Raw genomic sequence first — 54,911 nt, forward strand, 5'->3', positions numbered from 1 at the left:
CCACGGCATAGACGCGGCGCGGCCCGCCGCCCAGCCAGCGCGTGAGCAGCACGGCCAGGGTGTAGGGGATCACGGTGATGCCCATCCAGAGCATGTGGAGGGTGGAGCGGATCAGGGACATGGCGGCAGTGTGGTGCAGAAAGCGGCGCAGCGGCCGGGCGGCTGGCCCGGGCCTTGCGCCCTCAGGAATCGGAATTCACAAAGATAGCATTGTGCGCAGGACAGCAGGCCGGCGGCGCATGGACAAAGCGCCGTTCAGGCGTTCAGGGAGCCGGTGCGGCATCTGCCGGAACCAGCGCATCGGCCAGCGCGGCCAGGCTGGCATGGCGCCGGGTGCCGGCAGGCAATCCGGGCGGAAGTTCGCCGTCCAGAGACACTCCGGCGCTGGCGCCCGTGCAGACCAGGTGCAGGCGTGCGCCCATGGCCGCTCCGGCCTGCAGGTGGGCCACGCAGGAACCTATGACCCACAGCTGCTGCCCCTCGACGCCGAAGCGCTCGGCAATCTGCTCGAACAGCGCCGTGCCGGGCTTGCGGCAATGGCATTCCTCGTCCGGGGCATGGGGGCAGTAGAAAACCGCATCGACGCGCGCGCCTGCCGCCGCCATTTCGCGATGCATGCGCGCGTGCACGGCATTGAGCTCGGTCACGTCGAACAGGCCCCGGCCCAGGCCTGGCTGGTTGGTGGCGACCACCACATGCCAGCCCGCCCGGTTCAGGCGCGCCACGGCTTCCAGCGCACCGCGCTGGGCCTTCCAGGCCTCGGCCGAGCCGATGAACCCCTCTTCACCGATCTGGTTGAGGGTTCCGTCACGGTCCAGGATCGCAATTTTCATGGTCGGGTCCCAAGAATGTCAGAACTCAATTGCGCGCGTCCCAAGACGAGGGACACCGAGGAAGGGCCTAGGCCGGCCGCGCCGCCCCGCACCGAGGGTGCCGTCCCCCTCCCTTGCGAAGCAAGTAGAGAGGCGCCGTGCCACGGGGGGAAGGCGCGAAGCGCCTCAGGGGGTGCTCCATTCACGCCAGTCGCGAAAGGTCCGCCACGCGGTTCATGGCTTCGTGCAACGTGGCCAGCAGGCCCAGGCGGTTGGCCTTGAGCGCCGGGTCTTCGGCGTTGACCATCACATGCTCGAAGAAGGCATCGACCGGGGCGCGCAGCGCGGCCAGGGTCTGCAGGCTGGCCGTGTAGTCGCCGGCAGCAAACTGCTGCTGCGCCTTGGGCGCCACCGATTGCAGGGCTGCGTACAGGTCCTTCTCGGCCACCTCGGCCAGCACGGCCGCGTCGACCTGGGCCTGCACGGCCTGGTCGGCCTTCTTGAGGATGTTGCCCACGCGCTTGTTGGCGGCGGCCAGGGCCGGTGCCTCGGGCAGCTCGCCGAAGGCGCGCACGGCCTCCAGGCGCTTTTGCACGTCGGACAGGCGCTGCGGGCGCAGGGCCAGCACGGAGTCCACTTCCTGGGCCGAGAAACCCTGCTCGCGCAGGTTGCCGGCCAGGCGGTCGTAGATGAAATCGGCCAGTTGGGGCGTGGCGTCCTCGATCTTGTCGCCGAAGGCGGGCAGCACGCTGACCAGCAGGGTTTCCAGGTCCAGCGCCAGGTCCTTCTCGACCAGCATGCGGATCACGCCCAGGGCGTGGCGGCGCAGCGCGAAGGGGTCGCGGTCGCCCGTGGGCAGGTTGCCGATGCCGAACATGCCGACCAGGGTTTCCAGCTTGTCGGCCAGGGCCACGACCACGCCGGCGTTGCCGCGCGGCAGTTCGTCGCCCGCAAAGCGGGGCTTGTAGTGGTCCTCGATGGCATCGGCCACGGCCACGTCCAGGCCGTCGTTGAGCGCGTAGTAGCGGCCCATGGTGCCCTGCAGTTCGGGAAACTCGCCCACCATGTCGGTCACGAGGTCGGTCTTGGCCAGTTGCGCGGCCAGGTCGGCCTGCTGGGCCAGGCCCGTGTCGCCCAGCTGGCGGGCAATGCTCTTGGCGATGGAGCGCACGCGCTCCACGCGCTCGCCCTGGGTGCCGAGCTTGTTGTGGTAGACCACCTTGCCCAGCCCGTCCACGCGCGAGGCCAGGGTCTTCTTGCGGTCCTGGTCGAAGAAGAACTTGGCGTCGGCCAGACGCGGGCGCACCACGCGTTCGTTGCCGCCGATGACGGCGCTGGCATCCTGGGGGCTGATGTTGCTGACCACCAGGAACTGGTGGGTCAGCCGGCCGGCGGCGTCAAGCAGCGGGAAGTACTTCTGGTTGGCCTTCATGGTGAGGATCAGGCATTCCTGCGGCACGTCGAGGAATTCCTTCTCGAACTCGCAGACCAGCACATTGGGGCGCTCGACCAGGGCCGTGACTTCGTCCAGCAGGGCCTCGTCCTCGATGGGACGGACACCGCCGCCCACGCGCTCGGCAGCGGCCTGCAGCTGGCGCGCGATCTCGGCACGGCGCTCGGCGAAGCTGGCGATGACGGCGCCTTCCTCGCGCAGCTGCGCGGCGTAGTCATCGGCGGAGCGGATGACCACGGGATCGACCGCCGCCTCGAAGCGGTGGCCATGCGTGGCCGTGCCGGCCGTCAGGCCCAGGGCCTTGACGCCGATCAGCACCTCGGTGCCGTGCAGCACCACCAGGCCGTGGGCCGGGCGCACGAAATGGACGCTGCTCCAGCCGTCGGCCAGCTGGTAGCGCATGACCTTGGGGATGGGCAGCCGGGCAATGGCTTCGTCCAGCGCCTTTTGCACGCCGTCGGCCAGCATCACGCCGCGCACGGTGGAGGCGTGGAACAGGGCCTCGGCCTTGCCTTCGCCCTGGCGGGTCAGGCTGGCAACGGCTTCTTCGCCGGCGCCCAGGGCGGCCAGCTTCTTGATCAGTGCGGGCGTGGGCTTGCCGTCGGCGTCCAGGCCCACGGAGACGGGCATGAGCTTTTGCGACACGGCCTTGTCCTCGGCCTGGGGCAGGACTTCGGTGATGTGGGCGGCCAGGCGGCGCGGCGAGGCATAGGCCGTCAGGCGCGCTTCGCTGGAGGCCAGCAGGCCCTGGGCCTTGAGCTGCTCGAACAGCACGCCGGCAAAGGCGTCGCCCAGCTTTTGCAGCGCCTTCGGGGGCAGCTCTTCGACAAACAGTTCAACAAGAAGATTCGATGCGTTCATGGTCTGGTGTTCTCTCGGTGCAGCGGTGTCCGCCTCAGGCGGCCTTCTTGCCCTGTTGTTCGGCGGCCTTGGCCAGCTCGGCCAGCACTTCGTCGGCATGGGCCTTGGGCGCCATGGGGAAGCCCAGGCGCGCACGGCTGTCCATATAGGCCTTGGCCACGGCGCGGGCCAGGTTGCGGATGCGGCCGATGTAGGCGGCACGCTCCGTCACGCTGATGGCGCCGCGCGCATCGAGCAGGTTGAAGGTGTGGGCGGCCTTGAGCACCTGCTCGTAGGCCGGCAGCGCCAGCTGTTCGCCGATCAGGTGGTTGGCCTGCTTTTCGTGGGCGCTGAAGGCGGTGAACAGGAAGTCGGCGTCCGAGTGCTCGAAGTTGTAGGTGGACTGCTCCACCTCGTTCTGGTGGTAGACGTCGCCGTAGCTCAGGCCGTCGGTCCAGGTCAGGTTGTAGACGTTGTCCACGCCCTGCAGGTACATGGCCAGGCGCTCCAGGCCATAGGTGATCTCGCCGGTGGCGGGCTTGCAGTCGATGCCGCCGACCTGCTGGAAGTAGGTGAACTGGGTCACCTCCATGCCGTTGAGCCAGACTTCCCAGCCCAGGCCCCAGGCGCCCAGCGTGGGGTTTTCCCAGTCGTCCTCGACAAAGCGGATGTCGTTCTTCTTGAGATCGAAGCCCAGGGCCTCGAGCGAGCCCAGGTACAGCTCCAGGATGTTGTCGGGCGCGGGCTTGAGCACGACCTGGAACTGGTAGTAGTGCTGCAGGCGGTTGGGGTTGTCGCCGTAGCGGCCGTCCTTGGGGCGGCGGCTGGGCTGCACGTAGGCGGCCTTCCAGGGCTCGGGGCCCAGGGCGCGCAGGAAGGTGGCGGTATGCGAGGTGCCCGCGCCCACTTCCATGTCATAGGGCTGGAGCAGCGCGCAGCCCTGGTCGGCCCAGTAGGACTGCAGCTTGAGGATGATTTGTTGGAAAGTGAGCATGACTTGTTTCAGGCGTCGCACGCAGGCCGGGGCCGCGCCGGTGAATGAGAGGCGGCTCGCGCCGCGCAAACGACGATTTTAAGGCGCCGCCCGGCCCTGCGCCGTGGCGCGGGCCTGCGGCCCCACGGCAGACGCTCCACAGGGCGATCTGCATCAAAAAACGGAGCAGGCGACACATGCCGGCAAAGGCCGTGGCGCGCGAAGACCCGAAAGCCCGCCTTGCACGACGCATCCGGATCATTTTTTGACAATTCACCGGGGCAGCGGCCGGTGGCCGTTCTCCCCGCCGCCATGCACGCCGCCTAGAATGGCCCATTGACCTTTTTTGTCGTGGACCACCACCGTTTCGGAGCCTGCCATGAACCTGATGAACATCATCACCAAGCAACTGATAGAGATCATCGAGTGGACCGATGACTCGCGCGACACGCTCTCCTACCGCTGGCCCGACGACGACAAGGAAATCAAGAACGGCGCCCAGCTCATCGTGCGCGAGTCGCAGCAGGTGCAGTTCGTCTCGGCCGGCCAGTACGCCGACCTGTTCAGCCCCGGCAAGCACACGCTGACCACGCAGAACATTCCCATCCTGTCCACCATCCAGGGCTGGAAGTACGGCTTCAACTCGCCGTTCAAGTGCGATGTCTACTTCATCAACACGCGGCTGTTCACGGGCAACAAGTGGGGCACCTCCAACCCCGTGATGGTGCGCGACCAGGACTTCGGCGCCGTGCGCCTGCGCGCCTTCGGCACCTATGACTTCCGCATCGTCGAGCCGGCCAAGTTCCTCAAGGAAGTGGCCGGCACGGACCAGAACTTCCGCATCGACGAGTTCGCCGACACCATGCGCTCGCGCATCATCAGCGTGTTCACCGAGTCGCTGGCCAAGGCCCGGGTGCCCGTGCTGGACGTGGCCCAGCGCTATGGCGAGCTGGGCGATGCGCTGCTGCCGCTGATCAACCCGGCCATGACGGACAAGTACGGCCTGGAGATCACCAGCTTCGTGCTGGAGAACGTGTCCGTGCCGCCCGAGGTGGAGCAGGCCATCGACAAGCGCTCCAGCATGACGGCCATCGGCAACCTCAACGACTACGTCAAGTACCAGATGGGCCAGGCCATGACCACGGGCGGCGAAGGCGCTGCCGCAGCCACCCTGCCCGCCACCATGGCCATGGGCTTCGGCATGGCGCAGGAGATGATGAAGAGCATGCAAAACGGCGGCGGCGCCGGTGGCGCACCGGCCGGCCAGGCCTCCGACCCGTTCTCGCCTGCCGCCGCCCAGGCCGCCCAGGCGCCGGCAGCACCCGCCGCCGGTGGCCTGCAGGTGCTGACTCCGGCACAGGCGGCCCAGGTGCTGGGTGTCAGCGAGGCCGATGTGCTGGCCGAGATCCAGGCCGGCAACCTCAAGGCGCGCCAGATCGGCAGCCAGTGGCGCATTGCGCAAGCCGCACTCGATGACTTCCTGCGCGGCTGACATTTCCGTGGTTTGACCCTTTGCGGCGCCAGGCCCTGCCTGGCGCCGCGTCCCGTTTTCCAGGACCGATGCCGTGAGCGCGCCCTCCTCCAGTTCCTCCAGCACCTCGACTTCCCCCGCCTCCGGTTCCTGGGAGGCCGCTGCCGCCGCGCCGGCCATGGTGCGCAAGCACCCCTGCCCCGAATGCGGCGCCAACCTCGAATGGAATGCCCAGGCCCAGGCGCTCAAGTGCCCGTACTGCGGCACCACGGTGCCCTGGAGCGAGGAAACGCGCGAGGAACTGGGCCGCGATGTGGTCGAGCAGGACCTGGCCGAGGCGCTGCGCAACCCAAAGTCCGGCCGGGGCTGGGGCACGGAGGACCGCTACGAGGTCCAGTGCCAGAACTGCCGCGCGATCTCGGTCTTCGTGAACCGCACCGTGGCCCAGCGCTGCGACTTCTGCGGCTCGCCCTCCATCGTGGCCCACGAGGGCCAGGGCGATGCCATCACGCCGCAGAGCATCCTGCCCTTCAAGATCAGCGACGGCCAGATCCGCGACCGCATACGCCAGTGGTACGGCAGCCGCTGGTTCGCGCCCAACCGCCTGAAGTCCGCCGCGCTGACCGACACGCTGCACGGCGTGTACCTGCCGTACTGGACCTTCGACGCCCACGCCAGCGCCGACTGGCAGGCCGAGGCGGGCTTCTACTACTACACCACCGAGTCCTACCGCGACAGCAACGGCAACGTGCAGACGCGCCAGGTGCGCCATGTGCGCTGGGAGCCGGCCTCGGGCAGCCTCGCCCATTTCTTCGACGACGAGCTGGTGCCCGGCACCGTGGGCGTGCACGCCAACCTGCTGCGCCAGGTGGAGCCCTTCCCCACCACCACCGACCTCAAGCCCTACACGCCCGAGTTCGTGCGCGGCTGGACGGTGGAGCGCTACCAGATCGACCTGGGCAAGGCCGCGCAGGTCAACGTGCAGGACATGGACGAGCAGCTGCGCGCCCTGTGCGCGCGCCAGGTGCCCGGCGACACCTACCGCAACCTGCAGATGCAGCGCGAGTACCAGGGCCGCACCTTCAAGCACATCCTCGTGCCGGTCTGGCTGGTGGGCTACACCTACGGCAGCAGGACCTTCCAGATCATCGCCAACGGCTACACGGGCCAGATCGCGGGCGAGCGCCCCTACAGCGCCCTCAAGATCACGCTGGCCGTGCTGGCCACGATCATGGTGCTGGCGCTGCTGTGGGTGATGTTCGGCCAGTAAGTAGGCCGGCTGCCGCTCACCACGCGCTCCAGACCTCCTCGGCCAGACCGAACGCCGTGCTGGCGCCGGACCCACCCGTCACAGCGACCACGCGCGTGGCCTCGTCGGGCGCATGCACCACGCAGGGCGCGTCCTGCGCACTCGGGTAGACGCCCACCCAGCGCTCCACCACCTGGGCATCGCGCAGGTGCAGGGCCTCGTTCATGTGGCGCAGCATCAGCCGGTCCACGGCTTCGCTGGCAAAGGGCTGGGGCGCTGCGCCGTAGTGGTGGGAGTCGCCCACCACCAGGCTGCCGTCGGCGCTTTGCACGGCGATCAGGTGGATGCCGTGGGCCAGGCTCTCGCCCTCCTCCCGCTCCAGTTCGGCGCGCAGCGCGGCGGCTTCGGGCAGGGCGCTGTAGCCCTCGTATCTGACCATGCTCAGGTCCCCCATGACCGAGCCCTTGAGCTGCAAGCTCGGCTGCGGCCGCACGCGCAGCATCTGCAGCTGGCACAGCTGGATGCGGTGCGGCGTCCACAGGCCGGCGAACAGGCCGCCCGGGTCGGCGTTGTTGCAGACCACCACGCGTTCGCCGTGGTAGGTGGCGCGGGCGCTGCGCACCCGGGGTGCCGCCACCTCGAGCACGGCCTCGCCGAAGCGGAAATCCACGCCCATGGCCCGCTCCAGCCACTGCGCCAACCTGGCAATGGCTGTGCGCGACTCCACGCGCAGCTCATGCGGGCTGTAGAGCACGGCGCTGAGGTCTTCGGTGCGCAGTGCCGGGTGGCGTTCGGCGGCCTGGGCCGGCGTGAGCAGCTCGCAGCGCTCGCCCATGGAGGTGCTCAGAAAGGCGTGGAGCACGGCCTCGGCGCTGGCCCGGCGCGCCGTCAGCCACAGGCCGCGGTGCACGACCTCGATGCCGGCCTGCGGCGCGATCTCGGCCCAGGTATCGCGCGAACGCATGGCCCGCTGCCAGTGGGCGCCCGCCTGCTGCCCCGTGACAGTGACAAAGCCGAAATTGCGGATGGAGGCGGAGATGCAGGCCGCGTCGCGCTCGATGACGAGCACGCTGCGGCCACGGCGCGCAGCCGCATAGGCGTGGGCCAGGCCGACAATGCCGGCCCCCACCACGATCAGGTCGTAGTTCTTCATGGGAGAAAACAGAGGAGAGGGAAAGGAAAAAAGTCAGCGCTGGCGCCAGCGCTGCGTGCGCCGCTGCACCCAGGCATCCAGCGCAGCGATCAGCAGCCGGCCCGCAGCGGCCGTGGCAAAGATCAGCGTGGCCATGGCGGCGGCCGGCGCGGTGTCGCCCGCGTCGTCCATGGCCAGCACGGCCACCGAGGCCAGCGTGGTCTCGGGCGAGTACAGGAACACCACGGCCGACACCGTGGTCATGGCGTTGACGAAGAAATAGCCGGCCACCTGCATGACCACGGGCAGGCATACCGGCAGGTGCACGCGCCACAGCAGCGTCCAGAAGGCCACACCCATGGAATCGGCCACGCGCTCGTACTCGGCATCGAGCTGCTGCAGCGCGGCCAGTTGCGTGATGTGCGCCACCGAGAAGAAATGCGCCACCGAACACAGCACCAGGATGGCCATGCTGCCGTACAGGAAGTGCAGCGGATTGCCCTGGGCATTGAAGAACAGGATGTAGCCCAGGCCCAGCGCCAGCCCCGGCACGGCCATGGGCAGCGTGGCCACGGCATGCAGCCACTGGCGCGTGCGCGCCCAGCGCACGGGCTTGGCCACCAGGTAGGCGGTCACAAAGCTCAGCACCGCGCCCAGCACGGCCGTGGCCAGCGCCATGGACAGCGAGTTGCCATAGCTGGCCCAGCCGCCGCCGTCCATCATGTCGAAGCGGTAGTTCTTGAATGTCAGCGTGAGGTTGTACGGCCAGTAGCTGACCAGGGAGGCCAGCACGGCCGTGCCCATGACGGCCAGCAGCGCCAGCGCCACCAGCGCGCAGTAGGCGAACAGCGCGCGGTCCAGCGGCGCATGGGGCTGGGGCACCAGCGGCACGGAGCGCACGCCCATGGTGGCCGCCTGGCGCGCACGCAAATGGCGCTCGGCCGCAAAGGCCAGGCCGGCCGGCACCAGCAGCAGCATGGCCACCACCGCACCCATGGACAGGTTTTGCTGGCCGATGACCTGCTTGTAGATGTCGGTGGCCAGCATGGCCGTGTTGCCGCCAATGACCTTGGGCACGCCGAAGTCGGTCACCACGAGCACGAAAACCACGATCCACGAAATCATCAGCCCGTAGCGGCTGGCCGGCAGCGTGACCTGGCGGAAGCTGCGCCAGCGGCTGGCGCCCAGCGTGGCGGCCGCCTCGTACAGGCGCGCATCGCCCGAGGCCAGCGTGGTGCACAGAATCATCAGCGCATGCGGAAAGGTCCAGAGCACCGAGCCCACGATGATGCCGAAGGGCCCGTAGGCCGAGCCCCCCTGCAGCCAGCCCTTGAGCAGGCCCTGGCTGCCGAACAGGTAGATCAGGCTGATGGCCATGAGCAGCGAGGGCGCCAGCAGCGGCACCAGGGCCAGCGCGCGGAACCAGCGCGCCAGCGGCATGCAGCTGCGCACCACGCCATAGGCATAGACATAGGCCAGCAGCACGCAGACCGTGCTGCTCCCGGCCGACAGCCACAGGCTGTTGAACAGCGATTGCGCCACGCCCGGCATGCGCGCATAGGTGATGAACTGGGCCAGGCCCGTGAAGCGGCCCGTGTCGTCCCAGAAACTCCTGCCCAGCAGGCTGGCCACCGGCAGGGCGATGGTGGCCAGCAGCCAGGCCAGTGCGCCCAGCACCAGGGCGCCCAGCCACCAGCGCTCCCAGCCTGCGCTGCGCCCCTGCGGACGCACGGGTCCTGCAGGCGCGCTGCGGCGTGCGCAAGCGGAGCGGTCCACCGGCAACGGCACCGGCACGGAAACGGCCGTGTCCATGGGATGCGCGCTCATGCGGCCTTCCTCGCGTCGGGCGCCGCCAACGGCTGCAGCGCAGCGGCGGGCAACTCCATCAGCACCTCGCCCTGCAGCCAGTCGGGCAGGCCCACGTCGTGGCGCAGGGGCCACTGGGCGTCAACCTGGCATTGCAGCGTGGGGCTGTACAGGCGCACCAGGGCCATCGATCCGAGGAAGGAGGTCTCCACCACGCGGGCGCGCAACAGGTTGGGCAACGCCGTGGGCTGGGCCGGGTGCAGCACCACGCTTTCCGGACGCACGCCGACCAGCAGCGCGTCGCCACGCTCGAAGCCGGCCAGCGCACAGCGCAGGCTGGCTTCGCCGATGCGCACCTGGTCCGCCCCCTCGGCCGTGGCCGGCAGCAGGTTCATGCGGCCCACGAAACCGGCCGCGAACTGGCTCACGGGCTGGGCATAGAGCTGCTCGGGCGAACCCTGCTGCTCGATGCGGCCCTGGTGCATGAGCACCACGCGGTCGGCCATGGACAAGGCCTCTTCCTGGTCGTGCGTGACCATGATGGAGGCGATGCCCAGCTGGCGCTGCAGCTGGCGGATCTCGCTGCGCAGCTCGGTGCGCACCTGGGCATCGAGCGCGGACAGCGGCTCGTCGAGCAGCAGCAGGCGCGGCCGGGGCGCCAGCGCGCGGGCCAGTGCCACGCGCTGCTGCTGGCCGCCCGACAGCTGGGCCGGGTAGCGCTGGGCCTGCGCGCCCAGACCCACCAGGGACAACATCTCGGCCACGCGCTCGCGCGCCTGCGCCGCAGGCTGCCCGTTCAGCCCGAAGGCCACGTTCTGCGCGGCCGTCAGGTTGGGAAACAGCGCATAGCTCTGGAACACCACGCCGAAGCCACGGCGCGCGGCCGGCCAGCGCGTGATGTCATCGCCCTGGAACAGCACCCTGCCCTCGTCAGGCATGTCGATGCCGCAGACGATGCGCAGCAGCGTGGTCTTGCCGCAGCCCGAAGGGCCGAGCAGGCTGACGAACTCGCCCGCCTCCACGTTCAGGTCAATGCCGCGCAGCACCTGCTGCTCGCGGTAGCGCTTGGCGATATGGTCTATGCGCAGCATGGCGTGGCTCCGGCTTACTTTTTCTCTGCCTTGGCTTCGTAGCGGCGGCTCCACTCGGCCAGGATGCGCTCGCGGTTGGCCGCGGCCCAATCGAAGTCGTTCTTCGCCAGCCGCTTTTCGAGGTCGGCAGGAATGAACTCCAGCTTTTCCTGCGCCTCGGGCAAGGCCAGCACGGCGAAGTTGGCGGCGTAGAGCTTGTTGGCCTCGGGCGTGACGGCCCAGTCGGCCAGGGCCTTGGCGGCTTCCTGCTTCTTGCTGGTCTTGAGGATGGCCGTGGCCTCCACATCCCAGCCCAGGCCTTCCCGGGGGAAAACGATGTCGATGGGCGCACCGTCCTTCTTGGTCTTGCTGGCTCGGTATTCGAAGCTCAGGCCCACGGGAAACTCGCCGGCCCCTGCCTGGCGGCAGGGCTTGGAGCCGCTGTGCGTGTACACGCCCATGTTCTGGTGCAGGCCGTCCATGTAGGCCCAGCCCTTGTCCTCGCCCATGATCTGCAGCCAGGCCGCGACCATCAGGTAGCCCGTGCCGCTGGAGGCCGGGTGGGGCATGGTGATCGTGCCCTTGAACTCGGGCCTGACCAGGTCGGCCCAGCTGGCGGGCACCGGCAGCTTGCGCTTGCCGGCCTCCACGGTGTTGAAGCAGATGGCCGAGGACCACAGGTCCATGCCCACCCAGGTCGGCTGGGCGCGCGGATCGCGCATGTTGGCTCGCACCTTGTCCAGGCCCTTGGGCGCATAGGGCTGCAGCATGCCCTGCTTGTCCAGCAGCATCAGCGAGGTGGCGGCCACGCCCCAGATCACGTCGGCCTGGGGATTGGCCTTTTCGGCCAGCAGGCGGGCCGTGATGATGCCCGTGCTGTCGCGCACGAACTTGAGCTCGATCTCGGGATGGGCCTTCTCGAAGCCGCTCTTGTAGGCCTTGATCTGGTCGGCCTCCAGCGCGCTGTAGACCAGCAGCTCGGTCTTGGCCGCGTGGGCCAGGGTGGCGAAGAAGGCGACGGTCAGCGCCGCAGAGGCAATGGCAAGGCGACGGCCCAGGGAGGCAAGGGTGTGGCGCATGGCGTGTCAGTTCCGTTGTGGGTTCGTGGACAGGCGGCAGGGTCGCCACCTCTGACACCCACTGTAGAAAGCGCAGGTGAAACGTCCGTGTCACACAACGGAAATTTGGCGAAGCGGGTATTGGCGGATTTAGGTGCCCTCCGCCCCTCGGCGCCCCCTCGCCCCGCTCCCGCCTTCTTCAGCGGCGCGGCTTTACCCTGCCCGGGCGCTCAGCCTGGGCCGTCTGCGGCTGCAGCGCATCCAGCAGCCGGTCCTGCAGGCGCGCGCGGTGAGCAAGGTTCTGATCCAGCCTGGCGGCCAGCGCGTCGATGTGCTCGCGCATCAGTTGCTCGGCGCGCGCCATGTCGCCGGCAGCCAGCGCATCGACGATGGCCTCGTGGTCGGCATTGGAGTGCTGGGCCTCGGTCTGCGACTGGTACAGCGCAGACACCAGGGTGGTGCGCGCCGAGAGGTCGGCCATCATGGCCGTGAGAAAGCGGTTGCCCATCTGCTCGGCCAGGCAGACGTGGAAGTCGGCCAGCAGCACGCTGCGCTGGCCGGCGTTGTCGGCCTCGGCGATGGCGCCGCGCTCCTGGGCCACATGCTCGCGCAGCGTGCGTATGGCCGCCTGCAGCGGCCGGCCCGCGTCGCGCAGCATGCCGGACTCCAGCACGCGGCGCGCGGCATAGGTTTCCTGGGCTTCCTCGAACGAGGGCTCGACGACGTACCAGCCCTGGCGCGAGCGCACCTCGACGAAGCCGCGCGCCTGCAGCTGCATCAGCGCCTCGCGCACCATGGTGCGGCTCACACCGAAGACCTCGGCCAGCTCCTTTTCGCCCAGGCGTTCGCCAGGGCGCAGCTTGCGCTCGACGATGGAGCGCATGACGCGCTCGGCGATCAAGGCCGGCCCGGTGGCCGGCGCATCCTGCGGCTCGGACATGGCGGCCTCCTCAGGCTGCGGCCGGAATGCGGCGCGGGCGCAGCGTGGCCATCACCCAGTACACGCTGCCGCCGATCAGCACGCCGAAGAACCAGCCGTAGGTGCCCCACCAGACCGGCAGCAGGCTTGTGAAGTTGGGCAGGATGGTGGAGAACACGCTGCCGATGCCGGTGGCAATGAGCGCGTTGACGTTCCAGCCGCCCTCGTAGCGGTACTCGCCATGCTCGTCATACAGCGCCGCCACGTTGATGTTGCCCTTGGCCACCAGGTAGTAGTCCACCAGGATGATGCCCAGCAGCGGCCCCATGGTGGCGCCGATGGCGTTCACGAAGTGGGCAGCGCCGCCCTCCCATGGTGCAAAGGGGTAGAGAGCCAGGGCGATCAGTGCGGCGATGTATCCGCCGCGCTTGAAGTCGATGCGCTTGGGAAACACGTTGGAAATATCGAAGGCCGCCGAGACGAAGTTGGCCACCACGTTGATGCCCAGCGTGGCCACGGCAAAGGTGACGGCGGCCAGCAGGGCCAGCACCCAGCTGTCGAACTTGGCCGAGATCTGCTCGGGGTGCAGCAGCACCTCGCCATAGACCTTGAAGGCCGCAATCGTGGTGATGCCGGCCACCAGCGAGAAAGCGATCAGGTTCACGGGCAGGCCCCAGAGGTTGCCCTTGGCGACCGCTTCCTTGTTCTTCGCATAGCGCGAGAAATCGCAGAAGTTCAGGTACAGCGCCGCAAAGTAGGTGATCCAGGTCGCGCCCACGGCCATCAGCGCCCAGAAGCTGCCCGGCGCGCCGCTCACCCCCGCATCCTTGGTCTTGTCCAGCAGCACATCCATGGGAATGCCGTGGTCGAAGCTGAAGCCGCCAGCCTTCACGCACAGGCCGATGGCCAGCACCAGCATGGCGATCCACACGGCAGGCCCGGCCCAGTCCTGGAATCGCCGCACGGTCTCCATGCCCCTTTGGATGATCAGCAGCTGCAAGGCCCAGATGACCACGTAGCAGATCACCTCCAGACCCGAATGGCCCAGCCAGTGCGTGGTCTGGTGGAAGGACAGCAACGCCTCATTGCGCACCAGCAGCGCCACCATGGCGCCCGAGGCCGCCGCCGTCTGCGCCCCGTACCAGAAGCAGGCCACGATGGCTCGCACCAGGGCAGCCAGATTCGCGCCCCATACCCCGAAGGACGCACGCGCCAGCACCGGATAGGGCACGCCGGTCTTCTCGCCCGCATAGCCCACCAGGTTCATCAAGAAGAAGATGACCAGAGAACTGATGCCGATGGCGATCAGAAAATTGACGAAGCTGCCGCACAGCAGAAACAGGCTGGCCGCCAGGTAGTAGCCCCAAAGGCTGTGCACGTCCGAAGTCCAGACGTTGAAAATGCTGAAGGCGCCCCAGCGGCGGTCCTTGGTGGGCGCCAGGTCTTCGTTGTAAAGACCCGGCGAGGGATTGCGAATATCCATTGCTGCGCTCCTTGATCACGAGCAATCACTGACACAAGACCAGCCGAGACCCATGAATCAGCTGGCACACAAACTGGCACGCAAACTGGTATGCAAGAAGTGTGCCTTCAGGCGCAGGAGTTGTTTCCAGGGACATACCCGGCCACGCCGGCCCTGCGCATCACGGCGCCATGTTGAAATGGCGCCAGGCATTCCTGACCCCAACACCCCGCCATGTTCGTCACGCAGCTCAAGTCCTTCTTCTGGGTGGCCCGCCTGGGCAGCATCACGCAGGCGGCACGCCAGCTTTCGCTGAGCCAGCCCACCGTGACCACCCAGATCCGCGCGCTGGAAGAGCACTACGGCGTGGAGCTGTTCCATCGCCAGGGCGGGCGCCTGTCCATCACCGATGCCGGGCTGCGCCTGCTGCCCCAGGTCGAGCAATTGCTGCTGCAGACCATCCAGCTGGAGTCGGCGCTGCGCCATTCGGGCGATGCCAGCCAGGGCCAGCTGCGCATCGGTGCGACGGCGCCCTACTACGTGCTGGACATCGTCAAGCGCTACCAGCGGCGCTTCGAGCGGGTGGAAGTGGCCATCGTGGGCGGCAACTCGCGCCAGATGGTGCAGGCGCTGGTGGACTACCAGGTGGACCTGGCGACCTCATCGCACCTGGAAGGTGATCCGCGCCTGCTGCGCGTGGAGCTGGGCCAGGACCCGCTGGCCCTGCTGGTGCACCGCAGCCACCGGCTGGCGCAGCGCACCATGGTGCAGGCGTCCGATCTGGTGCAAGACACGCTGATCCTGCGCGAGCGCGGCTCCATGACGCGCCAGCTCACCGAACAGATGCTGGCCGCCGCCGGCCTGGCACCGCGCCACATCATGGAAATCGCCAGCCGCGAAGCCATCCGCGAGGCCGTGATCCGCGACATGGGCATCAGCGTCTTCGCTCGGCATGAAGCCTCGGCCCACCCCGACATCGTCGTCCTGCCCTTCGCAGGCCCCGTGCCGCGCCTGCCCGAATACCTGTACTGCCTTCGCGAACGCCGCCAGGCCCGGCTGATCGCCGGCTTTCTGGAGGAGGCCGTGCCGGGCGGGGTGCTGCCGGACCAGATGTGAACGGGCTCAGGCCAGCTCGGCATCCGCCAGCAGCGGCTGCTTGAGATCCTTGTCCGACAGCGACAGCTCCACATCGAGCTGCGGCCACTGCACGCCGATGGCCGGGTCGTCCCAGGCAATGCCGCGATCGGCCTGGGGCGCGTAGAAGGCCGTGGCCTTGTAGAGGAAGTCGGCGCTGTCGCTGAGCACCATGAAGCCGTGGGCAAAGCCTGGGGGCACCCACAGCTGGCGGTGGTTGTCTTCCGTCAGCTCGGCGCCCACCCATTGGCCGAAGGTGGACGAGCCCTTGCGGATGTCCACGGCCACATCGAACACGGCGCCGCGCACCACGCGCACCAGCTTGCCCTGGACATGGGGAGGCAGCTGGTAGTGCAGGCCGCGCAGCACGCCCTTCTTGCTGCGGCTGTGGTTGTCCTGCACGAACTGGTGGTCCGTGCCCGTGGCCTGGTTGAAGGCCTGCTGGTTGAAGCTTTCGAGGAAGAAGCCGCGATCGTCACCAAAGACCTTGGGCTCGATCAGCATCACCTCGGGAATGGCCAGGGGTGTTGCCTTCATGCGTGCACCTTTTCCTTGAGGATCTGCAGCAGGTACTGGCCGTAGCCATTCTTGGCCAGGGCCTGGCCCAGCGTCTCGAGCTGGGCACGGTCTATCCAGCCCTGGCGGAAGGCGATCTCCTCGGGGCAGGAGACCTTCAGGCCCTGGCGCTGCTGCAGGGTGGCAATGAACTGGCCAGCCTCCAGCAGGCTGTCGTGCGTGCCCGTGTCCAGCCAGGCATAGCCACGGCCCATGAGCTCCACATTGAGCTGGCCCTTGTCCAGGTACAGGCGGTTGAGGTCGGTGATTTCCAGCTCGCCGCGCGCCGACGGCTTGATGGACTTGGCCAGCTCCACCACCTGGCTGTCGTAGAAATACAGGCCCGTGACCGCGTAGTTGCTCCTGGGCTGCCTGGGTTTTTCCTCCAGGGAAAGCACGCGGCCCTGGGCGTCGAACTCGGCCACGCCATAGCGCTCGGGGTCCTGCACGTGGTAGGCAAACACCGTGGCGCCCTCGCTGCGCGCGTCAGCGCGTTCGAGCAGGCGGGGGAAATCGTGTCCGTAGTAGATGTTGTCACCCAGCACCAGGGCGCTGGGGGCGCCGGCCAGGAAGTCCTCGGCGATCAAAAAGGCCTGGGCCAGTCCATCCGGGCTGGGCTGGACGGCGTACTCCAGCTTCAGGCCCCACTGCGAGCCGTCGCCCAGCAATTGCTCGAAGCGCGGCGTGTCCTGCGGGGTGCTGATCACGAGGATTTCTCGGATGCCCGCGAGCATGAGGGCGCTCAGCGGGTAGTAGATCATGGGCTTGTCGTAGACCGGCAGCAGCTGCTTGCTGATGGCCAGCGTGGCAGGGTGAAGGCGGGTGCCGGAGCCGCCAGCGAGGATGATGCCTTTGCGTTGCTCGTTCATGGGGTGGGTCCTGTCGTTCGTGCTGAGTCGCGAGACCGCGCTCAGATGATTTCCTGCAGCATGCGGTCCACGCCGGCCTGCCAGTGCGGCAGGCGCAGGCCGAAGGTCTGCTGCAGCCGCTCGGTGTTCAGGCGGGAATTGTGCGGACGCTGCGCCGGGGTGGGAAAGGCGCTGGTGGGCACGGCAGCTATGCGCTGCACCTTCCAGGGCCGGTCGGGTGCGAGTTCGCGGGCGCGGGCGATCACATGGCTGGCGTAGGCATGCCAGGTGGTCTCGCCACCGGCCACCAGATGGTGCAGGCCTTCGCCGCCGAACTGGCGCAGCACCTGGCGGATGGCATGGGCCGTCACGTCGGCGATCAGGTCTGCCCCCGTCGGCGCGCCCCATTGGTCGTCGATCACGCTCAGCACCTCGCGCTCCTGGGCCAGGCGCAGCATGGTCTTGGCGAAGTTGCCGCCGCGCGCCGCATAGACCCAGCTGGTGCGAAAGATCAGGTGGCGGCAGCCCGAAGCCTGGATCAGTTGCTCGCCTTCGAGCTTGCTGCCGCCATAGACGGACAGCGGCGCCGTGGCCTCGGTCTCCGTGCGCGCAGCGCTGCCGCTGCCGTCGAAGACGTAGTCCGTGCTGTAGTGCACCAGCAGCGCGCCGGTCTGCGCCGCCTCGCGGGCCAGCACCTGGGGAGCCAGCGCATTGAGCAGCCGCGCCTGTTCCGGCTCGCTTTCGGCCTTGTCCACGGCCGTGTGGGCGGCGGCATTGACGATGACATCGGGACGCAGAGCGCGCACGGTCCGTGCGAGTTCATCGAGGCGAGAGAGATCGCCGCACAGGCCCTGGCTACCGGCGTCGCCCTGGCGCTCCAGCGCAACCAACTCGCCCAGCGGCGCCAGGCTGCGCTGCAGCTCCCAGCCCACCTGTCCATTGCGGCCCAGCAGCAGCAGCTTCATGCGCCGGCTCCCTCCGTGTACTGGCGGCTGACCCATTCGCGGTAGGCGCCGGACTGCACATCGGCCACCCACTCGGGATTGTCCAGGTACCACTGCACGGTCTTGCGGATGCCGGTCTCGAAGGTCTCCGCGGGCTTCCAGCCCAGTTCGCGCTCGAGCTTGCGCGCGTCGATGGCATAGCGCCGGTCGTGACCGGGGCGGTCCTTCACATAGGTGATCTGGGCAGCGTAGCTGGTGCCATCGGCCTTGGGGCGCAGCTCGTCGAGCAGCGCGCAGACGGTGTTCACGATCTCGACGTTGGGCTTTTCGTTCCAGCCGCCCACGTTGTAGGTCTCGCCCAGCTTGCCGGCCTCCAGCACGCGGCGGATGGCGCTGCAATGGTCGCGCACATAGAGCCAGTCGCGCACCTGCATGCCATCGCCATAGATGGGCAAAGGCTTGCCGGCCAGGGCGTTGACGATCATCAGGGGGATCAGCTTCTCGGGGAAATGCAGCGGGCCGTAGTTGTTGCTGCAATTGGTGGTCAGCACGGGCAGGCCGTAGGTGTGATGCCAGGCGCGCACCAGGTGGTCGCTGGCGGCCTTGCTGGCCGAGTACGGGCTGTTGGGCTCGTAGTTATGGTCTTCGGTGAAGGCCGGTGCCGCTGGCGCCAGGCTGCCATAGACCTCGTCGGTGGAGACATGCAGGAAGCGGAAGGCCGCCTTGGCCTCGGCATCCAGCGCGCTCCAGTAGCCGCGCACGGCCTCGAGCAGGCGGAAGGTGCCGACCACATTGGTCTGGATGAAGTCCTCGGGGCCGTGGATGGAACGGTCCACATGGCTTTCGGCCGCGAAGTTGACCACGGCGCGCGGCTGGTGCTCGGCCAGCAGGCGGGCCAGGACTTCGCCATCGCCGATGTCGGCCTGCACGAAGACATGGCGCGCATCGCCCTGCAGGCTCTCCAGGCTCTTGAGGTTGCCCGCGTAGGTGAGCTTGTCCACGTTGAGCACCGGCTCATCGCCGGCAGCCAGCCAGTCCAGCACGAAATTGGCGCCGATGAAGCCGGCGCCGCCTGTGACAAGAATCATGGTTCAACCTTGCAAAATTTCATTGTTCTTGGTTCGGGGTTCAGGCAGCAGCCTGCAGTGCAGCCTCCCGCGCGACCTGGGCATTGTCGGCGTTCACCAGTGAAAAAACCCGCAGAGGCGGGCTTTTTCCTTCAGGACACGCCTTTTACACACCAGGGCGTATTCACTGGCCCTGCCAGCGGCGCAGCACCAGCGAGGCGTTCGTGCCACCGAAGCCGAAGCTGTTGGACAGCACGGTGTTCAACTGGGCATCGCGTGTGCGCGTGACCAGGGGCATGTCGTTCAGCGCGGGATCGGGCGTGTCCACGTTGACCGAACCCGCGATGAAGCCCTTGTTCATCATGATCATGCAGTAGATGGCTTCCTGCACGCCGGTGGCGCCCAGCGAGTGGCCGGTCAGCGACTTGGTGGAGGAGAACGGCGGCACCTGGTCGCCGAACAGCGCGCGCATGGCGCGCACTTCCTGCATGTCGCCCACGGGCGTGGAGGTGCCGTGGGTGTTGATGTAGTCCACGCCGCCTTCGAGGCCTTCAAGGGCCTGCTGCATGCAGGCGATGGCGCCGTCGCCCGAGGGCGCGACCATGTCCTCGCCATCGCTGGTGGCGCCAAAGCCCACGACTTCGGCCAGGATGTTCGCACCCCGGGCCTGGGCGTGCTCCAGGCTTTCCAGCACCACCGCGCCGCCGCCACCTGCGATCACGAAACCGTCGCGGTGGGCGTCATAGGCGCGCGAAGCCTTTTCGGGCTGGTCGTTGTACTTGCTGGACATGGCCCCCATGCCGTCGAACAGCAGTGCCATGCCCCAGGACAGCTCTTCGCCGCCGCCGGCAAACATCACGTCCTGCATGCCCCAGGCGATCTGCTGCGCCGCTGCGCCGATGCAGTGCGCCGAGGTGGAGCAGGCCGAGGTGATGGAGTAGTTGATGCCCTTGACCTTGAAGTTGGTCGCCAGGCAGGCGGACACCGTGGAGCTCATGCAGCGCGTGACCTGGTAGGGCCCGACGCGGCGAATGCCCTTTTCGCGCAGCGTGTCGGCCGCCTCGATCTGGTTGGCCGGCGACCCGCCGCCCGAGCCCATGATCAGGCCGGTACGCGGATGGCTGACCTGCTCGGGAGCCAGGCCGGCCTGGGCGATGGCATCTTCCAGCGCGATCTGCGCATAGGCAGCGGCATCGCCCATGAAGCGCAGCTGCTTGCGATCGATACGTGCCTCGACGTCGATCTCCGGCACACCGGCCACCTGGCTGCGCATGCCCAGTTCGGTGAACTTCGGCATGGCCTTGATGCCCGTGCGCCCCTCGCGCAGCGAGGTCTCCACGGTATCGAGGTCGTTGCCGATGCACGAGACAATGCCCGCGCCGGTGATGACTACGCGACGTTTGGTCATGCTGCCGTTCCCTGGCCTTCACCCTCGCGCAGGAACAGGCCCACGCGCAGGTCATTGGCGACGTAGATTTCCTTGCCGTCGGCCAGCAGGCGTGCATCGCCGATGGCCATGTTGAGCTTGCGCTTGATCACGCGCTTGATGTCGATTTCGTAGGTCACGAGCTTGACGTCAGGACCCACTTCGCCCGTGAACTTGACTTCGCCGGCGCCCAGCGCACGGCCCCGGCCGGGAAGGCGCAGCCAGGTCAGGTAAAAGCCGATCAGTTGCCACATGGCGTCCAGACCCAGGCAGCCGGGCATGACGGGGTCGCCCCGGAAATGGCAGTCGAAGAACCAGAGATCAGGCTTGATGTCGAGTTCGGCGACGATCTTGCCCAGGCCGTGGGCGCCACCATCCGTGTCGATGTGCGTGATGCGGTCGAACATCAGCATGGGAGGCAGTGGCAGACGCCCGCTGTCTGCGGAAAACAGCTTGCCTTCGCCCGAAGCGATCAGTTGCTCATACGAAAAAGAATCGGCCATTGTCTAACTTGCTCCACGGCGGCACTGACGCCACCTCTATCTCTGAATGGGTGCGGCCCGCAGCGGACCATGCAGCCGCGCATTATCGGGGCTGAACGTTGCCAGACTGCAACAAAACCCCGAGGCCGCATCAAAACTCTGCCACAAAAGCCACGCCGACCCAGGTCGCGGGACTTGGCTACAGCCCCTGAACCGAGGCCCTGCGGCGGCCGATCCAGGCCACCAGCAGCACCGCCGCAGCAGCGGCGCACAGCGGGACCAGACCTGCTGCATTCACCCATCGCGCAAACGGTGTCAAGGCCTCGCGGCCCTGCACGCTGGCCTCAAGCACCGCGCGCTCGTAAGGCACCAGCGCGTGCGTCACCACGCCCCGGTGGTCGATGGCCACCGTGGCGCCGGTATTGGTGGCGCGCAGCATGGGGCGCTCGAACTCCAGCGCCCGCATGCGGCTGATGGCCAGATGCTGGTCGATCGCCACGCTGTCGCCAAACCAGCCGATGTTGCTGAAATTCACCAGCACCGTGGGCGCCGTCGCTGCATTGCCGAAATGTGCACCCAGCTCTTCGCCAAACAAATCCTCATAGCAGATATTGGGTGACAGCCGCTCGCCAGCCCAGGCCATGGAAGGCTGGCCCAGCGCGCCGCGGTTGAAGTCGCCCAGCGGTATGTTCATCATCTGCGTGAACCAGCGAAACAGCGGCGGGATGAACTCCCCGAAGGGCACCAGATGGTGCTTGTCGTATTGGTAGTCCTGGATCTGGCCAGGCTGCCAGCCCACGACCGAGTTCGTATAGCCGGCCTCTTCCGAGCCCAGCGGAATGCCCAGCAGCGCCGCCTGCCGGCCTCCCTTCTTCAGATACGGTTCGCGCAGCAGGTCCAGGTATTCCTCGGGCAACTGCTGGGGCAGCAGGGGCACGGCCGTCTCGGGTGCGACCACCAGCTGCGCCGTGGCCGCGCGCAGCTCCCGCCCGTACCAGCCCAGGGCCAGCGGAATGCCGCTGCCGGCCTCGAACTTCTCATCCTGCGGGATATTGCCCTGCAGCATGGCCACGCTCAGCGCTGGCCGTTCGGCCGATGGTGCATTGATGGCGGCATCGCGAAGCCACCACAGCCCGCCCCAGGCCAGAACCAGGGCCGCCACAGTGGCCGCGCACCGTGCAGGCCGAAGGGCTTGTCCGCCCCGCGAACCGGCCGCCAAGGCGGCCAGCCAATATGCCAGCCAGGACGCCACCGCCCCCGTGCCGTAGACGCCGATCCAGCGCGGCAGCACCGACAGGGGCCCTTCGACGTGGGCATAGCCCCCCGCGCCCCAGGGAAAGCCGGTCCACAGCCAGCCACGCGCCAATTCGGCCAGCAGCCAGACGGCGGCGAACAGCAAGGCGCCGCCCGCCGTGCTGGTGGGGCGCAGCTTGTGCCAGCCCCAGGCGGCCACCGCGTAGTAGCTGCCCAGGAAGGCCGCAAGCGCCAGCACGGCGGCAACGGCCAGCGGCGCAGGCAGGCCGCCATAGACATGCATGGAGATGAACAGCCACCAGAAGGTGGCCACCAGCCAGGCGGTGGCATAGAGCATGGCCCGCCCCGCCGCCTGGGCCGGGCGCTGTGCCGTCTGCAGGGCGCGTGCCAGCACGGCCAGCGACAGAATCTGCAGCCACCACAGCGGGCGGCCATAGCCGCCGACCAGGCTCAGCGGCCCGTCGCCCTGGCCGCGCGCCCAGGGCCAGGCCAGCGACAGGGCCTGGGCTGCACCCGCAAGCAGCAGCAGCACGCCCACGGCGAGCCGGCCCATGCGCCGGCCGTCTTGCGAAAAAGCGGAAGAACTGGACAGGGGCATCGGCCAGGTACGGGAGAGATGTCGGTGGGGATAGAAAGGGGCAGCCTCAGCTGCGCAGCAGACTGTCGGCTGCGGGATCGCGCACCACCTTGAACCAGCGCACGGCGCCGCCCTTGGTGTGCAGCACGGTGAATTCCAGGCCGGCCAGATGGATCTGCTCGCCGCGCTTGGGCACATGGCCCATTTCGTGGGCGATCAGGCCTCCGATGGTGTCGAACTCATCTTCGGGATCGCGGGCATGCAGGGCGACCTCGAAGGCTTCGTTCACATGCTCGATGGTGGTGTCGCCCGCCACGCGGTAGCTATTGTCGGCCAGGGCGAAGATGTCGCCCTCGTCCTCGGGGATGTCGAACTCGTCCTCGATCTCGCCGACGATTTCCTCCAGCACATCCTCGATGGTCACCAGGCCTGCCACGCGGCCGAACTCGTCGATGACCACGGCCAGATGGTTGCGGTTGCCCCGGAACTCGCGCAGCAGATCATTCAGGCCCTTGCTCTCCGGCACGAAGGCGGCGGGGCGCAGCAGGGCGCGGATGTTCAGGTCCGGTGAACGCTGCAGCTTGAGCAGGTCCTTGGCCAGAAGGATGCCGATGATGTTCTCGCGCTCGCCCTGGTAGACCGGGAAACGCGAATGTGCAGTGGTGATGACCTGGTGCAGCAGTTCATCGAACGGAGCGTCGATGTTGACCAGGTCCATGCGAGGGGCTGCGACCATGACGTCGCCGGCCGTCATGTCGGCCATGCGTATCACGCGTTCGAGCATGACGCGGGACTCGGGGCCGATGACCTGGTTGTCCTCGGCGTCGGCCAGGGTCTCGATCAGCTCGTCAGGAGAATCAGGGGCCGGGTGGATGAACTCGGCCACCTTTTGCAGGAAGCTTCGCTTGCTTTCCTTCTCGGAAGAGCGCGCAGGATGGGGGTCGGACACTGTCTTGGAGTGCAGGACGTGCGGTAGTGAAACAAGCCGCAAGGATAGCGGATTGCTCCGTCACCCCTGCATGCGCTGCGCCAATTCCCTTTGCGGCGTTTTGCGCCTATTCGCCGGCCTGGTGGCGGCCATCCTGCACGCCACGGCGGATTTCCTGCACGTCGGCCAGGAAATCCCAGAACTGCTTGGCCTGCTTCTTGAGCTGGTAGTCCACCTCGCCGATGTGCTCGGTCATCAGCGACGCCATGTGCGTGTCGATGCCGGCGGGCGGCAGCTGCAGGTAGGCCTCGGACTCGGAGCCATCGCGCTTGATGGTGGCGCCGGCCTTGCGCGCAATCTTGAGCATGGCCGTGTTCTCCGACAGCGCGTGGATGAACATCATGGACACGCCCTTGGTGCGTGCATGGATCACCGCGCGGTTGAACAGGCGCCCGCCGTAGCCGCGGCCGCGTGCCTGCTTGAGCACGGAAACGCCGAATTCGGCGCAGCTCTTGTGCTCGGGATGCGAGGCAAAGGCCAGATGCGCCATGGCGATCAGCTCGAGCCGGCGGTTGTAGATGCCGAAGATGTCGTCGCGCTCGAAATCAAGCTGCATCGCATAGCGGCGAACCTGCTCGTCGCTGGCGGCATAGCCGAAGCGCAGGTAGCGGTCGCCTTCATCGAGCTTGAGCAAATGCGCCACCACGCGTTCGCGGTGGGACGGGCCCAGCGAACGAATGGGCACCATGGACGCGGAGCGCCCATCGGGACGGTGCGGCTGGCCTGCGCTCGCACGCAACATGTCCCGGCCGGCCTGCCAGGACGCCTTCAACCAGTCTTTGGATGCATTCATGGCTCAAATATAGGTAAAAACCCGAGGTCGAGCAACGAAGATATTGCAATGCAACAAAACCGTAAGGTTTTGGCATGCAAACCAATTTCTCCTCCCTGCAACACCCGACGGCCTGGCGCCTGTCGAGCCCGAAGGCTACAAAGGCACGGCCGTGGTCACCTTGACGCGGTCCATCACGAAGCTGGTCTTGCAATCCTGCACGCTGGGATGCTTGAGCAAGGTGTCCATGACGAAGCGCGTGTAGTGCTGCATGTCGGCCACGACCACACGCATCAGATAGTCCATCTCCCCGGTCAGCGACACGCACTCCACCACTTCGGGCCAAGTCTGCACGCTGGCGCGGAACACGTCCATGGGGTTGCGCTTGCTGGTCTCGGTGTACTTCTCCAGGCGCACGTTGAGATAGGCGGTCAGCCCCAGGCCCACGGTCTCCGGCTGGACCAGGGCCACATAGCGGTCGATCACGCCGCTGTCTTCCAGGCGCTTGACCCGGCGCAGCACGGCACTGGGAGACAGGCCGACCTGCTCCCCGATGACGTCATAGGTTTCCCGGCCGTTGGCCTGCAGGCGGCGCAAAATGGCCCGATCCAGTTTGTCGATGGTGTGCGTGGCGCTCATGGCGGTGGACTCGTAAATAAGTACGGATTTCTTCAGGGTTAACCCGAATTAACCAGTTAAATTGCGATAAACAAAAGAATTCCGCAATTTTCATGCATTCCGCATTTTCCCACCAAGGGCAAACGGCAAAAAGCTGAAGCCCCTCCCGCCTACAGTGACAGCACTGATCGCAAGCCCGCAGGCCATGCCTGGGGCGCCCGAAACACTGTCCTGCACAAAAAGGCCGGAGACCCCCATGAAAGCCCCGCTGAACCTGGCCCAGTTCCCCGCCCGCGCACAGACGGCCCGGCGCGCGCAGGACATGGGCGCGTGCGGCCTCAGCGGCAGTCGGCGCTGCCTATACTGCGGGGATCGCCTCCATTTCGCTTCACGCCATGACGCCCCGCCACGACGCCACCCGCGCCATGCCACGCCATGCCCGTGCATCTGCGCCAGTACGTGCACCTGCGGCAGTCGGCCCGCAGCCGTCGGCCCGGATGGCGCGGCGCAGCCTGCTGGCGGCCCTGGCCGCCCTGCCTTGGCTGCCGGCTTCGGCACAGCCCCAGCCGCCCCAGCCGCCCCCGACAGCCTCGACAGCCTTGACAGCCCCGGCGCGCGACGCGAAATCCGACGCCCTGACCCTGATCGTTCCCTATGCAGCCGGCGGCCCCCTGGACCGCACGGCGCGTCCTCTGGTCGAGGCCAGCTCCGCGAAGCTGGGGGCCATCCACATTCTTTACGTGCCGGGCGAAGGCGGCGCCAAGGGCTCGAACATGGTGGCCCAGGCCACGGCCCAGGACCGCTTGCTGCTGATGGGCGCGGCCGCCACGCACGCCGTGCTGCCCTGGCTGCAGCCCCAGCTGGGCTACGACCCGCTGCGCGACTTCCAGCCGCTGGTGCTGGTGGCGCGCATGCCCAATGTGCTGGTGATGCGCAGCGATCTGGCGCGCCAGTGGCGCATACGCACGGCGCTGGACCTGCAGCGCTTTCTTGCCAAGCACCGCCAGCCGCTGCGCTATGCCTCGGGCGGGCCGGGCAGCAGCGGGCACCTGTCGGGCGAGATGTACCAGATGCTCACGCGGCTGCCGCTGCTGCATCTGCCGTTTGGCGGAACGCAGCCGGCGCTGTCGGCCCTGCTCGACGGATCGGCCGATCTGCTGTTCGACAGCCTGGCGTCCTCGCTGCCGCACATCCGTGCAGGCCGGCTGCAGGCCCTGGCCGTGACCACGCTGGAACGCGTGCCGCTGCTGCCCGAGGTGCCCAGCCTCAACGACACGGTACCGGGCTTCAACCTCGCCAACTGGTTCGGCCTGTTCGCGCCTGCCGGCTGGCCCGCCGACCTGGCCCAGCGCCATGCCGCCGTGTTCTCGAAGGCCATGCGCAGCAGTCCGGTGCAGGAAACGCTGACCGCCATGGGCGTGCTGCCCGAAGACCTTCAACTGCAGGAGTTCGCGCGCTTTGTGCGCTCCGAGCACAGCAAATACGGCCTGCTGGTACAGGCCGCCCGAATCCGCCAGCTCTGAGCCGCGCAGGTGCCTTGCCTGCCCCCGGCCCGGGGCAGCAATGACAAGATCCCTGGAGAGCACCATGATGAGCACCGCAGCGACCCCCACCTCGTCCCACGCCCCCGCCCACGCCCCCGGTGTGGCACCCGTGGTCTACGGCCAGGCCGACCGCCCCCCGCGCGGCGACTACAGCCGCGCCAGCGACGACTACACCTGCGCGCAGGACTACGACGCCTACACCGAGGCCGACCACGACACCTACCGGCGCCTGTACGAACGCCAGTCCGCCCTGCTGCCGGGACTGGCCAGCCAGCACTTCATCGACGCCCTGCCCTCGCTGGGCGCCAAGGACCGCATTCCGCGCTTCGAGGAAGTCAACGAGCGCCTGCGCCGCGCCACGGGCTGGGAGATCGTCGGCGTGCCGGGCCTGATTCCCGAGGTGCCCTTCTTCTCGCTGCTGGCCAACCGCAAATTCCCGGTCACGGACTGGATCCGCAAGCCCGAGGAGTTCGAGTACATCGTCGAGCCCGATGTCTTCCATGACCTCTTCGGCCATGTGCCGCTGCTGTTCAACCCCGTCATCGCCGACTACATCCAGGCCTATGGCCAGGGCGGGCTCAAGGCCGCCGAGCTGGGCGCCTGCGAGATGCTGTCGCGCCTGTACTGGTACACCATCGAGTTCGGGCTGATCCGCGAGCAGGGCGGCCTGCGCGCCTACGGCGCGGGCATTCTGAGTTCTTCGGGTGAGCTCAACTACTCGGTGCGCAGCCCCGAGCCGCAGCGCCTGCCGCTGTCGCTGGAGCGCGCCATGCGCACGCTCTACAAGATCGACACCTACCAGCACACCTACTTCGTGATCGACGACCTGCAGCAGCTGTTCGACCTCACGGCCGCCGATTTCGAGCCGCTGTACCGCCAGCTGCGCGATCAGCCGACCATCGCGGCCGATGCGCTGCTGCCCGGTGAAGTGGCCCTGCAGACTTCCGCGTCCTGAAGCCGCTCGCGCAGCTCCAGGCAAAAGCGCCAGACGCGCTCGTCGAACACCAGCTGCACATGGGCCACGTCGTCCAGGCGGTGCGCGTGCTGCCCTGGCAGCGTGGCCACGGGGAAGGGAAAGACGATGTTGTCGCAACAGCTCCACCAGCAGCTGAAGGCCACCTCGGGCGGCGGCGGCCCCAGGCGCTGCAGCCAGGGACTGTCCTCGCGCATCTGAAGCGTCGGCAGGCCATGGGCGAAGCGCGCCATCCAGGTGCCGCGGTGCGGCGTGGCCAGGGTCACCACATGGGCAGCCAGTTGCCGGCGCTCCTGCGCGGACAACCGGCCCAGCCAGGCACGCACCACCAGCCCGCCCATGCTGTGGGCCACGATCAGCGGCGCCCGCCCCGTGGCCTGGGCCATGCGGCGTGCGCAGGCATCGAGGTCGGCCACCATGGCGTCGATGGATGCGCCGTGCGCCGGCTCCAGCGTCATGGCCGCGCAGGCAATGCCGCGTTCCTTGAGCCGCCGCAGCCATGGCGCCCAGACCGCGCGATTGCAGAAGAAGCCGTGGACCAGCACCATGCCGACCTGGCCTGTGACCGGGCTTGCGTTTTGTCCTGCGGCCGGGTCACCTGGCCAGCCGTCGGCCTCGGCATGGACCCGGAAGGGCAGGCGCCAGCCAAACACCTGCACGGCCAATGCCCACTCGGCGAGCCAGGCTGCCGCCACCGTGCGCCATGCGGGCACGGGTGCGCCGGCCTTGCGCACCACGCGGCGCATCAACACCATCTGCAGGCCCAGATGCAGGCCCGGCCAGCACAGGCCCGGCAGCGCTCCTGCCAGCGCCAGCCCGCGCGATTCCGGCCACCACCATGCCAGCCAGGCCATGGCGCCGGCCAGCGTGCCCAGCGCCACCATTTGCAGAATGCGTGCGTTCACGGCAGCCCGCCCTCCCTGAAAAAAACGCCAACGTAGCACAGAGCGGCCGCACTTTCGCGGGGACGCCGGCCCCTGCCTAGGACAACCCCGCGTAGACCGCAAAGCACCCGCCTGACCAGAATCAGCCGCAGCGGTGGCCGGCCGACCGGCGCCTGCCCCTTTGCCGTTCCCCTGTCTCACCAGCAACCCAAGGTACCCTGCATGGACGCTGCGCCCTGGCTCAAGAACTATCCCGCCGATGTGCCCCACGAGGTGCATCCCGAGCAATACCGCTCGCTCACGCATCTGCTGGAGGAAGCCTTCACCCAGCATGCGGACCTGCCCTTCTCGGTGTGCATGGACCGCTGGATGAGCTACCGCGAGCTGGACCAGCTGTCCACGCGCCTGGGCGCATGGCTGCAGGGACTGGGGCTGGAGCCCGATGCGCGCGTGGCCATCATGCTGCCCAATGTGCCGCAGTTCGCCGTGAGCATGGCGGCCGTGCTGCGCGCGGGCTACACCTGCGTCAACGTCAATCCGCTGTACACCCCGCGCGAGCTGGAGCACCAGCTCAAGGACTCGGGCGCCACGGCCATCATCATCCTGGAGAACTTCGCCCACACCCTGGCCGACGTGATCGAGCGCAGCGCCATACGCCATGTCTGCGTCACCGCCATGGGCGATCTGCTGGGCGGCATGTATGGCAGCTGGATCACCTTCGCCGTGCGCCACCTGGCCAAGATGGTGCCGGCCTACAGCCTGCCGCTGGACGGTGAGGGCGGCACCGTGCGCGAGGTCACGACCTTTTCCCAGGCGCTGGCGCGCGGCGCCCAAAAAGAGCTGCGCCCCAGCCAGGCGGGGCTGGATTCGGTGGCCTTCCTGCAATACACGGGCGGCACCACCGGGCTGTCCAAGGGTGCCGTGCTTACCCACCGCTGCATCGTGGCCGCCACGCTGCAGGCGCATGCCTGGTTCACGCCGGCCCTGCACGGGCGCGTCAGCGCGCAGGACACGCACATCATCGCGGCGCTGCCGCTGTACCACATCTTCGCCCTCACGGTGAGCCTGTTCGCCATGCGCATGGGGGCCAGCCTGAGCCTGATCCCCAATCCGCGCGACATCCCCAAGTTCGTCAAGGTGCTGCAGAAACGGCCCTTCCACATCCTGCCGGCCGTCAACACCCTGTTCAACGCCCTGCTCAACAACGCCCAGTTCCGCGAGCTGGACTTCTCGCAGCTGCGCGTGTCGCAGGCCGGGGGCATGGCCGCCAGCGAGGGCACGGCGCGCCAGTGGCAGCAGGTCACGGGCAGCGTGATGATCGAGGGCTGGGGCATGAGCGAGACCTGCGCCATCGGCACCAACAACCCCGTCACCGCCACCGCCTTCAGCGGCACCATCGGCCTGCCGCTGCCGGGCATCTCCATCGCCATCAAGGACGACGAAGGCCGCGATCTCCCGGCCGGCGAGGCCGGCGAGCTGTGCATCAAGGGCCCCAACGTCATGCGCGGCTACTACAACCAGCCTGACGAGACCGCCAAGGCCTTCACGGCCGACGGCTACATGCGTACCGGCGACATCGGCGTGATGGACCAAGAGGGCTTCACCCGCATCATCGACCGCAAGAAGGACATGATGGTGGTCAGCGGCTTCAACGTCTATCCGAACGAGCTGGAGAACGTGATCTCCATGTGCCCCGGCGTGCTCGAATGCGCGGCCGTGGGCGTGGCCGACGAGCGCCAGGGCGAGGCCATCAAGGTCTACGTGGTGCGCAGCGACCCGGCACTGACCGAGGACCAGGTGATGCGCTTTTGCCATGACCAGCTCACCGGCTACAAGCGCCCGCGGCAGGTGGAGTTCCGCGACGAACTGCCCAAGACCAATGTGGGCAAGATCCTGCGGCGCGCCCTGCGCGATCCCGCCTGAAATCCGGACAGCCGCAGCTGTAGCCCACGCGTCAGCCGTGGCTGCCTGCGGCTGTTAGCCTTGGGAAAGGCTTCTCCCCCCATGACCTCCTTCGCCCCCACAAGCGCCACCGCTGCGCTGCCCTGCGGCATGACCGTGCTGGAGCGCGGCTGGCTGTCGGCCAACAACATCGTCTTCGCGGCCGACCCTGCCGATCCGCAGGACGACGGCGCAGCCGTGGTCGATACCGGCTACGTCAGCCATGCCGATCAGACCGTGCTGCTGATCGAGCAGACGCTGGCTGGCCAGCCGCTGGCGCGCATCCTCAACACCCATCTGCACAGCGACCACTGCGGCGGCAATGCCGCACTGCAGGCGCGCTGGCCGCAGGCCCGGACCTATGTCGCGCCGGGGCAGGCCGAATTCGTGCGCCACTGGAATCCCGAGGCGCTGAGCTACACACCCACCGGCCAGGAATGCCCGCCATTTGCGCTGGCCGGCGTACTGCAGCCCGGCGCCAGCGTGCGGCTGGCCGGGCGCGACTGGCAGATCCATGCCGCGCCGGGGCATGACCCGCACTCCATCATCCTGTTCGAGCCTGCCAGCCGCACACTGATCTCGGCCGATGCGCTCTGGGAAAACGGCTTCGGCGTGGTGTTTCCCGAAATCGAGGGCCTGCAGGCCTTCGAGGAAGTGGCCGCCACGCTGGATGTGATCGAGGCCCTGGCACCGCTCACCATCGTCCCCGGCCACGGCGGCGTTTTCACGGGCGTGGCCGCGGCGCTGGACACAGCGCGCCGCCGCCTGGACGGCTTTGTGCGCGCCCCCGAGCGCCATGCCCTCTACGCGGCCAAGGTGCTGCTCAAGTACCGGCTGCTGGACTGGCAGCGCGTGCGCACCACTGAACTGCTGGCCTGGCTGGACGCCACGCCCTACTTCGGCATGCTGCATGCAGGCTATTTCAGCCACGAGACCGCCGAGCACTGGAGCCGCACGCTGGTGGATGCGCTGGTGCAATCGGGCGCGGCGCAGCGCGAGGGCGAATGGGTTCACAACGCCTGAACGAAACAGATCTGCGATAGGCGCAAACCACGCCAATCACATCACCGGCCGCAAGCACTGCGCGGCTGCGGCACCACGGGCAGCATCTTCATCGACCGCGTGCGCAACCTGGGCAGCCCGATGCGCGACACCTTCAACATCGAGGACATCGAGATCGTCAAGGGCGCCTCGGGTTCCGAGTACGGGCGCAGGCGCCCTGGCGCCCGCCAATCTCTACGATCCCGGCGTCAGCGACGCGATCACGGGCCAGGACATCCGCTATGCCGGCCAGATCAACGAAGGCCACACCAAGACCCTTGCGCTGTACGCCTTCATGGCCTGGGAGCTCAGCGCGAACCTGAGCCTGCAGCTGAACGTCTACAACCTCGCCAACCAGCGTTACATCGCCAGCCTGAACAGCGCGCGGCGCGCGCCACATCCCGGGCGGGGCGCGCTCGGCCAGGCTGGTCGCCACGCTGAAGTTCCGAGACAGGGCTGTTGCTGGGCGGCAACGGCCATCCATTCACTTATCAGATTATTCTTATATTTTTATTAGGAATCATTACCATTCTCAATCCAGGCAAAACTGCCTGATCCAGCCAGCACCGGCAAGCCAAGACAGCTCTCCAGCCGCCCGCGCAACGCCGGCCAGCAAGCCAGCATGTTCACTGCCCATCCCGCTTTCCGTTCAACCATGGCGAACTCCAACTCGTACATCAAAAGCCGCAAACACGACACCGCTGGCCGCTCGCCGTCGGCCGGCATCATCGCTGCAGCCGCGGCCCTGGCCACCCTGGGCCTGCCGGCCGTGGCCCAGACACAGACGCCCAGCGCCAGAACCGCGCCCAGCCTCAAGGAAGTGACCGTCGAAGGCTCGCGCAGCACCGGCTACGAACCCGCACAGGTCTCCTCCCCCAAGTTCACGCAGCCGCTGGTGGACACGACGCAGACCATCTCCGTCATCAAGGAGCAGGTGCTGCAGGAACAAGGCGCCACCACGCTGACCGAGGCGCTGCGCAACGTGCCCGGCGCCGGCACCTTCTACGCGGGCGAGAACGGCAACACCAGCACGGGTGATGCCATCTACATGCGCGGCTTCGACACCTCCAACAGCATCTATGTGGACGGCGTGCGCGACGTGGGCTCCATCTCGCGCGACGTGTTCAACACCGAGCAGGTGGAAGTCACCAAGGGCCCGGCCAGCACCGACTACGGCCGCAGCGCGCCCACCGGCGCCATCAACATGGTCACCAAGCAGCCCAGCCTGGCCGACAGCTTCGGCGCCTCGGTGGGCGCGGGTTCGGGCAGCTACAAGCGCTCCACCGTGGACTGGAACAAGAGCCTGACCGGGATGGGCGGCGCGGCCTTCCGGCTCAACGCCATGGTGCAGGACGCCGGCGTCGCCGGCCGCGACCGCGTGGCCAATGACCGCTGGGGCATCGCACCGTCGTTCGCCTTCGGACTGAACACCGACACGCGCACCTACCTGAACGTGCTGCACGTCAAGCAAAGCAATGTGCCGGACGGCGGCGTGCCCACCATCGGCCTGCCCGGCTACAGCAACACCGATGCGCGCCTGAACGCGGGCCGCCCCGTGGACCCCAGCCGCTTCTACGGCACCAGCGCCGACCACGACGACGTGACGGCCGACATGGTCACGCTGCGCGTGGAGCACGACTTCACGCCCGACACCACGCTGCGCAACACCACGCGCTGGGGCCGCACCAAGCAGGACTACCTGCTCACGGCCTTCATGACGCTGTCCAGCAACAACAGCAGCAATCCCGCCGACTGGACCGTGTCACGCAGCCTGCCGACCTTCAAGAACCAGGTCAACGACATCGTCACCAACCAGACCAACCTGACGACCAAGCTGGCGACAGGCAGCGTGCGGCACGAGCTGAGCACCGGGGTGGAGATCACGCGCGAAAAGCAGAGCAACTACGGCACGGGCACCACGGGCGCCTGGCCCAATGCCAGCCTCTATGACCCGCAGGTGCCCAGCTCCGGCCTGAACTGGTCGCGCAACGGCGCCGACAGCAAGGGCTCGACCGACACCTTCGCGCTGTACGCCTTCGACACGCTCAAGTTCAACGAGCAATGGCAGGCCAACGCCGGCCTGCGCCTGGACCGCTACAAGACGCAGTACGACGCACGCGCCGTCTGCGGCGGCCGCAGCGGCCCGGCCTGCGGCAGCAATCCTGCAGGCACCGTGCTGCCCAGCGCCGTGGGCCTGGAGGCCTCCGACACCCTGCTGAGCTGGAAGATCGGCGGCCTCTACAAGCCCGCGCCCAATGGCAGCGTGTACGTGAACTACGCCCTGTCGCAGCAGCCACCGGGCGGAGCCAACTTCACGCTGTCCACGGCCGCCAACAACGCCAACAACCCCAACATGGACCCGCAAAAGGCCAAGACCGCCGAACTGGGAACCAAGTGGGAGCTGATGGACAAGCGCCTGCTGCTGACAGGCGCGCTGTTCCGCACCGAGATCACCAACGAGATCGTCACCAACCCTGACGGCACCGTGGGACAGACCGGCAAGAAGATCGTGCAGGGCCTGGAGCTGGGCGCCACGGGCCAGATCACGCCCGCCTGGGGCGTGACTGCCGGCTACACGCTGCAGGATACCAAGGTGGACACGGGCGCCACCGTGGCGCAGGACGGCTCCAGCGGCCTGACCTATACGCCCAAGAACGCCTTCTCACTGTGGACCAGCTACCAGTTCCCGTTCGGCCTGACGCTGGCTGGCGGGGCGCGCTACTCGGGCGGACTCAAGCGTGGCACCGACGGCGCCGTGGGCACGCCCAACTTCACCGATGCCTACTGGGTCTTCGACGCCATGGCCAGCTACCGCATCAACAAGAACGCCGACATCCAGCTGAACTTCTACAACCTGTTCGACAAGGAGTATGTGGGCGCCATCAACAAGAGCGGCTACCGCTATTTCCCGGGCACGCCGCGCTCCGTGCGCGTGACGGCGAACTTCCGCTTCTGAGTGGATGCAAGACGGGCGGCCGCGCCGGCCTTGCCGCGCGCAGAGCGCCGACAATCCCAGTACCGCCCCGGCCCCGCCGGGGCTTTTTCCATGCGAGGAGGACCCGCACCATGATGCTGCACATTCCCGACGTGCTCACGCGCCAGCAGGTCACTGCGATCCGCACAGCCATCGACGCCGCCGACTGGGTGGATGGCCGTGCCACGGCGGGCAGCCAAGGCGCCCGGGTCAAGCGCAACCGCCAGTTGCCCGAAGACTCGCCCGTGGCACTGGAGCAGGGCCGCACCATCGAGCAGGCGCTGGCGGCCAATGCGCTGTACTTCAGTGCCGCCCTGCCCGCGCGCACCATGTCGCCGCTGTTCAACCGCTACGCGGACAGTGAAACCTATGGCCTGCACGTGGACGGTGCGGCACGGCGCCTGCCAGGCGCGCAGCAGTGGATGCGCACCGATGTGTCCTGCACCCTCTTCCTCTGCGATCCCGAGGACTACGATGGCGGCGAGCTGGTCGTGGTGGACACCTACGGCACGCACGAGGTCAAGCTGCCGGCCGGCGACCTGATCCTCTACCCCTCCACCAGCCTGCACCGCGTGGAGCCCGTCACCCGGGGCGAGCGCGTGTGCGCCTTCTTCTGGGCGCAGAGCATGGTGCGCGACGACACACGCCGGGCCATGCTGTTCGAGATGGACCAGACCATCCAGCGCCTGCGCGAAAAACTGGGCGAGACCGATGAAACCCTCAGCCTCGCGGGCCACTATCACAACCTGCTGCGCATGTGGGCCGAGACCTGAGGGATGGGATCGCTTCAGGGCTTGTGCTTTTCCGCGCAGCCGATCAGGTGGTTGTAGCTGTTGGACATGCACTGGTACATGGCCTTGGAGCGGCCCGTGGCGGCCTGACAGTCGGCCACGGTGGCGTGCGTGCGCGCCTCGCGGAACTTGCCCGCGGTCGCATCGAACTGCGCCTGCGTGATGTAGCCGCCCTTGAGGTTTTTCTGGCCGTTCTCGACCATGGTGTCCACCTGGCTGCGGATGTTGTCCACGGCGGCTGCGCAGTTCAGCGGCACCTCCTTGGAATCGACCTTGCTCAGGCCCTTGGCCACGCCGTCCGCCAGCTCGCGCACCTGCCTGGGCAGCTTCTTCGTGCCGTCGGGATTGCGCTCTTCGCCAAACCGGCCCGAGCCTGCGCCCGAGCTGCCATTGGGCGAGACCTTGATCTGGCCGGCATCGGCCTGGTCGACGGGCAGCTGCGAACCGTAGTGCGTGCGCCCTTCGGCATCCACCCATTTGTAGACGGGCTGCGCTGCCGCCGTGCACGCCCATGCAAGACCCAGCGCGACCCAGGCCGCGCGGCTCCCTGTTGTTGTCATTCTTGAAACCCCTGCGGTATCCGGGGCCGCGGCATGCGGCCCGCCAGTCGGTAACCAAGTGTAGCGCCGACAGGCATCGCCGCACCCCGCAGGAATGTCAAGTGCGGCTCAGGGCAGATCCTTGCTGGGGTCGGGCGTGGCCGCATCACGCGGACCAATGGTGCCCAGGCGGCTCTTGAGCGACTGGGGCTGGCCCGTGATCAGCGCCGCGTAGTTGGTGGTGTTGGACAGCACCTTCTTCACATAGTCGCGCGTCTCGGTGAAGGGCACGTTCTCGGCCCAGATGGCGGCGTCGAGCACCGGGCCGTTGCGCCAGTTGCGCGGGCGGCCGGGGCCGGCGTTGTAGCCGGCCGCAGCCAGAGCCATGGAGCCGTCGAAATCGTCCAGCGCCAGCTTCAGATAGGCGGTGCCTATGGTGATATTCACATCGCGGTCATTGATCATGGACGGAGAAAAGTCCGTCATGCCGATCTTGCGCGCCGTCCACCGGGCCGTGGCCGGCATGACCTGCATCAGGCCCGAGGCGCCTACGCCCGAGCGCGCATCCATGATGAAGCGGCTTTCCTGGCGGATCAGTCCATAGACGTAGGCCGGGTCCAGCCCGATGGAGCGCGAGCGCGCCAGCACCGTGTCGTGGAAGGGCATGGGAAAGCGCTGGCTCCAGTCGGCAAAGCTGCGGGTGCGCTCGCTGGTGTTGATGCAGCGGTCCCAGACCTGCTGCTGGCAGGCCAGGTCGGCGGCGGCCAGCAGTTCGCGGTCGTTCATGCCGCCGGCCTGGTGCAGGTTGGTGGCGTAGTTCCATTCACGCACGCCTTCGCTGCGCAGGCCGTTCTGGATGGCGTAGAGGCCGCGCACCAGGCTGGGGTTGGCGCGGGCGGCGGCCTTCTCCTGTGCCGTGGGCGGCGCAGGCGGCGGTGGGGCCGTCACGCGCTGGCCGATATCCTCCAGCGCCAGCTGTTCGTAGAAACTGCCGGGGCCGGCCATGTCCTCCAGCAGCTGGCGCGCCTCGGAGCGCTCCTGCTCGCTGGGGCGGCCCGACAGCAGGGCGCGGGCCTTCCAGTAGGTCCATGTGTGTTCGGTGCGCTCAGGTCCCATGGCGTCGATGGCGCGGCGCACCGTGCGCCAGTCGCCTGCACGCAACGCGGCACGCACCTTCCAACCCAGCAGTTCGTCGCTGAGATCGCCGTCCTTGCGCACCTTGCCGAAATAGGCCGCAGCCTCGGGCTGCAGCTTGAGCGCGGCCTGCTTGCCGATCACGCCCCAGGCCCAGTTGTTCTCCTCGGCCGTCAGCCGGGCACCCCAGCCGCCTTCCAGCTGGGTGGCCGCCGCCGCCGGGTCGCTGGACGCCATGCGGATCAGCGCCAGCAGCGCCAGTTCCTTGGGCACGGCACCGCGCACGCGCGTCTGCCCGGCAAGGTATTTCGCCGGCGAGGCGAACACCTGCGCCACCTGGGGCAGGGCCTCGGGCGCGACGATGGCCACGGCATCGCGCGTGGCCTTCTGGCGATTGGCCTCGGCCGACTGGCGTGCCTTGCGCCAGACTTCGGGCTCGCTGATCTGCTTGGCTGCGTACAGCTCGCCGGCAGCATAGGTGCAGCCGTCGTCGGCGTCGCGCTGGGCCCACCACAGGTCGCGGACCTGCTGGCCGAGATTGGCGGCAGGCTGGCCCTTGAGGTTGTCGATCAGCAGGGCATAGCAGTTGACGGAACGGTCATCGCGCATGCGAAACGCCCCGTGCACCTGGTCGAACATGCCCCAGTCGCGCCGCTGCCCCAGCAGCAGCAGCCAGTCATTGCGCAGCCGGTCTTCCTGGTAGGTGCCGGGCCAGCGCTTGAAAAACCCCAGAATCTCCTCGGCACTGGCTTCTTCCAGCCGGGCCTTGAGTTCCCAATAGGCGGCCCAAGGTTCGAGCACATGGCCACGCGCAGAAGGCAGCAGCTGCGTGAGCTTGGCCTTGTCGCCCTTGCGAAAGGCCTGCTGCATTTCCAGCAGGACGTCGTCGCCACGGTTTTGCGCCAGCGCAGGCGTGGCTGCGGTGGTCCAGAGGGAAGCCGCCAGAAGCGGTGTCAAAATCTTCAGCCAGTGCATGGAGGAAATTATCTGATGGACAAAGCAGCCCTGCGCCGCAGCTTGATAGACCAGCGCCTCAACCTTCCCGACCGATTGCAGCGCGCCGACGCGCTGCAGCAGGTCATGCGCTTTTGGCTGATACAGCGGCCCGACAGCATCATCGGCGCCTATTGGCCGATCAAGGGGGAGTTCGACCCGCTGCCAGCGCTTCACCGGTGGAAGGAAGATGGCGAGCTACAGGGTACCCCACAAAGACGCCGCATCGGATTGCCGGTGATCGACAAGCAGCGTAAGACACTCAGCTTTCACGCCTGGTACCCGGGCTGTCCCATGGAAGAGGACGCCTATGGCATCCCCAAGCCCAAGGACACCGAAACCCTCACCCCCACCCTGCTGTTCGTGCCCTGCGTGGGCTACGCGGCCGGTGGCTACCGCCTGGGCTATGGCGGCGGTTTCTACGACCGCACCCTGGCCGAGCTGCAGCCCAGGCCCTTCACCGTGGGTCTGGGCTACGGCTGCGGCTATGTGGACGAGTTCGAGCCCGAGCCGCATGACCTGCCGCTGGACGCCATCTTGAACGACCACGGAGTCGTCTGGCCGGTGTAGAACAAGCACCCCCTGAGGCGCTGCACGCCTTCCCCCTCTCTGCCCGCTTCGCGGGGGAGGGGGACGACACCCTCACTGCGGGGCGGCCCTTGCTCGGTGTCCCTCGCTTTTGGCCGCGCCGGTTTCTAGCGCTGTGCTTCTTTAGTTTGCTGTCTCGCGCTGCGCCTGCCATTGATGCCAGCCGCGGGCTCGCAGGTCGCAGGCGGGGCAGGTTCCGCAGCCGTAGCCCCAGTCGTGCAGCGTCTCGCGCGTGCCCTGGTAGCAGGTGTGGGTGTCGCGCTGGATGAGGTCCACCAGGGTGTCGCCCCCCAGGTCGTGGGCCATTTGCCAGGTCTGGGCCTTGTCTATCCACATGAGCGGGGTTTCGATGCGCAGGCGCCGCTCCAGGCCCAGGTTCAGGGCGAGCTGCATGGCCTTCATGGTGTCGTCACGGCAGTCGGGGTAGCCGGAGTAGTCGGTCTCGCAGACGCCGGTGACGATGACCGACAGGCCGCGACGGTAGGCCAGCGCGCCGGCCAGGGTCAGGAACAGCAGGTTGCGGCCGGGCACGAAGGTGTTGGGCAGGCCGTCGGCCTGCATGGCGAAGGCCACGTCTTCGGTCAGGGAGGAGCCGCCGATCTGTTGCAGCACGTCCAGCGAGAGGACATGGTCATCGCCCAGGCGCGGTGCCCATTGGGGAAAGTCCCTGGCCAGCCGCTCGCGCACCTGCTGGCGCACCTGCATTTCCACGCTGTGGCGCTGGCCGTAGTCGAAACCCAGGGTCTCGACGCGCTCGTACAGCGACAGTGCCTGCGCCAGGCAGGTGGTCGAATCCTGGCCGCCGGAAAACAGGACCAGCGCAGCCGTGTGGCGCCCCGCTGGCGCCTGGGGGGAAGAGCTATCGTTTTGCATGGCACGCATTAGAGCGCGCCCAGGCAGCGCCCGGCTCCTACATGGGTTTTCCTGCCATGCTTGCTAAGCTGTAGGGCCTATCGCGGAGGTTGCGGCCATGCTCACGCTCTATATCGGCAACAAGAATTACTCATCCTGGTCCATGCGCCCCTGGGTGCTGATGCGCCAGGCCGGCATTGCTTTCGAAGAAGTCATGCTGCGCTTTGACAGCTTCGACGAGCAGTCCGCCTTCAAGCAGCGCGCCCGCGCGCTGTCTCCCTCGGGCCGCGTGCCCGTGCTCATGGACGAAGGCATGGCCATCTGGGACAGCCTGGCCATCTGCGAGTACCTGGCCGAGAAATTCCCTGAAAAACACCTGTGGCCGACCCTGGCCCTGAACCGCGCCCGCGCGCGCAGCCTCTGTGCCGAGATGCACAGCGGCTTCGGCGCGCTGCGCTCGCTGTGCCCCATGAACATCGAGGCCCAGCTGCCCGAGGTCGGCGCGCGGCTGTGGGCCGAGCGCGCGGACCTGCGCGACGATGTCCAGCACCTGTCCGAGCTGTGGCAGCCGCTGCTGTCCACGGCCAGCGGCCCCATGCTGTATGACCAGTTCAGCATCGTCGATGCCTTTTTCGCGCCCGTGTGCATGCGCCTGACGACCTACGAGCTGCCGCTGGCCCCGGCCATCGACGCCTACGTGCGCCGCGTGCGCGCCTTGCCGGGCGTGCAGGACTGGGTGCAGGGCGCACTGGCCGAGCACGATTTCCGGCCGTTCGAGGAACCCTACCGCAGCGCGCCTGCGGCCGGCTGAGCGGCGCACCAGCAAAAGTCGGAGCACTGCTGCGCTGGGGTGGGCGCGGCCTGCGCAATGCCGCGGTTGCGGAGCCAGTGCAGCGGCCGTCCGGCTGGCGCTGCTTGAGTGTGTCTCCAGAAAGAATCCGAAAGAATGCATGCGCTCGGCACTCCATCGGTGCGTGGAGGCACGCCTGCCATCATGTCACTGCCCAGGCCCTACCATTGCGGCATGAGCGAATTTCAGGTGTACATGGTGGGCGGCGCGGTGCGCGACCGTCTTTTGGGGCGGGCCGTGCATGACCGCGACTGGGTGGTGGTCGGCGCCACGCCCGAACAAATGTCCGCGCGCGGCTTTCTGCCTGTGGGGCGGGACTTCCCGGTCTTCCTCCATCCCGAGACGCACGAGGAATACGCGCTGGCGCGTACCGAGCGCAAGAGCGGCCTGGGGTACCGGGGTTTCGTCGTGCAGGCGGCGCCCGATGTCACGCTGGAGCAGGATCTGGCCCGGCGCGACCTGACCATCAATGCCATGGCCGCTCCTGCGGACTGGGATGGTGAAAGTGCCATCACCGATCCCTACCACGGCCAGGCCGATCTTCAGGCCCGGGTGCTGCGCCATGTGACCGGGGCCTTCCGCGAAGACCCGGTGCGCATCCTGCGCGTGGCGCGCTTCGCGGCACGTTTCCACGAATTCACGGTGGCGCCGGAAACCATGGCTCTGATGCAGGAGATGGTGGCCGCCGGCGAGGTGGATGCCCTGGTGCCCGAGCGCGTGTGGCAGGAGATCAGCCGTGGCCTGATGGAGCGCCGTCCCTCGCGCATGTTCGAGCTGCTGCGCGAGTGCGGTGCGCTGGCCGTGCTGCTGCCCGAGCTGGAGCGGCTGTGGGGCGTGCCCCAGCGCGCCGAGTACCACCCCGAGGTCGATACCGGCGTGCACGCCATGATGGTGCTGGACATGGCCGCACAGCTCGACGCCCCCCTGCCCGTGCGATACGCCTGCTTGGTGCACGACCTGGGCAAGGGAACGACGCCGGCCGATGTGCTGCCGCGCCACATAGGCCATGAGCAGCGCAGCGCCCGGCTGGCCGAGAAAGTGGGCGAGCGTCTGCGCGTGCCCACGGACTGCCGCGAACTGGGCGACGTGGTGGCGCGCGAGCACGGCAACATCCACCGCAGCGGCGAACTCAACGGCGCCGCCATCGTCCGCCTGCTGGAGCGCTGCGACGCCATCCGCAAGCCCGCGCGCTTCGAACAGGCCCTTGCGGCCTGTGAATGCGACGCGCGGGGGCGCCTGGGTTTCGAGGACCGGCCCTACCCCCAGCGCGCCCGCCTGCGCGATGCGCTGGCTGCCGCGCTGTCCATCTCCACCTCGGACATCGCGGCCCAGGCCGCTGCGCGCGGCAAGCAGGGCAAGGCCATCGGCGAAGCCGTGCAGGCGGCGCGCGCACAGGCCGTGGCAGATTGGCTGGCGCAGGCGGCCTGAGCGCAAAGGCCGCTACACACGGGAATCAGGCTCGCGCCACGGGCAGGACCAGTCGCAGACACACGGGCTGCTCGCCTCCTGCCGTCAACAAGGCCACGCTGCCGCCCAGCCGCTCGGCGATGCGCCGCACCAGGTACAGCCCCAGCCCGGCGCCGGGCCGGTGCTGGGCGTTGCGGCCACGGTAATACCTTTCGAACAACTGGTCCTGGTCCGCCTGGGCAATGGGCTCTGCCGGATTCGAGACCTGGATCTCCAGACCCTCGCCCTGCCTGGTCACGTCCAGGCGGACCGATTCGCCCTCGGGCGTGTGGCGGTCTGCATTGGCCAGCAGATTGCGCAGCGCGATGCGCAGCAGGCCGGCATCGGTGATCAATTGCTGCGTGCCCCCGCCCAGTTGGCAGACGATGCGGCCGGGCGCAAAGTCCAGGCACAAGCCATCCACCAGCGCATGCAGGTCGCAGGGCTGCAGGCGTGGCTCGGCATGGGGCTGGGGATCGGCCATGCGGTCGTCGGCCAGGCAGTCGTCCACCAGGGCCAGCAGGCGCTGGGCGGCTTCGCGGATGTTGCGGCTGCGTGCCAGCGTCTTGTCGGGCGGTGCCGCCAGGTTGCGCGCCAGTTGCTGCGCACTGGTCAGGATGATGGCCAGCGGCGTGCGCAGCTCGTGCGAGACCATGGCGACAAAGTCGCGCTGCTCCTGGCGCACCCTGCGCTCCAGCGCCAGCGCCTCGCTGAGTTCGCTTTCGCGCAACTGTCGCTGCCGCAGTTCCGCCTCCAGCCGGACCTGCTCGCGCTCTCGAATGCGGCGCCTGCGCTCGTATCCGCCGATGATCCAGCCACTGAGCAGCAGCATGTGCGCCATGGTGCCCAGCGCGGACGCATGCGTGGACACCAGCGCGGTCAGCGCGTTCATGGGCAGCCAGCCCAGGTTGCGCAGGAAAGAGATCAGCACGCCGGCATAGAAGATGCCGAACGCCAGCATGAAGAACCGTGCCGGGGCGTGGCCGCGCCGCCACAGCCAAAGGGCGAATGCGAGAAAGCCCACGGTCAGCGGCAGGGTCATGGCCTGCACCGGGACCATGCCCGCCGAGTAGTGCCCCGACACCACCAACAGCATGCAGCACAGGCTGAACAGCCACAGCAGCGGCACGATCTGGCGCACCAGCCGCGGATACAGCGATGCCAGCTCCAACTGCCTGCAGGCCAGTTGCATGGAGATCGCCAGGGCGCCGGCAATGCCGCATCCCAGCAGGCGGTCGCTCCAGAAACCCGGCAGGCCCGTCAACTGCTGCACCAGCCCCAGCGATACCACCTCATTGAGCACGCAGACGCTGAGATAGGCCAGAAACAGGCCGCTCACCGGAGCCCGCGTGCCCAGCCAGAACACCAGTTGCACGCCAATCAACAGCAGGTACAGCCCGAAGTACAGGCCGAACGAGAGGGCCTCGCGCCGCGTATGGTTGTCGAACGCCAGTCGCTGCCACAGATCGATACGGGTGACGAGCGCGTTGCGCGCACGCAGGCGCACCAGCAACTCGTATGACCCGGCGGCAGCAGGTTCGAACTGGAATGCGGGACTGCGGTAGTCCACCGGCCAGGCGTGACGCGGAATCTCTTCGCCGCTGCGCCCCAGCAGCTGCCAGGGGCCGCCAGGCCGGCGCACATGGACCTCCACCTCATCGAGCAGGGCATTGCCCAGCAACAGCATCCAGCTGCCGGGCTGCTCCACCTGCAGCGGCATGCGCAGCCAGACCGCCGCCTGCGTGAAACTGGCGTTCAGGTGCCCTGGCATCGCCTTCCACCCGGGCGCCAGGTCGGCCTGCCGGACATCGAGCAGGCCCGAAGCGTCATCGAGCCGCTGCCACTGCCCTGCGGTCTCCTGCATGGGCACATCGGGGTCCAGCACGAGGGTCCGGGCCTGGAGCAGCAGTGGGCACAGCAGCCAGGCCAGCACGATGAGGGTTGCACGGTAATATCGCATCTGAAGTCCACCACGGGGCCGCCAGCGTACACCAGCTGTCTGCGCTGTCACCCGCCTGCCCTCCTCCCAGTCCATGCTTGATGTGATCCTGCTCGAAGACGAGCCCGTGCTGCGCCATGAACTGGGCGAGTTCCTCGAATCCCTGGGCTATGCACCGCAGTGCGTGGCCAGCCTGCAGGAGTTCGACCGCCATTTCGATGCGCGGCGCCACCGGCTGGCCATCATCGACATCGGCCTGCCCGACGGCAACGGCCTGGCGCTGATCCAGCGCCTGCGCCAGCAGGGCCAGCAACTGGGCATCATCGTCTTCAGCGCGCTCAACAGCAGCGCCAACCGCATCGACGGCCTGGAGATCGGCGCCGACCACTACCTGGGCAAAGGCTGCGATCTCGACGAGCTGGAAGCCACCCTGGCCGCCCTGGTGCGGCGCCTGGGCCTGCAGCAGCGCCAGGCGCCGTGGCTGCTGCAGCTTGGCCCCAGCCGCCTGCAGCCCCCCGCTTCGCCCCCTGTGGCGCTGTCACACCAGGACCTGCTGGTGCTGCACTGCCTGATGGGCAAGGCAGGGACCAGCGTCAGCCGCCGCCAGATCGTGCAGGCGCTGGGTGGAGACTATCTGGTCTACGACCAGCGCCGCCTGGACACCCAGATGCGCCGGCTGAGGCGCAAGGTGCAAGAGGCCAGCGGCCAGCAGCTGCCTGTCAAGACGCTGCGCAACAGCGGCTATTGCTTCTATCTGCCGGGTGAAGTGCAGGCCTGAGGAAGGGCCTGAAGGCGCCCGGTCCTTGTGGCCCGGCAACCATCAGACGACCGAGCGCACCCAGCGCACGATCTCGCCGGCAGGCAGCGCGCCGGAGACACGGGCGATCTCGCGTCCTTCCTTGAACACCACCATGGTCGGGATGCTGCGGATGTTCCAGGGCGCGGCAGCGTGGGGGTGCGCCTCGGTATCGAGCTTGGCCAGTTGCACGCCGGGCGCCAGCGCCTGAGCCGCCTGCTCGAAGGCAGGCGCCATCATGCGGCAGGGGCCGCACCAGGGGGCCCAGAAATCGACCACCACGGGCACCTGGCTGCGCCCCACATGCCTGGCGAAGCTCTGCGCATCCAGCGCCACGGGCTGGCCGGTGACCAGCAGTTGATGGCAGTTGCCGCAATCAGGCGCGCTACCCAGCTGATCGACCGCAATGCGGTTGGTGGTGTGGCAATGGGGGCAGACGAAATGCAGCTTGTCGGACATGGGCGGCCTCTTGTTGGCGAGTCATGGGGGCAATTGCATGCATATACGGGCGCTGCGCCCATGCTTCAAGCCATGCTCAGACCAGCTTGGCGATCAGGGCGGCAATCACGCTGAGCAACACGGTGCTGGCAATGGGCAGAAAAATCACGCGGCCGAACAGGCGAAAGCGGAAGTCGCCCGGCAGGCGGCCCAGGCCTATGCGTTCCAGCCAGGCGTGCAGGCCATTGAACAGCAGCAGGGCCAGAAAGATGACGAGGAGCCAGCGGATCATGGCGCCGAGTGTACGGCGGCGCGGGACCGGGCCATACAGAGTACACCGCGTCATGCACACGACATATGGACTGCCTACATTGCCGCTGTCCCCCCCCCCCTCTTCATCGCCTCCAGGCCGACCACCACGAATTCGCCATGCAACGCAACCGCCGCCTTCTTCTTGCCGCAGCCCTGCCCGCCGCCTTGCTGATGACCGCCTGCGCCAGCGCACCTGCGCCGGCAGCCCGACCCGGCGCCATCGACAACAGCGCCCTGCAGCGCAGCGACTTCCGCGCGCACCAGGCCACCTATGGCCTGGTCTACCGCCTGCCTGCCGATGCCACGGCCATCCTGGACAGCCAGGTCGCACCCGTGGTGCACGAGCAGTTGCTGCGCCTGAAGCTGGTGGCCGAGGCCAACACCTTCAACCTGCCCCATGTCACCGTGGTGCATATCCACAGCGCCGATCCCTCCACGCCGCGCAAGATGCTGGCGGCCCTGCCGGCGCTGCCGCCCGTGCTGCAGGACGTTCACCTGAAGAATTTCTACACCACCGAGGCCGCCAAGGGGGCCGGCAAGCCCTGGTGGCTGGACCTGGGCATCGTCAAGTCGGGCCCGGCCTACGAGGCCATGATGGACTTCAACACCCGCGCCACCGCCGCCATGGCGCCGCTGCGCGACGGCCCGCTGCCGCGCGTGACAGGACCCGTCTATGCCCGCATGAACGACTCGGCCAAGGCCATGGTGCAAAGCGTGGGTGTCAGCGGCATCAACCAGATGCAGGCCGGCAAGGAGGTGCGCAGCCACAACCCGCACAACACCCTGGTCTACAGCGAAGCCACCTTCACGCCCGAGATCGAGCGCGCCATGGGCGAGACGGCCGCGCGCCTGAACCGCATCCTGCCCGGCGGCCTCACGACCACGTTCGAGAACCTGTCCATCGTGGAGCTGGGCTTCTCTGGCAACGTCACGCGCGAGATCTACCGCATCAACCTCAAGGACCAGACGGTCCACGACGTCAGCAACGGCCGCAGCGTCCAGCGCTGAGGCAGGCGGGTCCCGGCCCGCTACAGGCGGTGCGTGCGGTCGCCGCGCACAAAGCCCATGGCGTCCCAGGGCTCCACGCCCTTGGCCAGGCCGATGACCTTGAACAGCTCGCCCATCTCGTGCTCCATCATCAGCTTGGTGGCCATGGCGCGCGGGCCCTGGGCCAGTGCGTCGAGCTTGGGGCCCAGGCCGCAGTTGATGAGGAAATGGGCCTGCGAGGTATAGCCCAGCACCTCGAAGCCGGCCTCCTGCGCGGCCACGGCCGTGCCCGTGAAGTTCACATGGGCCGTGATGTCCTTGAGGCCGACATCGGCCAGCGGATCGTCGTCCACCTTGTGCAGCCGGTGGCACACCAGGGTGCCCATGTGGCGCTGCGGGTGGAAATACTCGGATTCGCCAAAGCCGTAGTCGATGAAAAATGCCGCGCCGCGCGCCATGCGCTCGCCCAGCGTGCGAATGAAGGCCTCGCCCTGCGGGTGGATTTCGGTCAGGTAGTCGTGCTCGCCCTCAATGTCCATCGGCGGGCGCAGTGGCGTGGGCCTGTCTTCCCAGCCCAGGCTGCCGTCCGGCTGCAGCACCACGCCGCGCTCGTGCCAGACACCTGCCTTGCGCACCAGCAGTTGCACGGGCATGGCATCCAGCACCTCGTTGCCGATGACCACGCCTTCGAGCCTATCGGGCAGGGCATCGGCCCAGTGCACCAGGCTTTCGTACTTCACCAGCCTGAGCTGCTGTCGCGCACGCAGCGTGCCCGACAGGTCGAAGATGGTGTAGCGGTCCGGCCGCACGCCCAGGGCCGCCAGCTCGTCCAGCACCTGCAGCGCCAGCGCGCCCGTGCCGGCACCAAACTCCCAGACTTCGCGGGTGTGCGTGCGCTGCAGCGCCTCGGCCACCTGGGCGGCCAGCAGCTGGCCGAAGACAGGGGACATCTCGGGCGCGGTCACGAAATCGCTGCCCGACGATGGCATCAGCCCGAACTTGGCGGTGTCATTGGCGTAGTAGCCCAGGCCCGGCTCGTACAGCGCCAGGGCCATGAAACGGTCGAAAGCCAGCCATCCGCCCGAGGACGCAATCTCTTGCGCAATACGGGTTTGCAGGGCGGCCGTTAAAATTGAGGGTTCTGTCGTCACGATCCGTACATTGTCCTCGAATGTCCACACCTGCCCGAACACGCACAGTTTTGGTGACCGGCGCGGCCCGCCGCCTGGGGCGCGACATCGCGCTCGCGCTTGCCAGCGCCGGCTGGCAGGTGGCCGTGCACTACCGCGATTCCCACGACGAGGCGCTGGAGACGGCCGCCACCTGCGCTGAACTGGCCGGCGACAGCGCCGCCCTGGATGCCGATTTCTTCAACGAGGACTCGGTGCGCTCCCTGGTGCCGCGTGCCGTTGCGCACTTCGGCCACCTGGACGCCGTGGTCAACAACGCCTCCCTGTTCGAGCATGACGACGCCGGCAGCTTCAGCTACGTGGCCCTGGAAGCCCACCTGCGCAGCAACACCGGCGCGCCCATCCTGCTGGCCCAGGCGCTGCATGCCCATATCGAGGACCGCGTGGCGGCCGGCGAGGAGCATGCCAGCGGCGCCGTGATCAACATGCTGGACCAGAAGCTCTGGAACCAGAACCCCGATTTCCTCAGCTACACGCTGTCCAAGGCAGCGCTTGAGGCCGCAGGCACCATGCTGGCGCTGGCCCTGGCGCCGCGCGTGCGCGTGGTCGGCGTGGCCCCGGGCCTGACGCTGACCAGCCACATGCTGAGCCAGGAGCGCTTCGAGGCCCTGCACCGCCTCAGCCCGCTGGGCCGCTCGTCCAGCGCGGCCGACGTGGCCGCCACCGTGTGCTTTGCGCTGGACAACCAGTCCATCACGGGCACCACGCTGCTGGTCGATGGCGGCCAGCACCTGCAGCGCTTCGAGCGCGACTTTTCCATGATGTAGGCGCCTGCCCGCGCCCATCCCCACACTCCACGGCTTTTCCCCATGAACTCCGCCACCGGACAACAGATCCTGACGCTCACGGGTTTGCGTTTCGACGCCAACCTGGGCATCCTCGCCCACGAAAAACAGATGCCCCAGCCCATCCAGGTCGATGCCGAGCTGAGCCTGGGCACGCAGCCGCTGGCTCCGCGCGACGACGACATCCTGCATGTGCTGGACTACCGCAAGGTGCGCCAGATCATCATCGATGAATGCACGGCCGAGCATGTGAACCTGCTGGAGAGCCTGATCGGCAAGCTGGCCCAGCGCCTGATGCAGCTGCCCGGCGTGATGGGCGTGCGCGTGAAGATCGCCAAGCTCGAAATTTTTGACGACTGCGAAGTGGCCATTCGCGTCGAGACAGGACAATGGTGAACCCCATGAACGCAGTGACCGACAACCCCTGGCTGGCCGAAGAAGCCGCCGCCGACGCCCCCGCAGACACCGCAGGCGGCAACCGCATCAAGATCGAACGCGAGCAGATCAAGCTCGAAAAGCGCCTGTGCCGCGAGGTGGGCCGCGCCATCACCGACTTCAACATGATCGAGGAAGGCGACAAGATCATGGTCTGCATGTCGGGCGGCAAGGACAGCTACACGATGCTGGACGTGCTGCGCAAGCTGCAAAAGCGCGCGCCCGTCAAATTCGAGCTGGTGGCCGTGAACCTCGACCAGAAGCAGCCCGGCTTTCCCGACCATGTGCTGCCCGAGTACTTCAAGAGCATCGGCGTGGACTACCACATCGAAACGCAGGACACCTACAGCGTGGTCAAGCGCGTCGTGCCCGAGGGCAAGACCACCTGCGGCCTGTGCTCTCGCCTGCGCCGCGCCATCCTGTACAAGGTGGCCGACGAGCTGGGCTGCACCAAGGTGGCCCTGGGCCACCACCGCGACGACATCGTGCAGACGCTGATGCTCAACATGTTCTACGGCGGCCGCATGAAGGGCATGCCCCCGAAGCTGGTCTCGGACGACGGCAAGCATGTGGTGATCCGCCCGCTGTGCTACGTGCCCGAGAAGGACACCGTGCGCTGGGCCCAGTACCAGAACTTCCCCATCATCCCCTGCAACCTCTGCGGCAGCCAGGACGGCCTGCAGCGCGTGGCCGTGGGCGAGCTGCTGCGCGAATGGGACAAGAAATTCCCGGGCCGCGTGGAAAGCATGTTCCGCGCCATGGGCCACATCGTGACCACGCACATGATGGATCCCGAGCTGCACGACTTCAAGAACGCCAAGGCCACCGGCATTGCCGACCCCAACGGCGACATGGCCTTCGACCATGAAGAGATGCCAGTGTCCGCATCGCTGCCCGGCCTGCAGGTGGTACAACTGTCGTCCTGACGGCTGAACCTATAACAATCGCCCCACTCCAACCAAGGCCCGTGCAAACGGGCCTTTTTTCGACCAAGGAGTACACCATGAAGCTGCGCTGCATCCATGTCCTGGCCATCGTGGCCACGGCCTTGCTCACCGGCTGCGCCAGCGTGCGCGAAGTCCAGAGCACCGTCCAGAGCTATTCCACGCTGGGCGCCCTGCCCGCGCCGCCCACCTATCGCCTGGAGGTCCTGCCCTCGCAACGCGAGGCGCAGACGCATTTCGCTGCCATCGAATCCCAGGCCCAGCAGGCCCTGGGCCGCGTGGGCCTGCAGCGCGACGACTCCCGGGCCAGCCTGATCGTGCAGATCGGCGCCGACGCACGCTATGCGCGCGACTACGCCGCCTGGCCCTACTACGACCGCTGGGGCGGCCCGCGCTGGGGTTGGGGCGTGGGCTACGGGCGCGGCTGGGGCATGGGCTTTGGCGGCAGCTTCATGTTCGACGGCCCGCCGCTGGAGTACTACCGCGCCGTCAGCATCGTGATGCGCAACGCCACCACGCAGCAGATCGTCTACGAGACCTCGGCCCAGCGCCAGGATGTGTGGACCGACGACCCGGCCATCTTCGGCATCCTGTTCGACGCCGCGCTCACCGGCTTCCCCAACCCGCCCAAGGGCTCGCGCGTGGTGCGCACCACCATCGGGCCGGTGCAGCAGGGTGGCGCGCCAGCGCAGCAGCCGGCCCAGGCAGCACCGGCCACGCCAGCACCCGCCCGGTGAGCCATCGTGTCTCAGAAGCAAAGGCCTGCATCCGCAGGCCTTTTTTGGGTCCATCGCTGTCATTCGTTCCTGGGAACATGAGAACGCTGTAGGTCATGTGGACAGCGCCTTGCAACGTTGGTAACTCATAAGTTACCATCCAATCCATGCGAATCCAGCTCCAGGAGTACGTCCGCGAAGACGGCAGCAGCGCGTACCAGACATGGTTCAACGGGCTGGATGGCCAGGCGGCCGCCAAGGTGGCCGTCGCCATGGCCCGCATGGAGTTGGGCAACACCTCCAATATCGAATGGTTCCGGGGTATTGGCGAATACAAGATCGACTGGGGCCCGGGCTACCGCATCTATCTCGCCAAGGACGGGGAAAGATTGATCATCCTGTTCGGGGGCAGCACGAAAAAGGGCCAGCAGAAGGCCATCGACGAAGCCGTGGCCCTGCACAGCGAATACAAGGCTCGCAAGAGGCAACGCCCCTCGGACAATGCCAAAAAAGGAACGAAGCCATGACGCTCACCCGCGATTTCAAACAAACGGTCATTCAGCGCATTGAGCGCGACCCTGCTTTCGCACAGGCGCTGCTTGATGAGGCGGCCACTCTTTTTCTGAGCGGTGAGCCAGAAACGGCACGCCTCGTCCTGCGCGATCTCGTCAACGCAACGGTGGGATTCGAGACGCTGGCCGACCTCACGCACAAGCCGAGCAAGAGCCTGCACCGCATGCTTTCGCCGAAAGGCAACCCCAGCATGGACAATCTTGCCGCGATCTTTGCCGCCATCAAGAACTGGCTTCAGGTCCGGTTCGACGTGCGGGTCGTTGCCGCGACCTGAACGCCAGGCCATGACAGTGCACTTTGCTCAGTGCACATGCTCCATATCAGGCACGGCAGCCATCAGCGCGCGCGTGTACGGATGCTGCGGCGCATCGAGCACGGCGCCAGCCTCGCCGGTCTCGACCAGTCGGCCGCGCTGCATGACGCCGATGTCGTCGCACATGTGGCGGATCACGGCCAGGTTGTGGCTGATCAGCAGGTAGGTCAGGCCGAACTCCTCCTGCAGGTCGCGCATGAGGTTGAGCACCTGGGCCTGGACCGAGACGTCCAGCGCCGAGGTGGGTTCGTCGCAGATGATGAATTCGGGCCGGCTGGCCAGGGCACGCGCGATGGCGATGCGCTGGCGCTGCCCGCCCGAGAACTGGTGCGGGTACTTGCGCGCATCGTCGGGCTTCATGCGCACGCGGCGCAGCGCCTCCTGCACGCGCTCGGCCGTCTCGTCCTTGCCGGCCGTGAGGGCCAGCACCTGCAGGGGTTCGGCAATCAGCTCCTGCACGGTCCAGCGCGGGTTCAGGCTGGCATACGGGTCCTGGAAGATCATCTGGAAGCGCCGGCGCATGGCCACGGTCTGGGCGGCCGGGCTCCACTTGTCCACGCCGTCGAACAGCACGGTGCCGCTGGTCGGGGGCGTCAGCCCGGCCACCATGCGCGCCACCGTGGATTTGCCCGAACCGGACTCGCCGACCAGGCCGAAGGTGGAGCCCCTGCGGATCGAAAAGCCGACGCCGTCCACGGCCTTGAGGATCTTTTTGTCCTCGCGCGCCAGCAGACGGGCCAGCCAGCCGCTGGACAGGTCGAACTCCTTGCACAGATCCCTGACCTCCAGCAGGGCAGCCGCGGGCTCCTGCGCACCGGCCCCGGGCTGCCAGGGCACGGCGGGCGCGGCAGGGCCGCCGCCCACCTCTGGCACGGGCAGGCGCTGCACGCGGTGGTGCACGCTGGGAATGGCGCCCATCAGCACCTGGGTGTAGGGCTGCTGCGGCGCGTCCAGCACCTGGCGCACGGGGCCGGTTTCCAGCACGCGGCCCTGGTACATGACCATGACGCGGTCGGCCGTCTCGGCGATGACGCCCATGTCGTGCGTGATCAGCATGGCGGCCGCGCCGCGCTCCTTGCACACGCGGCGCAGCAGGGCAATGATCTGCGCCTGCACGGACACGTCCAGCGCCGTGGTGGGCTCGTCGGCAATGATGAGTTCGGGCTCGGCGCACAGCGCCAGGGCAATGGCCACGCGCTGGCGCATGCCGCCCGAGAACTGGTGCGGATACTGGGCCATGCGCTCGCGCGCCTGCGGGATCTCCACCTCTTCGAGCAGGGCCAGCGCGCGTGCCTCGGCTTCCTTCTCGGAGACGGGCAGGTGCGTGCGGATGGTCTCCACCAGGTGCCGGCCCACGGTATAGACCGGGTTCAGGCTGGTCAGCGGGTCCTGGAAGATGGAGCCTATGCGCCGGCCGCGTATGCGCCGCAGGTCCTCGCCGCGCAGCGTGTCGATGCGCTCGCCGCGCAACTGCACCGTGCCGGCCGAGATGCGGCCCGGCGGCTCGATCAGGCCGATCACGGCGGCGCCCGTCATGGACTTGCCCGCGCCAGACTCGCCGACCACGCCCAGGATCTCGCCGGGCGCAATGTCGAAGGACACATCGTCCAGCACCTGCACGGGGCCCTTGTAGGTGTCGAAGGTGACGGACAGGCCGCGAACGCTCAGCACCGCAGGCTGTGCGGGGGGCTGCCCGGATTGTTGTGTCGTGCTCATTGCAGCTTGGGGTTCAGTGCGTCGCGCAGCCAGTCGCCGACGAGGTTGACGGACAGCGCCAGCGCCAGCAGCACCAGCGAGGGGAACAGCAATATCCACCACTCGCCCGAGAACAGGAAGCCCTGGCCGATGCGGATCAGCGTGCCCAGCGAAGGCTGGGTGGGCGGCAGGCCCACGCCCAGGTAGGACAGCGTGGACTCGGCCACGATGGCATGCGCGAAGCTGATGGTGGCGATCACCAGGATGGGCGCCAGCAGGTTGGGCAGGATGTGGCGCACCAGGATGGCCACGCGGCTGCGGCCTATGAGCTGGGCGGCCAGCACGTAGTCCTTGTGCTTTTCCACCATCACCGCGCCGCGCACGGTGCGTGCGTACTGCACCCAGTCGGACAGGCCGATGGCCACGATGATCACGAAGACCGCCATGTCGTCGCGGTAGCCCTCGGGCAGCAGGCCGCGTGCGATGCCGAAGACCAGCAGCGCCACCAGGATCACGGGAAAGGTCAGCTGCACATCGGCGATGCGCATCATCAGCGTGTCGAACCAGCCGCCCGCATAGCCGCAGACCAGGCCCAGCGGCACGCCGATCAGCAGGGACAGCCCCACGGCCGACACGCCCACCAGCACCGACATGCGCAGCCCGTAGAGGATGGCGCTCCAGACATCGCGGCCCTGGTCGTCCGAGCCCAGCGCGTACAGCGTGCCGCTGGTGCCCGCCTGGCCCGGCGGCGTGAAGGCATCCATCAGGTCCAGATTGGCCGGATCGAAGGGGTTCTGCCAGGCCAGCCAGGGCGACAGCAGCGTGGCCGCCACGATCAGCGCCAGCACCAGCGCCGCCGCCTGCACCAGGCGCGAGCGTGCAAACGCGCGCTTGACCGGCGAGTCGCTGGCGCGCCAGCCCGTGGGAGGGATTGCTTGTTTGGCGGAATCGGTCATCGGTTTCTCAAGCGGGGGTCCACGATCACGTACAGGAAATCGACGAGCAGGTTGATGCCCACGTACAGCAGCGCGATGAACATCAGGTAGGCGGCGATCAGCGGCACGTCCACGCCCTGGATGGAGGAGATGAACAGCAGGCCCACGCCGGGCCACTGGAACACGGTCTCGGTGACGATGGCAAAGGCGATCAGCGAGCCGATCTGCAGGCCCGCGATGGTGATCACGGGAATCAGGGTATTGCGCAGCGCATGGCCGAAGTACAGGTCGCGCTCGCGCAGCCCGCGCGCGCGGCCGAAGCGCATGTAGTCGGCGCGCAGCACCTCCAGCATCTCGGCGCGCACCAGGCGCATGATCAGCGTCATGTTGTAGAAGCCCAGCGTGATGGCCGGCAGGATCAGCGCCGACCAGCCCGAAGCCGTCAGCAGCCCGGTCTCCCAGCCGCCCAGCTTCACCGTCTCGCCGCGCCCGAAGGACGGCAGCCAGCGCAGCTCCACGGCAAACAGGTAGATCAGGGCGATGCCGATCAGGAAGGTGGGCAGGGACACGCCCACCAGCGACACCGTCATGATCGAGCGGCTCAGCCATCCCTCGCGCCGTATGGCCGTGTACACGCCCAGCGCCACGCCGATGACCAGGGCGAACAGCGCCGCCGTCATCGCCAGCTCCAGCGTGGCGGGCAGGCGCTCGGCAATGATCTCGGTCACGGGGCGCTTGAGCCGGTAGGAGATGCCCAGGTCGCCCTGCAGCACCTTGCCCACGTAAGCCAGGTACTGCAGCGGCACGGGCTTGTTGAAGCCCAGGCTTTCCGTCAGCGCCTCGCGCTCGGCAACCGTCGCGTCCTCGCCCAGCAGGCTGATCGTGGGATCGCCGATATGGCGGAACACCATGAACGAGACAAAGGAGACGGCCAGCAGGACCAGGGCGGACTGGCCCAGCCGGCGCAGCAGATGGACCAGCATCGGCGCTTACTTCTTCTCGAACTTGACGAACTTGAAGTGCAGCGCGTTGTCCGGGTGCACGGGCACATTGAGCCGGGGCACGGACGCGAAGTGGATCACCTGGTCATGCAGCGCAATGTAGAAGCGCTCCTTTTGCACGGTCTCCCAGATGCTCTTGATGGTGGCATCGCGCTTTGCCTTGTCGCTCTCCGAGGACAGGGACAGGATCTTGGCATCCACATCGGCATTGCTGTAGTGCGTGGCATTTTGCGCACCCCGGCTGTCCTTGCCGCGCGTATGCACCAGGAAGTCGAAGATGTAGGCCGAGTCGTAGGTGGGCACGCCCCAGCCGTACAGGTAGAAGTCGCTGTCCGCCTTGGTCAGCGAGACGCTGTGCATGGCGATCGGCCGGGCCGAGACTTCGGTCTTGA

General features: G+C 67.6%; 52 protein-coding genes (2 of these 52 only partly in view). 20 read left to right on the plus strand and 32 right to left on the minus strand.

Annotated elements, in window-relative coordinates:
- The 4 genes from DTS01S_RS00545 to glyQ all read right to left on the minus strand — a co-directional run.
- Positions 1-121, minus strand: the beginning of a protein-coding gene (locus tag DTS01S_RS00545) for a lysophospholipid acyltransferase family protein (protein WP_016446474.1). It extends 620 nt beyond the left edge of the window; the window shows 121 of its 741 coding nt (coding positions 1-121); its start codon is at positions 119-121; the stop codon falls past the left edge of the window.
- A gap of 142 nt (positions 122-263) precedes the next feature.
- On the minus strand, positions 264-833 hold the full coding sequence (locus tag DTS01S_RS00550) for a D-glycero-alpha-D-manno-heptose-1,7-bisphosphate 7-phosphatase (RefSeq protein ID WP_016446475.1): 570 nt from the start codon (positions 831-833) through the stop codon (positions 264-266).
- A 181-nt stretch (positions 834-1,014) separates the two neighbouring features.
- Entirely contained in the window at positions 1,015-3,126 is a 2,112-nt protein-coding gene (glyS, locus tag DTS01S_RS00555) for a glycine--tRNA ligase subunit beta (protein ID WP_047473163.1), read from the minus strand.
- 34 nt (positions 3,127-3,160) lie between these two features.
- Positions 3,161-4,099 carry a glycine--tRNA ligase subunit alpha gene (glyQ, locus tag DTS01S_RS00560; protein ID WP_016446477.1) on the minus strand — a complete coding sequence of 313 codons (939 nt, stop codon included), beginning with the start codon at positions 4,097-4,099 and terminating at the stop codon, positions 3,161-3,163.
- 358 nt (positions 4,100-4,457) lie between these two features.
- Between glyQ and DTS01S_RS00565 the strand changes: the two genes are divergently transcribed.
- Together DTS01S_RS00565 and DTS01S_RS00570 are read left to right on the plus strand one after the other, a co-directional pair.
- The gene (locus DTS01S_RS00565) at positions 4,458-5,570 is read left to right on the plus strand and encodes an SPFH and helix-turn-helix domain-containing protein (protein WP_016446478.1); all 1,113 of its coding nucleotides are present in this window, start codon (positions 4,458-4,460) and stop codon (positions 5,568-5,570) included.
- A gap of 73 nt (positions 5,571-5,643) precedes the next feature.
- On the plus strand, positions 5,644-6,819 hold the full coding sequence (locus tag DTS01S_RS00570; RefSeq protein ID WP_034365104.1) for a zinc ribbon domain-containing protein: 1,176 nt from the start codon (positions 5,644-5,646) through the stop codon (positions 6,817-6,819).
- 16 nt (positions 6,820-6,835) lie between these two features.
- On the opposite strand, the gene DTS01S_RS00575 is transcribed toward DTS01S_RS00570, so the two are convergent.
- The 6 genes from DTS01S_RS00575 to DTS01S_RS00600 all read right to left on the minus strand — a co-directional run bounded on the left by DTS01S_RS00575 (position 6,836) and on the right by DTS01S_RS00600 (position 14,266).
- Positions 6,836-7,951, minus strand: a complete 1,116-nt coding sequence (locus DTS01S_RS00575; protein ID WP_061287144.1) for a TIGR03364 family FAD-dependent oxidoreductase — start codon at positions 7,949-7,951, stop codon at positions 6,836-6,838.
- 33 nt (positions 7,952-7,984) lie between these two features.
- Positions 7,985-9,757: a putative 2-aminoethylphosphonate ABC transporter permease subunit gene (locus DTS01S_RS00580; RefSeq protein WP_017405959.1), complete on the minus strand. Its 1,773-nt coding sequence runs from the start codon at positions 9,755-9,757 to the stop codon at positions 7,985-7,987.
- Entirely contained in the window at positions 9,754-10,827 is a 1,074-nt protein-coding gene (locus DTS01S_RS00585; protein WP_016446482.1) for an ABC transporter ATP-binding protein, read from the minus strand. The genes DTS01S_RS00580 and DTS01S_RS00585 overlap by 4 nt, the downstream gene beginning before the upstream one ends.
- A gap of 14 nt (positions 10,828-10,841) precedes the next feature.
- Positions 10,842-11,885, minus strand: coding sequence for a putative 2-aminoethylphosphonate ABC transporter substrate-binding protein (locus DTS01S_RS00590; RefSeq protein WP_061287145.1), 1,044 nt, complete (start codon positions 11,883-11,885; stop codon positions 10,842-10,844).
- A gap of 178 nt (positions 11,886-12,063) precedes the next feature.
- On the minus strand, positions 12,064-12,804 hold the full coding sequence (locus DTS01S_RS00595) for a GntR family transcriptional regulator (RefSeq protein ID WP_061287146.1): 741 nt from the start codon (positions 12,802-12,804) through the stop codon (positions 12,064-12,066).
- Between the two features lie 10 nt (positions 12,805-12,814).
- Positions 12,815-14,266, minus strand: coding sequence for an NCS1 family nucleobase:cation symporter-1 (locus tag DTS01S_RS00600; RefSeq protein ID WP_016446485.1), 1,452 nt, complete (start codon positions 14,264-14,266; stop codon positions 12,815-12,817).
- 213 nt (positions 14,267-14,479) lie between these two features.
- Between DTS01S_RS00600 and DTS01S_RS00605 the strand changes: the two genes are divergently transcribed.
- Positions 14,480-15,361, plus strand: a complete 882-nt coding sequence (locus DTS01S_RS00605) for a LysR substrate-binding domain-containing protein (protein ID WP_017407333.1) — start codon at positions 14,480-14,482, stop codon at positions 15,359-15,361.
- 6 nt (positions 15,362-15,367) lie between these two features.
- Here DTS01S_RS00605 and rfbC read toward each other — a convergent pair whose 3' ends face one another.
- The 10 genes from rfbC to DTS01S_RS00655 all read right to left on the minus strand — a co-directional run bounded on the left by rfbC (position 15,368) and on the right by DTS01S_RS00655 (position 24,931).
- Positions 15,368-15,916, minus strand: a complete 549-nt coding sequence (gene rfbC, locus DTS01S_RS00610) for a dTDP-4-dehydrorhamnose 3,5-epimerase (protein ID WP_017407334.1) — start codon at positions 15,914-15,916, stop codon at positions 15,368-15,370.
- A complete protein-coding gene (gene rfbA, locus DTS01S_RS00615) occupies positions 15,913-16,803 on the minus strand; it encodes a glucose-1-phosphate thymidylyltransferase RfbA (protein WP_017407335.1) in 891 nt (296 codons plus the stop codon). Before rfbA ends, rfbC begins: the two co-directional genes overlap by 4 nt.
- Positions 16,804-16,844: 41 nt before the next feature.
- Positions 16,845-17,747, minus strand: coding sequence for a dTDP-4-dehydrorhamnose reductase (rfbD, locus tag DTS01S_RS00620; protein WP_017407336.1), 903 nt, complete (start codon positions 17,745-17,747; stop codon positions 16,845-16,847).
- Positions 17,744-18,814 (minus strand): dTDP-glucose 4,6-dehydratase, encoded by a 1,071-nt coding sequence (gene rfbB / locus DTS01S_RS00625; protein ID WP_016451847.1) that lies wholly within the window; start codon positions 18,812-18,814, stop codon positions 17,744-17,746. Before rfbB ends, rfbD begins: the two co-directional genes overlap by 4 nt.
- Positions 18,815-18,977: 163 nt before the next feature.
- Positions 18,978-20,201, minus strand: coding sequence for a beta-ketoacyl-ACP synthase I (gene fabB / locus DTS01S_RS00630; protein ID WP_016446491.1), 1,224 nt, complete (start codon positions 20,199-20,201; stop codon positions 18,978-18,980).
- Positions 20,198-20,722 carry a bifunctional 3-hydroxydecanoyl-ACP dehydratase/trans-2-decenoyl-ACP isomerase gene (fabA, locus tag DTS01S_RS00635; RefSeq protein WP_016446492.1) on the minus strand — a complete coding sequence of 175 codons (525 nt, stop codon included), beginning with the start codon at positions 20,720-20,722 and terminating at the stop codon, positions 20,198-20,200. Before fabA ends, fabB begins: the two co-directional genes overlap by 4 nt.
- Positions 20,723-20,900: 178 nt before the next feature.
- Positions 20,901-22,508: an apolipoprotein N-acyltransferase gene (gene lnt, locus DTS01S_RS00640; protein ID WP_017404270.1), complete on the minus strand. Its 1,608-nt coding sequence runs from the start codon at positions 22,506-22,508 to the stop codon at positions 20,901-20,903.
- Between the two features lie 91 nt (positions 22,509-22,599).
- Positions 22,600-23,481 (minus strand): HlyC/CorC family transporter, encoded by an 882-nt coding sequence (locus DTS01S_RS00645; RefSeq protein WP_016446494.1) that lies wholly within the window; start codon positions 23,479-23,481, stop codon positions 22,600-22,602.
- 106 nt (positions 23,482-23,587) lie between these two features.
- Entirely contained in the window at positions 23,588-24,313 is a 726-nt protein-coding gene (locus DTS01S_RS00650; protein WP_016446495.1) for a GNAT family N-acetyltransferase, read from the minus strand.
- A gap of 135 nt (positions 24,314-24,448) precedes the next feature.
- Positions 24,449-24,931 carry an Lrp/AsnC family transcriptional regulator gene (locus DTS01S_RS00655; RefSeq protein WP_016446496.1) on the minus strand — a complete coding sequence of 161 codons (483 nt, stop codon included), beginning with the start codon at positions 24,929-24,931 and terminating at the stop codon, positions 24,449-24,451.
- Between the two features lie 374 nt (positions 24,932-25,305).
- Here DTS01S_RS00655 and DTS01S_RS00660 point away from each other — a divergent pair, with 374 nt between their 5' ends.
- A complete protein-coding gene (locus tag DTS01S_RS00660) occupies positions 25,306-26,433 on the plus strand; it encodes a Bug family tripartite tricarboxylate transporter substrate binding protein (protein ID WP_174538836.1) in 1,128 nt (375 codons plus the stop codon).
- A gap of 64 nt (positions 26,434-26,497) precedes the next feature.
- Positions 26,498-27,409, plus strand: a complete 912-nt coding sequence (gene phhA / locus DTS01S_RS00665) for a phenylalanine 4-monooxygenase (RefSeq protein WP_016446498.1) — start codon at positions 26,498-26,500, stop codon at positions 27,407-27,409.
- On the opposite strand, the gene DTS01S_RS00670 is transcribed toward phhA, so the two are convergent.
- Positions 27,343-28,332, minus strand: coding sequence for an esterase/lipase family protein (locus DTS01S_RS00670; RefSeq protein ID WP_061287147.1), 990 nt, complete (start codon positions 28,330-28,332; stop codon positions 27,343-27,345). The genes phhA and DTS01S_RS00670 overlap by 67 nt on opposite strands.
- A 201-nt stretch (positions 28,333-28,533) precedes the next feature.
- Here DTS01S_RS00670 and DTS01S_RS00675 point away from each other — a divergent pair, with 201 nt between their 5' ends.
- The 4 genes from DTS01S_RS00675 to DTS01S_RS00695 all read left to right on the plus strand — a co-directional run bounded on the left by DTS01S_RS00675 (position 28,534) and on the right by DTS01S_RS00695 (position 35,040).
- Entirely contained in the window at positions 28,534-30,234 is a 1,701-nt protein-coding gene (locus DTS01S_RS00675; protein ID WP_016451850.1) for a long-chain-fatty-acid--CoA ligase, read from the plus strand.
- 81 nt (positions 30,235-30,315) lie between these two features.
- Positions 30,316-31,275: an MBL fold metallo-hydrolase gene (locus tag DTS01S_RS00680; RefSeq protein WP_017404266.1), complete on the plus strand. Its 960-nt coding sequence runs from the start codon at positions 30,316-30,318 to the stop codon at positions 31,273-31,275.
- A gap of 673 nt (positions 31,276-31,948) precedes the next feature.
- Positions 31,949-34,249 (plus strand): catecholate siderophore receptor Fiu, encoded by a 2,301-nt coding sequence (locus DTS01S_RS00690; protein WP_017404264.1) that lies wholly within the window; start codon positions 31,949-31,951, stop codon positions 34,247-34,249.
- Positions 34,250-34,359: 110 nt separating this feature from the next.
- Entirely contained in the window at positions 34,360-35,040 is a 681-nt protein-coding gene (locus DTS01S_RS00695; RefSeq protein ID WP_061287148.1) for a Fe2+-dependent dioxygenase, read from the plus strand.
- Positions 35,041-35,054: 14 nt separating this feature from the next.
- Here DTS01S_RS00695 and DTS01S_RS00700 read toward each other — a convergent pair whose 3' ends face one another.
- Together DTS01S_RS00700 and DTS01S_RS00705 are read right to left on the minus strand one after the other, a co-directional pair.
- Positions 35,055-35,618, minus strand: a complete 564-nt coding sequence (locus tag DTS01S_RS00700; protein WP_016446504.1) for a DUF4124 domain-containing protein — start codon at positions 35,616-35,618, stop codon at positions 35,055-35,057.
- A 108-nt stretch (positions 35,619-35,726) separates the two neighbouring features.
- Positions 35,727-37,706 (minus strand): lytic transglycosylase domain-containing protein, encoded by a 1,980-nt coding sequence (locus tag DTS01S_RS00705; protein ID WP_061287149.1) that lies wholly within the window; start codon positions 37,704-37,706, stop codon positions 35,727-35,729.
- A gap of 15 nt (positions 37,707-37,721) precedes the next feature.
- On the opposite strand from DTS01S_RS00705, the gene DTS01S_RS00710 reads away from it, so the two are divergent.
- On the plus strand, positions 37,722-38,294 hold the full coding sequence (locus DTS01S_RS00710; protein WP_016446506.1) for a 5-formyltetrahydrofolate cyclo-ligase: 573 nt from the start codon (positions 37,722-37,724) through the stop codon (positions 38,292-38,294).
- A gap of 141 nt (positions 38,295-38,435) precedes the next feature.
- Here the strand turns inward: DTS01S_RS00710 and queC are convergent, their stop codons facing one another.
- Positions 38,436-39,194: a 7-cyano-7-deazaguanine synthase QueC gene (gene queC / locus DTS01S_RS00715; protein ID WP_061287150.1), complete on the minus strand. Its 759-nt coding sequence runs from the start codon at positions 39,192-39,194 to the stop codon at positions 38,436-38,438.
- Positions 39,195-39,282: 88 nt separating this feature from the next.
- Here queC and DTS01S_RS00720 point away from each other — a divergent pair, with 88 nt between their 5' ends.
- Both DTS01S_RS00720 and DTS01S_RS00725 read left to right on the plus strand, forming a co-directional pair.
- Complete coding sequence (locus DTS01S_RS00720; RefSeq protein ID WP_016446508.1) at positions 39,283-39,975, plus strand: glutathione S-transferase family protein; 693 nt, start codon at positions 39,283-39,285, stop codon at positions 39,973-39,975.
- A 213-nt stretch (positions 39,976-40,188) separates the two neighbouring features.
- Entirely contained in the window at positions 40,189-41,442 is a 1,254-nt protein-coding gene (locus tag DTS01S_RS00725) for a multifunctional CCA addition/repair protein (protein WP_061287184.1), read from the plus strand.
- A 25-nt stretch (positions 41,443-41,467) separates the two neighbouring features.
- Here the strand turns inward: DTS01S_RS00725 and DTS01S_RS00730 are convergent, their stop codons facing one another.
- Entirely contained in the window at positions 41,468-43,420 is a 1,953-nt protein-coding gene (locus DTS01S_RS00730) for a sensor histidine kinase (RefSeq protein ID WP_061287151.1), read from the minus strand.
- 73 nt (positions 43,421-43,493) lie between these two features.
- On the opposite strand from DTS01S_RS00730, the gene DTS01S_RS00735 reads away from it, so the two are divergent.
- A complete protein-coding gene (locus DTS01S_RS00735) occupies positions 43,494-44,177 on the plus strand; it encodes a response regulator transcription factor (RefSeq protein ID WP_016451856.1) in 684 nt (227 codons plus the stop codon).
- Positions 44,178-44,219: 42 nt separating this feature from the next.
- On the opposite strand, the gene trxC is transcribed toward DTS01S_RS00735, so the two are convergent.
- On the minus strand, positions 44,220-44,654 hold the full coding sequence (trxC, locus tag DTS01S_RS00740; RefSeq protein ID WP_061287152.1) for a thioredoxin TrxC: 435 nt from the start codon (positions 44,652-44,654) through the stop codon (positions 44,220-44,222).
- A 76-nt stretch (positions 44,655-44,730) separates the two neighbouring features.
- Entirely contained in the window at positions 44,731-44,925 is a 195-nt protein-coding gene (locus tag DTS01S_RS00745) for a DUF2905 domain-containing protein (protein WP_012203183.1), read from the minus strand.
- A 137-nt stretch (positions 44,926-45,062) separates the two neighbouring features.
- On the opposite strand from DTS01S_RS00745, the gene DTS01S_RS00750 reads away from it, so the two are divergent.
- Positions 45,063-45,953, plus strand: a complete 891-nt coding sequence (locus DTS01S_RS00750) for a hypothetical protein (RefSeq protein ID WP_061287153.1) — start codon at positions 45,063-45,065, stop codon at positions 45,951-45,953.
- 20 nt (positions 45,954-45,973) lie between these two features.
- Here the strand turns inward: DTS01S_RS00750 and DTS01S_RS00755 are convergent, their stop codons facing one another.
- Positions 45,974-46,987 carry a class I SAM-dependent methyltransferase gene (locus DTS01S_RS00755; protein WP_061287154.1) on the minus strand — a complete coding sequence of 338 codons (1,014 nt, stop codon included), beginning with the start codon at positions 46,985-46,987 and terminating at the stop codon, positions 45,974-45,976.
- 116 nt (positions 46,988-47,103) lie between these two features.
- On the opposite strand from DTS01S_RS00755, the gene DTS01S_RS00760 reads away from it, so the two are divergent.
- The 6 genes from DTS01S_RS00760 (at position 47,104) to DTS01S_RS00785 (ending at position 50,849) form a co-directional block, all read left to right on the plus strand.
- Entirely contained in the window at positions 47,104-47,889 is a 786-nt protein-coding gene (locus tag DTS01S_RS00760) for an SDR family oxidoreductase (protein WP_026062653.1), read from the plus strand.
- 42 nt (positions 47,890-47,931) lie between these two features.
- Positions 47,932-48,303, plus strand: a complete 372-nt coding sequence (locus DTS01S_RS00765; RefSeq protein WP_016446516.1) for a dihydroneopterin aldolase — start codon at positions 47,932-47,934, stop codon at positions 48,301-48,303.
- The gene (gene ttcA, locus DTS01S_RS00770; RefSeq protein ID WP_016446517.1) at positions 48,297-49,268 is read left to right on the plus strand and encodes a tRNA 2-thiocytidine(32) synthetase TtcA; all 972 of its coding nucleotides are present in this window, start codon (positions 48,297-48,299) and stop codon (positions 49,266-49,268) included. Before DTS01S_RS00765 ends, ttcA begins: the two co-directional genes overlap by 7 nt.
- Positions 49,269-49,345: 77 nt before the next feature.
- Positions 49,346-50,023: a DUF4136 domain-containing protein gene (locus DTS01S_RS00775; RefSeq protein ID WP_061287155.1), complete on the plus strand. Its 678-nt coding sequence runs from the start codon at positions 49,346-49,348 to the stop codon at positions 50,021-50,023.
- Positions 50,024-50,169: 146 nt separating this feature from the next.
- Positions 50,170-50,529 (plus strand): type II toxin-antitoxin system RelE/ParE family toxin, encoded by a 360-nt coding sequence (locus DTS01S_RS00780; protein ID WP_061287156.1) that lies wholly within the window; start codon positions 50,170-50,172, stop codon positions 50,527-50,529.
- Positions 50,526-50,849: a helix-turn-helix domain-containing transcriptional regulator gene (locus tag DTS01S_RS00785; RefSeq protein ID WP_012203174.1), complete on the plus strand. Its 324-nt coding sequence runs from the start codon at positions 50,526-50,528 to the stop codon at positions 50,847-50,849. The genes DTS01S_RS00780 and DTS01S_RS00785 overlap by 4 nt, the downstream gene beginning before the upstream one ends.
- A 27-nt stretch (positions 50,850-50,876) precedes the next feature.
- Here the strand turns inward: DTS01S_RS00785 and DTS01S_RS00790 are convergent, their stop codons facing one another.
- The 4 genes in view from DTS01S_RS00790 to DTS01S_RS00805 are tightly spaced (at most 6 nt apart) and all read right to left on the minus strand, a layout consistent with a single transcriptional unit that may run on beyond the window.
- The gene (locus tag DTS01S_RS00790) at positions 50,877-52,604 is read right to left on the minus strand and encodes a dipeptide ABC transporter ATP-binding protein (protein WP_061287157.1); all 1,728 of its coding nucleotides are present in this window, start codon (positions 52,602-52,604) and stop codon (positions 50,877-50,879) included.
- Positions 52,601-53,539, minus strand: coding sequence for an ABC transporter permease (locus DTS01S_RS00795; RefSeq protein ID WP_012203172.1), 939 nt, complete (start codon positions 53,537-53,539; stop codon positions 52,601-52,603). The genes DTS01S_RS00790 and DTS01S_RS00795 overlap by 4 nt, the downstream gene beginning before the upstream one ends.
- Entirely contained in the window at positions 53,536-54,501 is a 966-nt protein-coding gene (locus tag DTS01S_RS00800; protein WP_016446522.1) for an ABC transporter permease, read from the minus strand. The genes DTS01S_RS00795 and DTS01S_RS00800 overlap by 4 nt, the downstream gene beginning before the upstream one ends.
- A gap of 6 nt (positions 54,502-54,507) precedes the next feature.
- Positions 54,508-54,911 carry the 3' end of an ABC transporter substrate-binding protein gene (locus tag DTS01S_RS00805; protein ID WP_016446523.1) on the minus strand. Its footprint extends 1,189 nt past the window's final position, so 404 of the gene's 1,593 nt are visible here — the last part of the coding sequence; the start codon falls outside the window, past its right edge; the stop codon is at positions 54,508-54,510.

Origin of the sequence: Delftia tsuruhatensis NBRC 16741, from assembly GCF_001571325.1 — a bacterium.
Lineage (GTDB): Bacteria > Pseudomonadota > Gammaproteobacteria > Burkholderiales > Burkholderiaceae_C > Comamonas > Comamonas tsuruhatensis.

What these genes read in the sequence shown, in the direction of transcription:
- DTS01S_RS00710 (WP_016446506.1), top strand. Translation starts at nt 37,722, where the DNA reads ATGGACAAAGCAGCCCTGCGCCGCAGCTTGATAGACCAGCGCCTCAAC.
- DTS01S_RS00655 (WP_016446496.1), bottom strand. Translation starts at nt 24,931, where the DNA reads ATGAGCGCCACGCACACCATCGACAAACTGGATCGGGCCATTTTGCGC.
- phhA (WP_016446498.1), top strand. Translation starts at nt 26,498, where the DNA reads ATGATGAGCACCGCAGCGACCCCCACCTCGTCCCACGCCCCCGCCCAC.
- glyQ (WP_016446477.1), bottom strand. Translation starts at nt 4,099, where the DNA reads ATGCTCACTTTCCAACAAATCATCCTCAAGCTGCAGTCCTACTGGGCC.
- DTS01S_RS00600 (WP_016446485.1), bottom strand. Translation starts at nt 14,266, where the DNA reads ATGGATATTCGCAATCCCTCGCCGGGTCTTTACAACGAAGACCTGGCG.
- DTS01S_RS00785 (WP_012203174.1), top strand. Translation starts at nt 50,526, where the DNA reads ATGACGCTCACCCGCGATTTCAAACAAACGGTCATTCAGCGCATTGAG.
- DTS01S_RS00580 (WP_017405959.1), bottom strand. Translation starts at nt 9,757, where the DNA reads ATGAGCGCGCATCCCATGGACACGGCCGTTTCCGTGCCGGTGCCGTTG.
- DTS01S_RS00765 (WP_016446516.1), top strand. Translation starts at nt 47,932, where the DNA reads ATGAACTCCGCCACCGGACAACAGATCCTGACGCTCACGGGTTTGCGT.
- rfbC (WP_017407334.1), bottom strand. Translation starts at nt 15,916, where the DNA reads ATGAAGGCAACACCCCTGGCCATTCCCGAGGTGATGCTGATCGAGCCC.
- DTS01S_RS00690 (WP_017404264.1), top strand. Translation starts at nt 31,949, where the DNA reads ATGGCGAACTCCAACTCGTACATCAAAAGCCGCAAACACGACACCGCT.
- DTS01S_RS00725 (WP_061287184.1), top strand. Translation starts at nt 40,189, where the DNA reads ATGAGCGAATTTCAGGTGTACATGGTGGGCGGCGCGGTGCGCGACCGT.
- DTS01S_RS00755 (WP_061287154.1), bottom strand. Translation starts at nt 46,987, where the DNA reads ATGGCCCTGGCGCTGTACGAGCCGGGCCTGGGCTACTACGCCAATGAC.
- DTS01S_RS00790 (WP_061287157.1), bottom strand. Translation starts at nt 52,604, where the DNA reads ATGAGCACGACACAACAATCCGGGCAGCCCCCCGCACAGCCTGCGGTG.
- DTS01S_RS00700 (WP_016446504.1), bottom strand. Translation starts at nt 35,618, where the DNA reads ATGACAACAACAGGGAGCCGCGCGGCCTGGGTCGCGCTGGGTCTTGCA.
- DTS01S_RS00695 (WP_061287148.1), top strand. Translation starts at nt 34,360, where the DNA reads ATGATGCTGCACATTCCCGACGTGCTCACGCGCCAGCAGGTCACTGCG.
- DTS01S_RS00800 (WP_016446522.1), bottom strand. Translation starts at nt 54,501, where the DNA reads ATGCTGGTCCATCTGCTGCGCCGGCTGGGCCAGTCCGCCCTGGTCCTG.
- DTS01S_RS00720 (WP_016446508.1), top strand. Translation starts at nt 39,283, where the DNA reads ATGCTCACGCTCTATATCGGCAACAAGAATTACTCATCCTGGTCCATG.
- trxC (WP_061287152.1), bottom strand. Translation starts at nt 44,654, where the DNA reads ATGTCCGACAAGCTGCATTTCGTCTGCCCCCATTGCCACACCACCAAC.
- DTS01S_RS00760 (WP_026062653.1), top strand. Translation starts at nt 47,104, where the DNA reads ATGTCCACACCTGCCCGAACACGCACAGTTTTGGTGACCGGCGCGGCC.
- DTS01S_RS00675 (WP_016451850.1), top strand. Translation starts at nt 28,534, where the DNA reads ATGGACGCTGCGCCCTGGCTCAAGAACTATCCCGCCGATGTGCCCCAC.
- fabA (WP_016446492.1), bottom strand. Translation starts at nt 20,722, where the DNA reads ATGGCCGATTCTTTTTCGTATGAGCAACTGATCGCTTCGGGCGAAGGC.
- DTS01S_RS00680 (WP_017404266.1), top strand. Translation starts at nt 30,316, where the DNA reads ATGACCTCCTTCGCCCCCACAAGCGCCACCGCTGCGCTGCCCTGCGGC.
- lnt (WP_017404270.1), bottom strand. Translation starts at nt 22,508, where the DNA reads ATGGGCCGGCTCGCCGTGGGCGTGCTGCTGCTGCTTGCGGGTGCAGCC.
- DTS01S_RS00590 (WP_061287145.1), bottom strand. Translation starts at nt 11,885, where the DNA reads ATGCGCCACACCCTTGCCTCCCTGGGCCGTCGCCTTGCCATTGCCTCT.
- DTS01S_RS00660 (WP_174538836.1), top strand. Translation starts at nt 25,306, where the DNA reads ATGACGCCCCGCCACGACGCCACCCGCGCCATGCCACGCCATGCCCGT.
- DTS01S_RS00585 (WP_016446482.1), bottom strand. Translation starts at nt 10,827, where the DNA reads ATGCTGCGCATAGACCATATCGCCAAGCGCTACCGCGAGCAGCAGGTG.
- DTS01S_RS00550 (WP_016446475.1), bottom strand. Translation starts at nt 833, where the DNA reads ATGAAAATTGCGATCCTGGACCGTGACGGAACCCTCAACCAGATCGGT.
- DTS01S_RS00605 (WP_017407333.1), top strand. Translation starts at nt 14,480, where the DNA reads ATGTTCGTCACGCAGCTCAAGTCCTTCTTCTGGGTGGCCCGCCTGGGC.
- rfbA (WP_017407335.1), bottom strand. Translation starts at nt 16,803, where the DNA reads ATGAACGAGCAACGCAAAGGCATCATCCTCGCTGGCGGCTCCGGCACC.
- DTS01S_RS00750 (WP_061287153.1), top strand. Translation starts at nt 45,063, where the DNA reads ATGCAACGCAACCGCCGCCTTCTTCTTGCCGCAGCCCTGCCCGCCGCC.
- DTS01S_RS00735 (WP_016451856.1), top strand. Translation starts at nt 43,494, where the DNA reads ATGCTTGATGTGATCCTGCTCGAAGACGAGCCCGTGCTGCGCCATGAA.
- DTS01S_RS00730 (WP_061287151.1), bottom strand. Translation starts at nt 43,420, where the DNA reads ATGCGATATTACCGTGCAACCCTCATCGTGCTGGCCTGGCTGCTGTGC.
- DTS01S_RS00745 (WP_012203183.1), bottom strand. Translation starts at nt 44,925, where the DNA reads ATGATCCGCTGGCTCCTCGTCATCTTTCTGGCCCTGCTGCTGTTCAAT.
- DTS01S_RS00780 (WP_061287156.1), top strand. Translation starts at nt 50,170, where the DNA reads ATGCGAATCCAGCTCCAGGAGTACGTCCGCGAAGACGGCAGCAGCGCG.
- DTS01S_RS00775 (WP_061287155.1), top strand. Translation starts at nt 49,346, where the DNA reads ATGAAGCTGCGCTGCATCCATGTCCTGGCCATCGTGGCCACGGCCTTG.
- rfbB (WP_016451847.1), bottom strand. Translation starts at nt 18,814, where the DNA reads ATGATTCTTGTCACAGGCGGCGCCGGCTTCATCGGCGCCAATTTCGTG.
- DTS01S_RS00575 (WP_061287144.1), bottom strand. Translation starts at nt 7,951, where the DNA reads ATGAAGAACTACGACCTGATCGTGGTGGGGGCCGGCATTGTCGGCCTG.
- DTS01S_RS00705 (WP_061287149.1), bottom strand. Translation starts at nt 37,706, where the DNA reads ATGCACTGGCTGAAGATTTTGACACCGCTTCTGGCGGCTTCCCTCTGG.
- ttcA (WP_016446517.1), top strand. Translation starts at nt 48,297, where the DNA reads ATGGTGAACCCCATGAACGCAGTGACCGACAACCCCTGGCTGGCCGAA.
- DTS01S_RS00650 (WP_016446495.1), bottom strand. Translation starts at nt 24,313, where the DNA reads ATGAATGCATCCAAAGACTGGTTGAAGGCGTCCTGGCAGGCCGGCCGG.
- DTS01S_RS00795 (WP_012203172.1), bottom strand. Translation starts at nt 53,539, where the DNA reads ATGACCGATTCCGCCAAACAAGCAATCCCTCCCACGGGCTGGCGCGCC.
- fabB (WP_016446491.1), bottom strand. Translation starts at nt 20,201, where the DNA reads ATGACCAAACGTCGCGTAGTCATCACCGGCGCGGGCATTGTCTCGTGC.
- DTS01S_RS00565 (WP_016446478.1), top strand. Translation starts at nt 4,458, where the DNA reads ATGAACCTGATGAACATCATCACCAAGCAACTGATAGAGATCATCGAG.
- queC (WP_061287150.1), bottom strand. Translation starts at nt 39,194, where the DNA reads ATGCGTGCCATGCAAAACGATAGCTCTTCCCCCCAGGCGCCAGCGGGG.
- rfbD (WP_017407336.1), bottom strand. Translation starts at nt 17,747, where the DNA reads ATGAAGCTGCTGCTGCTGGGCCGCAATGGACAGGTGGGCTGGGAGCTG.
- DTS01S_RS00595 (WP_061287146.1), bottom strand. Translation starts at nt 12,804, where the DNA reads ATGTCCGAGCCGCAGGATGCGCCGGCCACCGGGCCGGCCTTGATCGCC.
- glyS (WP_047473163.1), bottom strand. Translation starts at nt 3,126, where the DNA reads ATGAACGCATCGAATCTTCTTGTTGAACTGTTTGTCGAAGAGCTGCCC.